Here is a 57671-nt window from a genome sequence, read left to right as displayed (position 1 = left end):
GCGTTCGAGCCCAGGTAGTTGACGATGCCGTCGAGGGTCTGGAAGACGCCGAAGGAGAGGAAGCGGGCGGTCTCGCGGATCCGGAACCGGAACCGCAGTCGGAACCAGCGCCGGGCCTGCACGAGGGCGAGCACGGAGCGCAGAGCCGCGGTCGCGACGAGCCCCCACGCGTAGGAGAGCGCCCCTCCGTCCGAGACCGCGAGGCAGACCGTCACGGCGAAGCCGCCGACGAGAGCGATCGTCTCGGACACGGCGACCGCTCGGAACCGGATCCCCTTCTCGAGCACCGCTCTCGGCACCTGCCCGGCTGCGCTGCCCACGAACACGAGCGAGGCGACGGTGAGGACCGGCGCCGCGGCGGCGGACCCGAGCAGGGAGGCGATCGGCGCGGCGCCCAGGAGGACGGCGACGGTGACCAGGAGCCCGACGGAGAGGTTGAGCCAGAAGACCGACGAGAGCTCGAAGCTGGTCGCCCGCCGGCGCTGGATGATCGCCTGGGCGACCCCCATGCCGAGGAAGATGTCGACGAACGCGTTGAGCAGGGCGACGATCGCGATGATCCCCATCTCGGAGGGGTCCAGCAGTCTCGCCAGGAGCGCGAACTGCCCGAGCTGCACGACGAGCGCGACGGCGAACGAGACCGCCGTCCAGGCGGTCGCGTCGACGGTGCTCCGGCGCAGGCTCACCTCTCCCGCCCGGCGGAGGCCGGACGGAGGCCAGGTCGCGGATCGTCGGCGCGGTGCTCGGCGCGGCTCATCCGCGATCTCCGTCCGTCGTCGACGCTGACCGCCCGGCCGCCCGGTCGTAGAGGTCCTCGAGGTCGCGGATCCGCTCGGCGAGGTCGAACGAGGCGAGCACGCGCTCCCGCCCGGCCGCGCCCATCCGCGTCGCGCGGTCCGGGTCCCGGAGCAGGGCGGCGAGCCCCCCGGTGAGGCCGGGCACGTCCCCCTCCGGGACGAGCAGCCCGGTGACGCCGTCCTCGACCGCCTCCGGGACGCCGCCGTGGTGGTACGAGACGACGGGGACGCCGGCGAGCGCGGCCTCGAGGAAGACCATGCCGAAGCCCTCGGAGTCGCCCGTCGCCGCGGTCCGCGACGGTGCGCAGAAGACCGCGGCGCCGGCGAGGAGGCGAGCGACCTCGGCGGGGGGCAGGGAGCCGGTGAAGGTCACCCGCAGGCGCAGCCGCGCCGCCTGCTCGACGAGCGCCTCCCGCAGGTGGCCGTCGCCGACGACGGTCAGGGGGACGTCGCGGATCGGTCCGGGGAGGGCGGCGACCGCCTCGAGCAGATCCGGGACGCCCTTCTTGTCGGTGAGGCGTCCGACGAAGACGATTCCCGCGCGCTCCGCAGCCGGTGCGGCCTCGGGGCGGGAGGTCGGGACGCCGATGTAGCCCACTCCGGTGCGCCGCGGGTCCGCCCCCAGGCGCAGGAGCCCGTCGGTGATGAAGCGGGAGACCCCGATCACCGCGTGCGCGGTGCGGAAGACGGCACGGGCCTCGAGGGCGCGGTGAGCGCGGGCGAGGGGTCGGAGCAGGCGCGGAGCTCCGGTCGCGAGCGGCCAGCTGGTCACGTCGTAGCCGTGCCCCGTCACGACGAGCGGGAGGCGCCTCCTCCGTGCGTACCGCGCGATGGAGACGGCGTCGATGAGGAAGTGCGCGTGGATGAGGGCGGGCCGGTGCTCATCGACGATCGCGTCGAGCCGTCGTGACACTCCGAACCACCGCAGGAGGAGGGACCGCCGCCCGCGAGGGGTGATCGGATCGTGCAGGACGATGTCCGTGCGGTCGTGGAGGACGCCCGAGCCGGTGCGCTCGAGGCCCACTCCGAGGGCGCGCCAGCGCTCGAGTCCGTGCATCTGATTGCGGACGAACGTCTCGGAGTCCTGCAGCCACGCGCGCTTCCAGACCAGGACCAGCGGCCTCTCGGCGGCGGCGGCGACTCCCGCGTGCTCAGCGGACGGCACGGCGCACCCGGTAGCGGAGGGCCGCGACCACGCTCGGCAGCACCCGCACGGCGTCGCCCAGATAGCGCCGCCAGAGCCTGCCGGGCTCCCGGCTGAGCCGGTGCGCCCACTCGAGGCCGAGGCGCTGCACCACGAGCGGCGCCCGCGGGATCCCGCCGGCGAGGAAGTCCACGGCGGCGCCGACGCCGAGGCACACCGCTCCCGTGCCGCCGACGGCGAGCAGGCGCTCGCGGACCTCCTCCTGCTTCGGGGAGCCGAGGCAGAGCGCGACGATGCGGACGTCGGCCGCGCGCAGGGTCGAGGAGAGGCGGGCGAGGTAGGCGTCGTCCGCGAGCTCGGCCGGCTCCGGCGAGACGACGACCGGCACCTGCAGCCCGGCGAAGCGCTGCTGCAGCTCGGCGGCTGCGCGATCGCCGACTCCGGGGCGTCCGCCGATGAGAGCGACCGGCGCACCCTCGAGCGCTGCGCGGCGGCAGACCTCGGTGAAGAGGTCGATGCCCGTCACTCGGCTCGCCGTGCGGTGGCCGTACGAGCGGGCCAGCCAGACCAGAGGAGCCCCGTCGAGCACCACGAGGGACGCCCGGCCGTAGTACCGCCGGAACTCGCCCGAGTGCTTCCAGCGCACGAAGTGATCGGTGTTCGGCGTGACGACCAGCTCGTCGCGGCCGCTCCGGGACAGCTCGAGCACGGCCTCCGCCGCCTCGTCGAGCGTGGTGATGCTGGCCGGCATCCGCTCGATGCGGCCGGTGATGTAGGAGGTCATGCCGATGCTCCTCGGGGGTCGGTGCGGGAGGGAGGGAATGGAGCGGGTGTGCGGAAGGGGTGGGCCGCGGCGGCCTGCACGGGGACGGTCACGTCGTCCATCGGGTGCTCCTCCGATCGGAGAGCCGGCGGCGGGAGTCGTGCACGGCGTAGAGGATCCGGCTGAGCGCCGTGAAGGCGGCGGGGACGTGCTTGAGCACCAGCCCCAGGACGAGCAGGCGCGGCGTCCGCGCGGAGCGGAGCACACGGACGTGCCGCAGCGCCTCCGATCCGAGCCGGACTCCGGTCTCGACGAGCGCCGGGTCGGAGTTCTGGCGGATCGGGGTGAGTGCGACGGGGACGGCGTAGAACCAGGTCGTGAACCAGTCCGACAGCGGGCGCGGCACCTCCTCGAACGTACGGGCGAGCGCCGCGCGCATCTCCTCGGCGCAGACCAGGAGGTTCCGGAGGTCCGGGTCGCGCCGACGGGTGATCGAGGACGCCGTGTGGATGTAGGAGTAGAGGATCTCCGGCACGAAGAGCACCCGTTCCGACGCCTGGACCGCCCGCAGCACACCGACGAAGTCGGACTGGGAGCTCAAGCGCGGGAAGAGCTCCTCCTGCAGGACGGCGCGGCGGAAGAGCTTGTTCCAGAGGAAGCCGTGCAGGCGCCCGGACGCCATCCGCTCGAGAGCGAGTTCGGACGAGACCAGTTCGCGCCGGTCGAGACCGTCGATCACGCGTCCGGAGGTCGACTGCCGGGTGCGGTAGAGCGCCCGGCAGACGACGACGTCGGCCGCCGTCCGCTCGGCCTCGGCGGTGAGGGTCCGGAGGATCTCCGTGTCCCATTCGTCGTCGACGTCCACGAACCAGACGAACTCGGAGTCGATGCCGTCGAGGGCGCGGTTCCGGGCGGAAGCGACGCCGCCGTTCTGCTCGAGGAGCAGGACCCGGGCGTCCTCGCGTCCCTCGGCCCACTTCTCGAGCACCTCCGCCGTGCCGTCCGAGGACGCGTCGTCGACGAGGACGACCCGCGTCCCCGGTCCGAGAGTGAGTGCGAGCCGCGCGAGGAAGCCGTCGAGCCGGGCGATCGCGTTGTAGCAGGGAGCCACGACGGTCACCGAGTGCACGCCCCCGCTCACCGTCGGCCCCCGAGCTCGCGGTAGGCGGCGACGACGGGTCCGAAGACGGCGTCGGGCGAGGCGGCCTCGTCCACCCACGCCTTCGCGCGGTCGGCCTGCATCAGGAGCCCCTCGGGTCGCTCCAGAGCGGCGGCGAGGAGCTCGGCGATCCGCTCCCCGTCGGCGTCGGCGGGGAGCAGGAGGCCCCGACCGTCGGCGAGCAGCTCACCCACACCGCCGACGTCGGTCGCCACGACCGGGCGACGGCGGGCCATCGCCTCCAGCATCACGAGCGGAGTCCCCTCCCACCGCGAGGTCGACAGGAGGAGATGCGCCGCGTCCAGCGCTCCGGTCACGTCCGCCGACGGACCGGCGAAGTCGACCACTCCGGCTCCCCGGGCGCGCTCGCGCAGCACCGGCAGCATCGGACCGTCGCCGAGCCAGGTGCCGGTGACGGGCCGGACCCGGGCGAGGGCCTCGACGGCCGCGAGGAAGCGGATCGGGTCCTTCTGCTCCGCGAGCCGCCCGATGCCGAGGACGCGGACGACCGGCTCGGCGAGTTCCGGCGCGCTCGCGGGCTCCGCGGTGACGTTCGCCGGGGCGTTGCCGGTGACCACGACGCGATCCTGCGGGCGGCCGTAGCCCTCGACGACCATCCGCCCCACGGAGGCGGAGACGGCGAACACCCGCCGGGAGCGGAAGGAGAGCGCTCGCCTGTCGATCCCGGGCAGCTCGGTGTGCGCGTGCTCGACCACGGGGACACCGAGCGCGGCGCCGACGAGGAGGGCCAGCAGAGCCTCGCGGCGCTGGTGGGCGTGCAGGATGTGCGGGCGGAACCGGCGGACGGCGAGAGCGAGGCCGCGGAGATCGGCCGCGAAGCCCTGTCTCGGTCTCGGCACCACGAAGACGGGCGACTCCTGCGCGGCGCGGTCGCTGAGCGGCCCGGGACGCCCCCAGTAGGCGGTCTCGCAGCCGTGCTCGCGGCTCCACGCGCCCAGGGAGAGGGCCACACGCTGCGCTCCGCCGTCCTCGAAGGAGTCGAGGACGTGCAGGATCCGCAGGGATCGGGAACGGGCGGCCCTCATGAGAGCGCCCCGTCGGGAACCGCGCCCGGGAAGCGGACGTCGAGTTCGGCCAGGACGGCGTCGACGTCGCGGCCCATCGTCCCGCGGTCGACGTCGTAGTGATCGGCGAGGAGGTCGACGACCTCGTCCCGGGGCCGGCGCTGCCGGATCACGGCCTCGAAGACCGAGGCGGCGCTCAGCGAGAGCACGATCGGGGGCACCGACGGGCGGGACAGGTCGAGCACGTAGACCTGACGGTCCGTGCGCTCGACGGCGAAGCGCTGGGCCGGCGGCGCGCTGCCACCCTGCGCCTCGGCGGAGGCCTCCACCGGATGCACGGCGCTCGCCGCGGGATCGGACGAGGCCGGGAGGTCGCTCTCCGGCGCCGTGGTCGCCGCGATCGCCTCGAACGAGGACGCCGGGCCCTGCGCCTCGCTGCGGCCGCTCAGCGCCAACCGGGCGAAACCGGTGAGGGCGGAGGGGAGGCCGCGGAGCGCCCGCAGGGTCCGCTCCCCCCGGAGCCGGAGCCGACGTCGGACCGTCGTCGCCTCGGGATGGCTCGCCTCGAGATCCGCGCGGGTGGGGAAGGCGGCTCTCAGCAGCAGGCCTCCCTTCAAGCGCCAGGGAGCGGACGCCACGGCGTGCAGCCAGTTGAAGGTGTGCCGGTCGGAGCTGCGGCGCACGTCCCAGAGAGTCTGGGTCTGCCGGTAGCGCTCCTCTGGCGCGGCTGGGACTCCCCAGGAGGTGAGGAGCTCCGTCATCGGCGTCTGCGCGCCGAGCTCGACGGCCGCGTCGCGGATCGCTTCGCGCTCCTCGCTCGGAAGGCCGGCGCCGTGCGCCTCCAGAATCGCCAGCACCGTGGTCGCCGAGGCGGAGCGCGCGCTGCGCAGCTGGTGCAGGGCGTGCAGCACGAGATGGTGCGCGTGCCCGGGGATCCGCAGGGTCTCGTCGCTCAGCGGCAGATCCTCGGCGGCCGCCCAGAGGCGGTCGAAGACGATCCGCTCCTCCTCGAAGGCACCCGGGAAGGAGCGGTGGACGTCGACGTCGCACGGCCACGAGGGGTGGACGAGCGTGATCGAGTGGTCGACGAAGAGCGTCCAGCTGAGAGCCTCGGCGCGGCGGCGCCAGCCCATCGAGGCGAGCAGCCCGAGAGCCTCGTCGAAGCGCTCGGGGTCGACCCAGAGGTCGACGTCGGCCGACGTCATCGGCGCGCGGATCCCCTGGCGGTGCAGACCCTCGCCCTTCACCACGAGGCTGCGGACGCCGTGCGTCCGCAGGGTGTACTGCACCAGCACGGCGGCCAGGCGCAGGGCGACGGCGTTCGGCAGCATCACGTCGGCGGAGGCGCCGACAGCCGGGACCGGTTCAGGCGACACGGACGCGTCCCTCCGCGAGGGCGAGGATCTCCTCGGCCGCGACGGACCACGGGCGCTCCCGCGCGAGCTCGGCGGTCCCCCGGGAGAGAGCCGTCCACTCGCGTCGGAGCCGGTGGAGGGCGTCCTCGTACTCCTCGCGCGTCGCGTCGTCGGAGAGGACCACGCCCGCCCCCGCCGCGCAGAGATCGGCCAGGACGCTCGACTCGATCGCGAGGACCGGCAGCCCGCTCGCCAGCGCGTCGAGTCCGGCGGCCGCGCCGGTCGTCGACGGCGTCAGGTGGGCGTACACGTGGGAGTGGCGGAGCACCTCGACGACGCCGTCGCGGTCCTGCTCGCCGACGGAGCGCAGCCCCGATGCGAGGTCGTCGGCGATCCCGCCGCCGTCGTCGATCACGGTGACGTACTCGGTGCCGTCCAGCCGGGCGAGGAGATCGAGCCGCTCGGCGCCCCGGTCGAGACCGGAGGCTCCCACGGCGGCGAAGCGGAGGGGCCCGTCGGGGGCGGACGGCGTCGGGAACGACGCGTCCGGCAGGCCCAGGGGCACGACCGTTCCCGCGAGGGCTGACGCGAGCCGCTCCGTCGGGGTGACGACGACAGCACCGCGGCGCTCCTCCTCGAACCGGAGGCGCGGAAGTGCCGGGAGGTCGTCGGCCAGGAGGACGGTCATCGGAGCGAGCCCGGCGAGCTCCACGGCCGTCCCCGGGAGAGCCACCACGAGGTCGGGCCGCTCCGGAGCGAGCAGTCGGCGGGCCCGGCGCGTGACGACGGCGAGCCCGACGGACCCGGCGCCCCTCCGGCGGGCGGGCTCGAGGAAGCGGGCGAGCACGCTGGGGCGGAGCTCCGCCCCGCTGAACCCCTCCGGGTCACCGGTCACCACGACCACGCGGTGTCCCCGGCGGCGCCAGGCGCGCTCGAGCGGAGCCGCGTGCCAGGCATCGAGGGCGACGATCCCGATGGTCAGCACGGGCGGACTCCCCCCGTCAGGGGGAATCGGCGGCAGGGACCGGGAGACGGGAGGAGCGCGGAGTCCCGCTGGTCGATGACCTCGTGCACAGGGCGGTACCTCTCTCCGTCGCGGCAGGCGGAGCCGCGGACGTCGGAGAAGTTATCCCCGTGCCCGGCAGGCTCCGAGTGGGAGGCGCGATACGGACGCGGAGGCGGCGTGCGCGCCGCTCACGGAGTCGGATCGCGTCGGCAGCGGTCGCTCGACCGTCAGTCCCCGCCACGGGCTGCGCGCCCGCCGCACCGGCATGCGGAGGGACCGCGGCGCCGCCGATAGAGTCGGCTCCGTGACCCTCTCCCCGCAGATCTTCACGCTCCCCTCGGCGGTGCAGCGGACCCCCGCCGCAGCTCCTCACCCGGGGCCGCTCCGATGAGGGGCATCGTCCTCGCGGGTGGTTCGGGGTCGCGGTTGTGGCCGATCACCAAGGGCATCTCGAAGCAGCTGATGCCGATCTACGACAAGCCGATGATCTACTACCCGCTGTCGACGCTGATGATGGCCGGGATCGACGAGGTCCTCGTGATCACGACCCCCGAGTACAACGACCAGTTCCGCGCCCTGCTGGGCGACGGGTCGAGCCTGGGCATGCGGATCGAGTACGCCGTGCAGCCCTCCCCCGACGGGCTCGCGCAGGCGTTCCTGATCGGCGAGGAGTTCATCGGCGACGAGTCCGTCGCCCTGGTCCTGGGCGACAACATCTTCCACGGCACCGCCCTGGGCACCGCCCTCGCGGCGAACACCACGATCGAGGGCGCCGTCATCTTCGCCTACCAGGTCGCCGACCCGCGCGCCTACGGAGTCGTCGAGTTCGACGAGCACTTCCGAGCCGTCTCCATCGAGGAGAAGCCCGAGCAGCCGAGGAGCAACTACGCCGTGCCCGGCCTCTACTTCTACGACAACGACGTCGTGGCGATCGCGAAGACGATCACGCCCTCGGCCCGCGGCGAGCTCGAGATCTCGACGATCAACGAGCGCTACCTCGAGGCGGGGCGGCTGAACGTCCAGGTGCTCGACCGGGGAACGGCGTGGCTCGACACCGGGACCTTCGATTCCATGATCGAGGCGACGGAGTTCGTGCGCGTGATCGAGCAGAGGCAGGGGTTCAAGATCGGCTGCATCGAGGAGATCGCCTGGCGCAACTCCTGGATCGACGACACCCGCCTCGCCGAGCTCGCCGCACCGCTGGTCAAGAGCGGATACGGCGCCTACCTCCACCGCCTGCTCAGCCTCGAAGGCGTGAACGCGGGCCACTGAGCCCGGCCTCCCCCGACCTTCCCGACCTCCAGGAGAACCCGTGCGGATCCTCGTCACCGGCGGTGCCGGCTTCATCGGCAGCAACTTCGTCCACCTGACCCTGCGCGAGCGTCCCGACGCGCGGATCACCGTGCTCGACAAGCTCACCTACGCGGGCAGCCGCGACTCCCTCGCCCCCGTCGCCGACCGAGTGCGGCTGGTCGAGGGCGACGTCGCCGACGCCGAGCTGGTGGACCGGCTGGTCGCTGATGCGGATCTGGTGGTCCATTTCGCCGCGGAGTCGCACAACGACAACTCCCTGCACGACCCGACGCCCTTCCTCGCGACGAACGTCATCGGCACCTTCGCGCTCCTGCAGGCGGTGCGCGCGCACGACGTGCGGTACCACCACATCTCGACGGACGAGGTGTACGGCGATCTCGAGCTCGAGGACCCCGCGCGCTTCACCGAGCACACCCCGTACAACCCCTCCAGCCCCTACTCCTCGACCAAAGCCGCCAGCGACCTCCTCGTGCGCGCCTGGGTGCGCTCCTTCGGCGTGCGCGCCACGATCTCCAACTGCTCCAACAACTACGGCCCCTACCAGCACGTCGAGAAGTTCATCCCCCGCCAGATCACCAACGCCATCGACGGCATCCGCCCCAAGCTCTACGGCACCGGCGCCAACGTCCGCGACTGGATCCACGTCGACGACCACAACACCGGCGTCTGGGTCATCATCGACCGCGGCGAGATCGGCGAGACCTACCTCATCGGCGCCGACGGCGAGAAGAGCAACCTCGACGTCGTCACCCGCATCCTCACCGCCTTCGGACAACCCGAGGACGCCTTCGACCACGTCACCGACCGCGCCGGACACGACCTCCGCTACGCCATCGACTCCACCCGCCTGCGCACCGAACTCGACTGGCGCCCCCGCTACACCGACTTCGACGCCGGACTCGCCGCCACCATCGACTGGTACCGCGCCAACGAGGACTGGTGGCGCCCCGCGAAGGCCGCCACCGAGGAGAAGTACTCCGCTCAGGCCTGAGGCGGCCCGCCGGCGGGGATCAGTGCGGACCGACTCCGGTCGACACCCGGCCGGAAGGCCGCGGAGAGTCGCACGGGCCGGGCGTCCGCTTCGCGCGGGACCGACCGGACAGGACGATGCGGAGCAGCTGCAGCGGCTCGAGGAGGTAGCGGGCCGCGAGGCGGCGCGGGTCGCGCGCCAGGCGGAACAGCCACTCCACGCCCAGGGCGCCCATCCACCGCGGGGCGAGCGCCTGCGTGCCGGCGATGTAGTCGAGGCAGCCCCCCACGTTCGCGAACGCCGCCCGCGGGGCGAGGTCCCGGTTCTCCAGGATCCAGCGCTCCTGGCGGGGCATGCCCATCCCGACCAGGACGAGGTCGGCACGGGCGAGCGACTCGGCGAGCGGCCGCTCCTCGCCGATGCCGTGCCACTGCTGGTCGAATCCGTCGTACGCGAGCCAGGTCATCCGGGACGTGCGGGCGGCGACCGCCTCCGCCGCTGCGGACGAGGACTCCGACGTGCCGCCCACGGCGACCACCACCAGAGGCTCGTCGTTCTCGATCAGCGGGAACAGCCAGTCGGTGCTGCCGATGCGGTGCTGCGGAGTCAGAGGCGAGTCGACCGCCGTTCCTCGGGCGAGCGCCAGGATCGGCCAGCCGTCGATCAGCACGGTGTCGGCCTTCTCGCAGAACCGGCGGAAGTGCTCGTCGGTCTGCGCCATGTAGAGCCCGTGCAGATTGAGGTTCCCGATGATGCGGCCGCGGTGCTCGCCGGCGAGGATCTCGGCGATCATCCCCGGAGCGGTCCGGGCGTCCACATGACCGAGGTCGAAGGGGAGCGCAGTGCGCGCAGCGGCTGTCATGCGGTCTCCTTCACGGAGGTGACGATGGTCTCGACGCGGCGGGCCCACGAGTGCTCGGCCCAGACGTCGCGCTGACGGTCGGCGGCGACCCGGGAGAGTTCCGGCAGCGAGCGGACGCTCTCGGTGAGGACACTGCGCAGGTCCTCCTCTCCTGCCGAGTCGTAGCAGACGACGGGGTAGCCCTCGCGCTGGAGGCCCGCCGTCACGTCGTGTCGGCTCGCGACCACCGGCTTGCCCGCGGCGAGGTACTCCCAGAGCTTCAGCGGGGAGAAGTAGCTGCCGTTGGCGCTGGAGTGTCCGGCGAAGCAGAGGTCGACGCCGGCGAGGAAGGCGGGGACGTCGTCGGGGTGCACCCGTCCGCGGAAGGTGACGCGATCCGCGAGGCCGAGCTCGTGGACCTGCCTCTCCAGGTCGGCGCGGACCGGTCCGTCGCCGGCGATGTCGAGGTGGACCTCGCCCAGGTCCTGCGAGGCCAGCAGTTCGATCAGCGAGGAGACGTTCTGCCACGGGTAGAGCGTGCCGAGGAACCCGATCCTCGGGGTGCGGGTCCCGTCCACGATCTCTGCGGGGCGGTGCACGGTGTGGTCGACGCCGTTGGCGACGACGAGGATGCGCTCCCGGGGGATGCCGTACCGGGCAGTGAGCTGGTCGGCGAGGGCGTCCGTGACGGCGACGATCAGATCGGCGCGGCGGAGAGTGCGTCCCTCCATCCACTCGGCGAGAGCGCGGCTGGTGGTCGCCCGCCGCTCGCTGGTCGCCTCGACGGCGAGGAGGGCGTTGACCTCCAGGACCCAGACGGCCCCGGTGGCGCGACGGGCGAGGGAGCCGAGCTCCTGGAAGAGCGCGTACCGCTCGTAGGCGAAGTCGGCGGTCGACCCGGAGACCCGGCGCTTCAGCTGGAAGCGCGAGCGCACCCGGGAGACCAGCCGGAAGACGTCGGTCGCCACGATGGACAGGCGCGAGCCGGACATGCGGCTCTCCGACCCCTGCCCGTGCACCGCCTCCGGCATCGCGTCGCCGACGATGAAGCGCTCGACCCGGACGCCGCTCTGCTCCAAGCCGTTGATCACGCCGAGAATGTGCGAGCGCGGGCCCAGACTCTCGGTGGAGGGCTTGGTCGACAGGCGCGGAGCGCCGGATAGATACAGTGCTTTCACGGGGCGATGGTCTCCAGACGGATCACTTGACGGTAACACCGGGGAATTCGGGTCCGAGACCGGTTCGGCTACCCGTTGGGGGGTCATGACGGCGAGAATCGTTCACCTCGCCCGCGAACCCGTTCGATTAGCCTTCACCTCGGTTCGTCGAGTATTACAGACAGTGCGGGACGAGGGCATGACACCCGTTCGTCCGACCGACAATCGTCGGATTCCCGAATGGGACTCCATATCCTGAACACTTCGAAAGGGAATGACGCGTGACCGATCCGGCCCCGAAGAGGAATACCGTCCGAGTCCTCCTCTCCGTCGCTCCGCCGGACGGAACCACACGATTCGTCGACCAGGTGACGCGCTTCGCTCCCGAGGAGATCGACTTCTCCTTCTTCTCCTGGAGAAAGGCTTTGATCGGCAGATGGGACGTCTTCCACGTCCACTGGCCGGAATTCCTGATGAGAGGGAGATCGAAGCCGATAGCCGCGGCGCGGACGACATTGTTCGCGCTCTTTCTCGCTCGATCGTCGCTTTCTCGGGGAAAAGTGGTCCGCACTCTGCACAACCTCGAGCCGCACGCCCCCGGGGGTCGCATCGAGACGATGCTCCTGTCTGCTCTCGAGCGGCGCACGGACCTCTTCGTGACCCTGACGGGGGTGACGCCGGTGCCGCGGAGTGCACGCTCCGTCCTCATCCCGCACGGCCACTACCGGGACGTGCTCCCGCTCGAGCACAGCGCCCCGATGCAGCCGGGACGCCTGCTGTACTTCGGCCGCATCGAGCCCTACAAGAACGTCGAGCGCCTGGTCGAGGTCTTCCGGGAGCTGGACGATCCGGAGCTCGTCCTCGGCGTCGTCGGCAAGGCGCCCGCCGCCCTCGCCGAGCGGATCGCCCGGGCCGCTTCCCTCGACGCCCGGGTCGCGACGCGCTTCGGCTTCGTGCCGGACGAGGAGATGGTCGCCGAGATGACCTCGTCGCAGCTGGTGGTCCTCCCCTACACCGAGATGCACAACTCAGGCATCCTGCTGGTCGCGCTGTCGCTCGGCCGCCCCGTCCTCGTGCCGCGCACCCCGGCGAACGTCCTGCTCGCCGACGAGGTCGGGCAGGAGTGGGTGCGCATGTTCGACGGCGGGATCGACCGCGACGACCTGCTCGCCGCCGTCCGCGCGACCGCCGATCTCCCCGCGTCGGGACCCGTCCTCGCGGGACGCGACTGGAGCGCCGTCGGCGCATCCTACGCCCGCGCCTACCACCTCGCGGTCGACGCCCCCGTCGCTCGTGCCCGCCGAACAAGAGGGACCTCATGAGCACCCGCATCTTCGTCAACCCGAGCGGCCAGAAGGAGAACCTGGGCGACTCGGTGCTCCGCCGGGCGTACCTCGACACACTGCGAGACCAGGGACAGCTGCACGTCTACGCCGGCACCCACTCCGCGTACATCTCGGGACTGGGCCTGTCCACGGAGGACGTGATCTACCACTCCCGCTCGAGCTGGCTCCGCGCCGCCCTCGCCGTCGGCCCGCGCGGCTCCCGCATGGGCTTCGCGCTGAACGCGGGCGAATGGGTCCTCGATCGCCGCTTCCTCGTCAACTCCGCCTGGCAGACGGCGCTGCTGACCCGCTCGCGCCTCGGCGGCGGCCGCCCCGTCGCCCTCGGCATCGCGCTGCGGCGCAACCAGGGAGCCCTCCCCCGCCGGTGGTTCCGACGCATGCTCTCCCTGACCGGGACGACCAGCTGGCGCGACCCCGACAGCCGCGCCGATCTGGGCGTCGGTACCGTCGCTCCGGACTGGGCCTTCGCGCTCGGCAGCGCGCCCGAGCGGTTCCGTCCCGCGGATCAGCGCCGCACGATCGCCGTCGCGCTGAGGGGCGACCGTCCGGCCCCGACCGCGGTCTGGCTCGGGACGGTGCGCGCACTCGCCCGCTCGCTCGACGCCCGCATCGTCGTCGTCGATCAGATGCAGGAGGACGAGCAGCGCTGCGCCGAGCTCGCCCGTGACCTGGACGGCACCGTCCTGGGCTGGGACGCCTCCGTCTCGCACGCCGACCACGAGGAGCGGGTGCGCGAGCTCTACCGCGACTGCGCCGCGGTCGTCAGCGACCGGATCCACGCCCTCATCCTCGGGATGACCGAGGGCGCCGTCCCGATCGGCTTCACCACGAGCGACCCGGAGAAGGTGCGCCGCACGTTCGCCGCAGTCACGACCCTGCCGGTGGCCTTCGCTGAGAAGGACGTCACCGGCGAGGCGGACGCCGTGGAGCGGGCGCAGGCCCTGCTCGGTCAGAGGGACCGGCTCCTGGCCGACCTCGCCGTCGGGCGCGAGCGCCTCGCCGGGCTCCGCAGGTCGCTGACCCTCTGACCACCGGGGCGCCCGGGCCGGGCGCCCTCCGCGACGTCGGCGACCTCAGCGTCGGCGGATCGCCAGGACGGTCCGCTGGAGGAGCCGCGCGTCCTCCCGGTAGGCCCGGAGGAGGAGGACGGCGAGCCCGGCGATCGCGAGGTCGATCGCGCCCACGATCAGCAGCTGGCCCAGGGCGCCGAGCCCGGCGGTCAGCGCCAGCGCGGGCAACGAGACGACGACGATCGCGACCCCGAGCGCGAGCGGACGGCAGGCCTGCAGGAGGAGCGCCCTCACGTCGATGCCGGCGCGCGGCACGGCGAAGAACGAGAGCACCACCCAGTTCAGGACGAGGCCGGCGGTGCTGCCGACCGCGACGCCGATCGGCCCCCACACCACTCCGATCGCCATGAAGACGACCATGAGCGAGCGCGAGACGATGCTGAACCGCAGCTGGAGCCCGGTCAGCGCCTTCGCCAGGAACACCCAGTAGTAGACGAACCCCAGCGCCTGGAAGACGCCGCCGATCGCGAGGATCCGGAAGATCGTCTTGGACTCGTCCCAGCCGGGGCCGAGCGCGATCTCGATGATCGGGTCGGCGAGCGCGGCTGCCGCGAAGAAGACTCCTCCCATGACGTAGGCGAGCACGAGCTGGGCCCGCTGCACGTACCGCTCGAACTCCGGGCTGTCCTTCATCCGCGAGAGCACGGGGAAGGCGACCCTGGTCATGGGCGCGGCGATCTGCTGGAGCGGCATCCGGAAGATCTGGTAGGCGCGGTCGTAGACGCCCAGCGCGCCGGCTCCCCAGACCCGACCGATCAGCACGCTGTCGGCGTTGCCGCTGATGTAGTTGACCAGCTGCACCCCGACCGTGTTCGCGCCGAAGCCGAGGAACGCGCGCATGCCGTGCGTGCGCGAGGGCAGGCCGGGCAGCCAGCCGGCGCCGATCACCAGGACGACCAGGGTCGTGACCGCGACCAGCAGCTGCTGGGCGACGAGGGCCCAGTAGCCCGCTCCCGACAGCGCGAGCAGGACCGCGCCCGTGGAGGCGACGAGCTGCGCCAGCACATCGGAGGCGGCGAGCCAGCGGAACCGGAAGCGGCGGGAGACCTCGGCCTTGAACTGGGCCGTGACGGAGTTGACCACGAACACCGCGGACAGCGCCTGGCAGACCGGGACGAGCTCGTCGCGCCCGTAGAACGCAGCGATCGGCACTGCGAGCAGGAACACGATCCCGCCCAGCACCAGCCCGAGGAGGACGTTGATCCAGAGCAGGTTGTTGCGCTGGGCGTCGGTCACGTCGCTGGACTGGATCGACGCCATGGAGAGCCCGAAGTCGCCCAGGAGCGTCGCTACTCCGGCGATGGCCAGCACCATGGAGACCACTCCGTAGTCGTCCGGGCTCAGAAGCCGCGCGAGGACCGCGAGCGCGCCCAGCTGCAGGACGAAGCGGATCCACTGCCCGCCGAGCGTGGCAGCGGCGCCGCGGGCGGCGTCACCGGCGATCGTCACCGCGCAGCCTCGACGACGCTCCCCCAGAGATCGCGCGGGAAGGCCTCGAGCAGCGCGTCCGGACGCCAGTCCAGGGGCGGCTCGCCCCCCGCCTGGATCGCCTCGGCGACGGTCGCGGCCGGAGTGAAGCCCGCGCGTCCGGAGCCCTCGTAGTAGTCCCGGTACTTGAAGTCGGGCTCGCTCGCCGAGGCCACCAGCCGAGCCGGGATCCCCAGCGACTCCGCCACGACGATCGCGTGCAGGGACGAACCGACGACGAGGTCGCTCGCCGCGATCGCGCCCAGCACCTCGAAGACGGGGCGCGTCGGCTCGACGAGGCCGTCCTCCGCCCGCGGGGCGGTCCCGTCGGCGCGCATCCGACGGAGATCGTTCAAGTTGGGGAGGACGGTCACCCGGCGGTCGGGAGTGCCGCGGCGCAGCTCGTCACGACCCCAGAGGGTGCCGACGAGCAGGCCCGGGTCGCCGTAGACCTCGGGGACGGCGATGCCCCGGGCACGGAGGAAGCCGCGGGTCAGAGGACCGCGGACGGCCCGGACGTCGAGGTCGGTGAAGTCGAACCGTGCGTCCAGCGATTTACCGTTCGCCCCGATGCCCCACAGGGTGTCCCCGTCGCGGGCGAGCTTGAGGATCGACCCCACGGCGAGCAGTCGGCGGCGCTCGAGCGCGGAGCCGGGTGAGATCCCCTCGCGCTGCAGGATCCGCTCCACGATCATCGGGCCGAGCAGATCGCCGAAGTTGTCGACTCTCCTGCGGATCGGCACGAATCGGGCCCAGGGGGCGCGACTGATCGGCTGTGCGGGATTCCAGTGGACCACGTCGATCTTCGGCACAGAAGTATGCTCTCCTCGTCCTGCGGCATGCGAGAATCACGACGCCGACCTAGACTAACGGCACTCGGCACATCTGCCTCACCGCGTGATATCCCCGCTAGCGAGCGGCGCCCGCGCTCTCGACGGAGGACGATCCCATCTCGAACAATCGATCAGCGCTTGTCCCCCCCAACGGGCGGCAGAGAGGCGCGCGACGCGGAATGCCCTCGAGCGATCCTCGACGAGCGAGACGGCCGCTTCTGGTGGGCGTGCTCCTGGGCTCCGCGGCAGGACTCGTCGGAGTCCAGGTCAACGCTCTCGGCCCTTTCCAGGGAGTGAGCATGCTGCTCGTGGGGCTGTCCTTCCTCACGGCACTTCTCTGGAAGGACAGGGCTCCTCTCGCCCGAGTGAGACTGACTTCTCTCGACTACTCCTTCCTTCTTCTCCTCATCGCCTGGGGAATGCTCGAGCTCGTGAATTCGGGCGAGTTGAGACATTCGCCTTTCATCGGCGTGCTCCTCACTGTCGGTGTCGCTTATGCGGCCACTTTCCCGGTCCGGATGGTCGTCCGCGCTCCGTCGGACCTGGCGCCGTTCCTCCGGGGGTTCAGCGCACCGGGCGTGCTCGTCGCGCTGATCGCGATCGCGCAGCTGCTGCGCGTGCCCGGCGTCAACGAGGTGCTGGTGCAGATCACGAGCTCCGGCGGTCTCGCCGAGCGGCTCTCGAGCGGCTGGGACATCCGGGGCACGTCGACGATCGGCCACTGGACCGCTCTCGGCGGGTACCTCGCCTGCGTGATCGCGGCGTCCTGTGTCGACCTGATCATCAGCTCCACGGGCACGAAGCTCGCCCCCTGGCCGGTCGCGGCCCTCACCGTGCTCTTCGCGGGCGCCGTCACGACGCTGACCTTCGCGACGATCGGCGCCGCAGCGGTCATCCTGGCTCTCACGGCCCTGCGGCTGAAGGCCCGCCCCGTCCTGGTGCTCTCGGGGGTGGCCGTGCTGGTGGCCGGATGGCTCGTGCTCGGGCAGAGCATCGCCGCACGCCTGGAGCAGCAGTCCGGGCAGTCGCAGTACGCGATCGCCCAGTACTCCTGGCTGCCGCAGACCATCGGCTACCGAGTCAACATCTGGGTGACGGAGACCCTCCCCGCCATCGCGGAGCGTCCGCTCAGCGGCTGGGGCACCCAGGTCTACTCGGCCGTCGACAAGGGCTGGCCCGTGCGGCCGTCCTCGCTGGTGTGGGTGTCGCCCGAGTCCGAGTGGATGCGCACGCTGATCGCGAGCGGGGTCCTCGGTCTCCTCCCCGAGGTCATCCTGCTGCTGGTCGCGTTCGCCGTCGTGCTCCGCTCCCGCCGGATGCTCGGAGCCGCGGCCGTGTTCCCGGTCGCGATCCTGCTGGTCGTGCTCGTGGTGATCTCCACCATCCACAGCCACTTCTCGAACCCCGGCGTGCCCCTCGCGCTCTGGCCGCTGGTCTTCGCCGTGGCCATCGCGGCCCGTCGCGCGAAGACGCCTCCGGTGCCGCCGTCGAAGGCCGAATCGCCGAAGCGGCGCCGGCAGCACCTCCCCCGCTGACGCGACGCGCGCTCGGACGCCGGCCGACCCTGCAGCCGGACGGCTAGACCGACTGCCGCCAGGCCCCGCCGTCCCAGAACAGCAGCAGCTGTCCGCCCGGATCGACGGCGACGTCCTGACCACCGGTGAGCGCGGTACCGCCCGCCGCACCGTGGCGCACGGTGACCGGACGCGCCCCGGCGTGCAGCAGGTGCAGCCGCTGACCGAAGACGGAGCCCGAAGGCAGGGCCGCCATCGTGAGCGTGTTCGTGGACACCAGTCGCACCATGATCACCGGGTCGGGTGAGAGCGGCAGGCGCTTCTGGGTCGTCGTGACCTCGTTGTTGCCCCAGACGAAGACGCCGGACGTGGCGACCTCGGTCCCTCCGTCGGCGGGCACGTCGCACCGCCACTCGATGGACGACTGGGGCGACAGGTTCTCCCCCGGCATGTAGCGGAACGGGTAGCTGAACCGCACATTGCGGGCGCGCACCAGGTGGTCCGTTCCGCTGAAGACGCCCCAGGTGCGGGCGACCACGTCGGGCGTGCTGCGCACCTCCAGTCCGTCGATCTCCGTGCGCTGCTGACCCGGGACCGCGCCCGCTGTGCTGCCCGAGCCGATGGGCCGGGGCGTGCCGGAGGTGTTGGCCTCGAAGTCGAGGATGGTGTCGCGGATCCGCAGCAGGCTGTTCTCGGAGTAGATGCCGTGGTAATCGCCTGTGCCGGGATTGCTCGCGCCCGCGCGGAACACGCCTCCGGCCAGCACGACCGAGGCGTTGTAGCTGACCAGCAGCGCTCCGGTTCGCTCGGCGTAGATGTCCGAGGCCGTCACGGTCGGCGAGGGGTCGAAGACGCCGGCGCTCGGGTGCCCGGCGGGTCGACGGACGACGCGTACCGCGGCTCCCCGGGCGTCGAACGCGCGGAATCCGTTGATCTGATGCGAGCGCGAGTCCCCGCCCTTGGCCTCGTCCTGCACGATCACGCCGTTCTCGACGAAGCGGGCCGTGCAGTCCACGACCCGGTGCCCGATCCCCCGCAGCTGGTACCCGGACTGCCCCTGGCTGCCCTGGCCGATGCCGGAGGTGGCCGTGCAGCCGATGAAGGTCACTCCCTCCGAGCAGTGGTGCGTGTCGAAGGCGCTCGAGGTGGTCATCAGTGCGTTCACTCCCGAGACGACCGTGCCGTAGGTGCGGCCGTAGCCGGAGAGATCGCTGTTGGCCGCGACGCGGTTGGTGTCGTCGGAGTAGGAGTGGCGCACATGCGAGTACACGCCGCGGTCGACCTGGCCGAAGCTGCTCCCGACGTCGGAGACGCCGTACCCGAGGATCGACGAGCCCGCGTCGTCGGTCGCGAACCGCACGACCGCGTCCTCGACGAGGTACCCGTAGCAGGAGGTGAAGCGGAAGACCGGCCCCGAGGCGCGGGTGACCGTCACCGAGCGCAGCTGCGGATAGCGCAGGCGGGAGAAGTAGACGAGGGGCTCGTTCGACGCGGTCGCCCGCGCGGCCGCGACCATCAGGGTGCCTCCCTCGATCGAGAAGGTCTGGTCCGAGATCTGCGCGACCCGGATGTTGGTGCTGTACGTCTCGCGGAGCACTCCGCCCAGCACCACCGTCGATCCGGAGGAGGAGCGCACGACTGCGAACTCGCCCAGGCGGGACTCGACGACGCCGTCCCCCGGCCGGCGCTCCGGGATCGGGTCGTCCGAGACGATCTTCACGATCGTGCCGGGAGCCCAGTCCGGTGTGCCGCCGACGCTCAGCTGCGACACGGCGGAGGCTCCAGCCGGGGCGGCGATCGTCACGGCGGTGACGGGGAGGACGGTGCCGTAGGCCCCGGAGACCGAGAAGATCGGCTTCGACGAGGTGGCGACGAGGTTCGCCCCGTGCGCGCTCACCCGCAGGGACTTGGCGAGCCGCGGGTAGAGCGAGGCCCCGACGAGGTAGGTGCCGGTCGGGATCACCAGCAGGCCGCCCTCGGGGACGGCGTTCATCGCCTTCTGCAGGCCGGCGCTCGAGTCCGTCGCGCCGGTCGCGTCGATGCCCGAGAAGCGGGCGGCGGAGGCGACCACGGCGATCCGGTCGAGCTCGCCCTGCGAGATCGTGACCGCGGCCTCGGCGGTGGGGGCTGCGGCGGCGCTCCAGGCGCCGACCGCCCCGATCGCACCGGCGGCGAGGACACCGCGACGCAGGAGGGAGGCGGGACGCCCCGGGTTCTCGTGAGTGGTTCGGTCGCCGATCAAGGGGGGCCTCCCGGACGTGCGGTCGTGGGCGCGGGGAGAGCCCCGCGCCCCCATTGTCGGAAGGGGGCGTCGGCGGGTGGCGCGAGTGAGGCTTATTCGAGGAGACCCCCTCCCACGAGGGGGACAACTGCGCTCAGCGCGTGAGGTGCGCCTCGATCACGGAGCTCTGGGAGCGCGCGTCGTCGATCTCGTGATCGTCGCCGCAGTAGGCCATCAGCCAGCCGCAGTCCGACTTCCTCGTGGAGCCGAAGTACGTGACGTCGAGGCCGTAGCTGTCGGCGGCCGTGTAGAAGGCTTCGCCGACGTCCGTCCAGGAGCCAGCGCCGCCCGCGGTGAGAGAGAGGCTCTGATCGCTGGGCCAGCCGACCTCCCCGACCGAGCAGTGCACCCCGTACCGCCGGCACCACTGCCCGAAGGTCGTCACCGCCGCCACGAAGACCTGCTCGTCGGTGCCGCCCTGCTTGTCCGAGCGCAGGGTCGTGCCCGTGCCGCCGGGGTAGAAGTGCTGCGAGTACACGATCCGGTCCAGCGGGTCCTGGATCCACGGCCCGTCGGGTGCGATCGCGGCGACCGTGCCCGTCGTCGCCTCCCGCATCCCCTCGACCCAGATCGTGTGCCGATCGCCGGTTCCCCGGACGGCCGACACCACGGCCTGCGTGTAGGCCTTGTAGGTCTCGACGGGGACCAGCGCCCGCTTCACCTCGTTGAAGAGGTCGTAGGCGGCGATGCGTCCGTCGTCCTGGAACTCCGCCGCGAGCAGGGTCCAGACCCTCTGCGCCTGGGATACCGAGAGCCCGGATCCGAACCAGACGGTCCCCTCGGGCAGATCGCCCTGGCTCGCCGGATAGGTGCCGTTGTTGTGCAGGTCGAGCACGACCCGCATGCCGGCAGCGCCGATGGCGGCGATCTCGGTCCGGAGCAGCGAGACCGCCGCCGGATCGAGCCCCTTCGCCAGAGCGTCGTCGGTGCTCTCCCCGTCGGCCTGCGGCTGCAGGAGCGACCAGGGCACCGCGAGCCGGACCAGCGTGAGTCCGCGGTCCGCCAGGAACTCGTAGCTCTCCGCCGGATTCCCGGCGGTGCAGTCGACTCCCACGTCGACGCGCGACTGCAGGTCGAACACGTTCACGCCGCGGAGATAGGACCGGCCGCCCAGGTAGTCGTCGACCGAGCGAATGGCAGGCGCAGGCGCGCGCGACGCGGAGGCGGACAACGGCGCGCAGGCCACGGGAGCAGTTCCGTCGCTCCGCTCGAGGAGCCGCACGGCGACCACCACGAGGGCCGCGACCACCACGACCGCCAGGACGATCAGCAGCGGGCGGCGGAGCCCACGGCGCGGCCGATCGCGTGCAGCGGCGATGCCAGCCTCCCGAGCCTGCCTGCCCGGTGCGGCCACCGGATCGCCGCTGAGGCTAGCAGAGCTCCACGACGCCTCAGCGCACCGCCACCGTCGCGCGGTCGCGGCCGGTGAGGTCGCGCTGCGTGGTCGCTCCGCGCCAGCCGTCGGCGGTGAGCAGGGCGCGGATCTCGGCGCCCTGCAGCTCGCCGTGCTCCATCACCAGCACTCCCCCGGAGCGGAGCAGGCGGAGGGCGGTCGCCGAGAGCGAGCGGACGACGTCCAGGCCGTCCTCGCCGCCGTAGAGAGCCGAGGGCGGGTCGAACAGGCGCACCTCCGGGTCGCGCGGGACGGCGGCGGCCGGGATGTAGGGCGGGTTGGAGACGACGACGGAGACGGTGCCGTCCAGCTCGGGAAGCGCGCGGGCGAGGTCGTCGAAGACGATGCGGGCGTTCTCGAGCCCGAGCCGCTCGCGGTTGCCACGGGCCCAGATGAACGCCTCGGGAGCGTTCTCCACACCGATCACGCGCGCGTGCGGCACCTCGTGCGCGAGCGCGAGCGCCAGGGCTCCGCTGCCCGTGCCGAGGTCGACGGCGATCGGCTCCGGATCGACGACCGCACGGAGCGCGTCGATCGCGATCTGCGCGACGCCCTCGGTCTCGGGTCGCGGGACGAACACGCCGGGTCCGACCGCGAGCTCCAGCGAGCGGAACGGCGCGATCCCGGTGATGTGCTGCAGCGGCTCGCGAGCCGACCGGCGCTCGATCGCGCTCGCGAACGCCGCGGCGTGCTCCTCGTCGACGCTCAGCCCCGTGATGAGGCGCGCCTGCAGCCGGCCGCGGCCGAGCCCGAGCAGGTGCCCGAGAAGCAGCTCCGCGTCGACGTCCGGCGTGGGGACGCGGGCGGCGGCGAGGCGGGCGACCGCGTCCGCGAGGAGGGTGCGCGCGTCGACGCCGGTGGTCACGAGGGTCACGCCTCCTCGGAGCCGATGTCGGCCAGGCGGGCCTCCTCGTCGGCCTGGATGGCGCTCTCCACCACCGGGTCGAGCGCGCCGTTCATCACGCCGTCGAGGTTGTACGCCTTGTAGCCGGTGCGGTGGTCGGCGATGCGGTTCTCGGGGAAGTTGTAGGTCCGGATGCGCTCGGAGCGGTCCATCGTGCGGATCTGCGTCTTGCGCGCGTCCGAGGCCGCCGCGGCGATCTCCTCCTGCTGGCGGGCCAGGATGCGGGCGCGCAGCACGCGCATGCCCGCCTCGCGGTTCTGCAGCTGGCTCTTCTCGTTCTGCATCGACACGACGATGCCGGTCGGGAGGTGGGTGATCCGCACGGCGGAGTCGGTCGTGTTGACGGACTGCCCGCCGGGACCGGAGGAGCGGTAGACGTCGATCTTCAGGTCGTTCTGATTGATCGCGACCTCCTCGGGCGCGTCCACCTCGGGGAACACGAGCACGCCCGTGGTGGAGGTGTGGATCCGCCCCTGCGACTCGGTCACGGGGACGCGCTGCACCCGGTGCACGCCGCCCTCGTACTTGAGGTGCGCCCACACGCCCTGCGAGGGATCGGTGGCGTTGCTCTTGATCGCGACCTGCACGTTCTTGTAGCCGCCGAGGTCGGACTCGTCGCGGTCGAGGATCTCCGTCTTCCAGCCCTTCGCCTCGGCGTAGTGGAGGTACATCCGGAGGAGGTCGGCCGCGAACAGCGCGCTCTCGGCTCCGCCCTCGCCGCCCTTGATCTCCATGATGACGTCGCGGCCGTCGTCGGGGTCGCGCGGGATGAGCAGGCGCCGCAGCTTCTCCTGCGCCACCCGCAGCGACTCCTCCAGCTCGGGGACCTCCTCCGCGAAGGCCTCGTCCTCGCGGGCGAGCTCGCGCGCGGCCTCGAGGTCCTCGCCGGCCTGGATCCAGGCGGAGTGGGCCGCCTTGATCTGGCTCAGCTCCGCGTAGCGCCGGTTGACCTTCTTCGCGCGGGCGGCATCGGCGTGGAGGGCCGGGTCGGAGAGCTGCGTCTGCAGGTCCTCGTGCTCGGCGAGGAGGACGCTGACGGATTCGAACATGGGGTCCTGGCTTCCGGAGGTGGTCGGGGTCGGGCTCATCGCCCGGGGACGCGAAAACGTCCGCGGCCGCCCCCGGTGACAGGGGCGACCGCGGACGTCGGGGCGCTAGTGGTGGCCGTTGCCGTGGCCGGCGGTGGCCGGGCCGACGGCCGACTTCGAGACCTGCATGAGGAACTCGACGTTGGACGAGGTCTCCTTCAGGCGCGACAGGATGATCTCCAGCGCCTGCTGCTGGTCGAGCCCGGCGAGGGCGCGGCGCAGCTTCCAGGTGATCTTGACCTCGTCGGCGCTGAGCAGCATCTCCTCGCGGCGCGTGCCGGAGGCGTTCACGTCGACGGCGGGGAAGATCCGCTTGTCGGCGAGGTGACGGGAGAGGCGGAGCTCCATGTTGCCGGTGCCCTTGAACTCCTCGAAGATCACCTCGTCCATCTTCGAGCCGGTCTCGATGAGCGCCGTCGCGAGGATGGTGAGCGAGCCGCCGTTCTCGATGTTGCGCGCCGCGCCGAAGAACTTCTTCGGCGGGTACAGCGCCGAGGCGTCCACGCCGCCCGAGAGCACGCGGCCCGAGGGAGGAGCGGTCACGTTGTAGGCGCGGCCGAGACGGGTGATGGAGTCGAGCAGCACGACCACGTCGTGGCCCAGCTCGACCAGGCGCTTGGCGCGCTCGATCGCGAGCTCGGCGACGGTCGTGTGGTCCTCGGCCGGGCGGTCGAAGGTGGAGGCGACGACCTCGCCGCGGACGGTGCGCTGCATGTCGGTGACCTCCTCCGGACGCTCGTCGACCAGGACGACCATCAGGTGGACCTCGGGGTTGTTCTGCACGATCGCGTTGGCGATCTGCTGCAGGACGATGGTCTTGCCGGCCTTGGGCGGCGCGACGATCAGGCCGCGCTGTCCCTTGCCGATCGGGGCGACCAGGTCGATGATCCGCTGGGTCAGCTTGCCGGGCTCGGTCTCGAGGCGCAGGCGCTCGGTCGGGTAGAGCGGCGTGAGCTTCTGGAACTCGACGCGCGCAGCGGCCTCCTCGACGGTCTGGCCGTTGATCGAGTCGACGCGGACGATCGCGTTGTACTTCTGGCGGCCGCCGCCCTCGCCCTCGCGGGGCTGGCGGATGGCGCCGACGACCGCGTCGCCCTTGCGCAGGTTGTACTTCTTGACCTGGCCGAGGGAGACGTAGACGTCGCTGACGCCGGGCAGGTACCCGGTGGTGCGCACGAAGGCGTAGTTGTCGAGGACGTCGAGGATGCCGGCGACCGGGATGAGGACGTCGTCCTCGCCGATCTCGGGCTCGAAGTCGTCGCCGATCGCTCCGCCGCGGCGCTTGCGGTCGCGGTAGCGGCTGCGGCGGCCGTCCTCGCCCTCGGCCTGCTGGCCGTTCTGGGGCTGTCCGGAGCCGTTCTGCTGAGGAGCCTGCTGGCCCTCGGACTGCGCGGCGCGCGCGCCCTGGCCGTTCTGCGGCTGGGACTGCGCGGCGGGGCTCTGCTGAGCATCGTTCTGGCGGTCGTCCCCGCGGTTGCGGTTCCGGTTGCGGCGGTTGCGACCGCGGCCGGTGCCCTGCTGGTCGCCGTTCTGCTGCTGGTCGCCGCCCAGCTGCTCCTGCTGGTCGCCGGAGTCGGAGGAGTCGGCGTCGTTCTCGGCGGGCGCCTGCTCGGCCTGCTCGCTCTGCTCGGAGGCGCCCCCGCGGCTGCGGCGGCGTCCGCGGCGCTCGCGCTGGCCGCCCTCGCGGGAGGAGTCGTCCGACTCCGGCCCGTTGGGCAGCTCGATGTCGATGACGGGCTTCGCGGCCTGGTCGGCGTCGCGGTCCTGCTCGATGACGGGGAGGTCGGGGATCAGCGACTCGACGCCGGTCCCGCCGGGGATGTTGAGGTGCTCGCCGGCGGCGACGGTGCCGCTGGAGGCGCGGCGCGAGCTGCGTCGGCGGGGCGCGCGCTCGGCGGGCTCGGCGACCGGCTCGGCCGCCGCGGGGAGCTCGAGCTCGACGGGGGCCGACTCGGCGGCCGTCGCGGAGGGCTCGTCGACGGTGGGCGCGGCCTGCTCGAGGACGTCGGCCGTGTCGGCCTCGGTGCTCTCGACGGGCGTCGGCAGCTCCGCCGGCGCCTCGGGCTGCGGAGCGGACTGCTCGGCCACATCGGCCGGCTCGGCCTCGACGCCGGTGGCGTCGACGTCCGGGGCGACCGCTGCGTCGTCCGGAGCGACCGCGTCGGCGATCGCGGCGGGCGCGTCCTCGGCGGAGGCGGCGCGCAGATCCGAGATGGCCTGGACCAGCTCGCCCTTGCGGAGCTTGGAGGCGCCGCCGAGGCCGAGCCGCGTCGCGAGAGCCTGGAGCTCGGCGACGCGCAGACCCGAGAGGTCGGCGGTGAGGTCCACGGTCGAGCCGTGGGTGTTGACGTCTGTCACTGGAGAGGGTTCCTTCCCCCCGGGAACGAGTGCTCACCGGGAGAGCTCATCGACCGTGCGGTGCCATCGCGTGTTCTGATCCACGCGATGCTCTCGGCCGCCGGGACCGACTGCCGCAGAGAGCGAGGAGAGGGCCCGGAGACCAGGCGCCGGTCTGCAAGAGGAGCAGGGGCGCCCTTCACACGATGTGATGGCCGTGGTTGTCGGGACGATCCGTCGGACAGATTCCGCTCGTTACGCGGTTCCTCGGGATGCGGTCCCCACTGTAGCACCCTTGAAGTCGACGGCCAGCATGTGCGCGCGCCACGGCGTGGGGGCCTCCCGCTCCACCAGATCCGCAGCGGCGAGGCGCTGGGCGGGGTCGCTGCAGAGCACCAGGACGCTCGGTCCGGCACCCGAGACGACGGCCGCGTAGCCGTGCGAGCGCAGCAGCGCGATCAGCGCTGAGGTCTCGGGCATGGCGGCCGCGCGGTAGTTCTGGTGCAGCTTGTCCTCGGTCGCCGCGAACAGCAGCTCCGGGCTCTGGATGAGGGCGGCGATCAGGAGCGAGGAGCGCGAGACGTTGAACACCGCATCCTCGTGCGGCACGCTCTGCGGCTGCAGCGAGCGGGCCAGCCGCGTCGACATGGTGTGCTCGGGCACGAAGACGACCGGGGACACGCCGCGGTGGACCATGAGCTTCTTGGAGCGCGGGCGCAGCGGCGAGTCGTCGGCGCCGGAGGCGTGCGGCTCGACCCAGGCGATGGTGAGGCCGCCGAACAGCGCGGGCGCCACGTTGTCGGGGTGCCCCTCCATCTCGGTCGCGATGCGGAGGAGGTCGTCAGAGTCGAGCTCGACGATGCCCTCGAGCAGGCCCTTCGCGGCCATGATGCCGGAGACGATCGCGGCGCCGGACGAGCCCATCCCGCGGCCGTGCGGGATGATGTTGCGCGCGATCACCTCGATGCCGGGCATCTCCTGCCGCTGGTCGGCGAACGTGTACGCGATGGCCTGCACGACGAGGTTCGTCTCGTCGGTCGCCACCTCGCCCTCGCCGACTCCGTGCACGGTGACCCGCGCACCCGTGGCCGCGACGGCCGTCACGTCGAGCTCGTCGTAGAACGAGAGCGCCAGGCCGAGCGTGTCGAAGCCGGGGCCCAGGTTCGCCGAGGTGGCGGGGACCTTGACGTGGACGGTGCGGCCGACGGGAACCGCCGAGGTCATGCGCCGGCCAGCCCCAGCACGTCCGCGATCGCGGCGGTGTCGACCGGGACGACGGTCGGCGTGATGTCCGCGCCGTCGGCCGTGCGGAGCGCCCACTGCGGGTCCTTGAGCCCGTGGCCGGTGACCGTCAGGACGACGGTCGCGTCCTTCGGGATCGCTCCGGCCTCGGCGCGCTCGAGGAGCCCCGCGACGCTGATCGCCGACGCCGGCTCGACGAAGACGCCGACCTCGCCCGCGAGGATGCGGTACGCCTCGAGGATCTTCTCGTCGCTGATCGCGCCGAAGTAGCCGTCGCTGACGGTGCGCGCGTTGAGGGCGAGCTCCCACGAGGCCGGGTTGCCGATCCGGATCGCGCTGGCGATCGTCTCGGGGTGGCGGACCGGGGCGCCGTGCACGATCGGTGCGGAGCCCTCGGCCTGGAAGCCGAACATGCGCGGAAGGCGGGTCGACTCGCCGCGCTCCAGCTCCTCCGAGTAGCCGCGGAAGTAGGCGGTGTAGTTGCCCGCGTTGCCGACCGGGACGATGTGGAAGTCCGGAGCATCGCCCAGCACCTCGACGACCTCGAAGGCCGCGGTCTTCTGTCCGGCGATGCGGTCCGGGTTCACCGAGTTGACCAGGTGGACCGGGTAGTTCTTCGCGAGGTCGCGGGCGATGTCGAGGCAGTCGTCGAAGTTGCCCTGCACCTGCAGCAGCTGCGCGTTGTGCGCGATCGCCTGGCTGAGCTTGCCCAGGGCGATCTTGCCCTCCGGCACCAGGACGGCCGCGGTGATGCCGGCGTGCGTCGCGTAGGCGGCGGCCGACGCGGAGGTGTTGCCGGTCGAAGCGCAGATGACGGCCTTCGCGCCGTGCTCGACGGCCTTCGAGATCGCCATGGTCATGCCGCGGTCCTTGAAGGAGCCGGTCGGGTTCATGCCCTCGTACTTGACCCACACCTTCGCGCCCGTGCGCGCCGAGAGGGCCGCCGCGGGGATGAGCGGCGTGCCGCCCTCGCCGAGAGTGATGACCGGGGTCGCCTCGGTGACATCGAGGCGGTCCGCGTACTCGTGCAGGACTCCGCGCCACTGCTTGGCCATCTCAGGCTCCTTCAACTCGTAGAACGGACGTCACGGCGCCGACGAAACCATGCGAATGGAGGGCGGTGACGGTGGCCGCCAGATCGGATTCCGCCGCGGCGTGCGTGCCGATGACCAGGGTAGCGGTCGGCTCGCGCCGCTCCGCACCGCCCTGCTCCTCCAGCGGGTCGGCGCCGGGCGGGGTCTGCACCAGGGTCTCGACCGAGACGCCGTGGTCGGCGAAGACGCCCGCGATCTGCGCGAGCACGCCGGGGCGGTCGAGCACCTCGAGGGTGACCTGGTACCGGGTCGTGACGTGGCCGATCGGGAGGACCGCGAGCCCGGAGCTCGCGCTGGTCACCAGGCCGGGGCCGCCGACGACGTGGCGGCGGGCGGCCGAGACGACGTCGCCGAGGACGGCGGAGGCCGTCTCGATCCCGCCGGCGCCGGCGCCGTAGAACATCAGGTCGCCGGCCGCCTCCGCCTCGACGAAGACCGCGTTGTTGGCCCCGTGCACGGCCGCGAGCGGGTGGGAGCGGTGCACGAGCGCGGGGTAGACCCGCGCGGACACGCCCTCCACGCCGGTCTTGGCGTCGGTCAGCCGCTCGCAGATCGCGAGCAGCTTGATCACGTAGCCGGAGTCGCGGGCCTGGTCGACCTGCGCCTTCGTGATGCCGGTGATGCCCTCGCGGTGCACCAGGGTGACCGGGACGTCGGTGTGGAACGCGAGGCGGGCGAGGATCGCCGCCTTCTGCGCCGCGTCGTAGCCCTCGATGTCGGCGGTCGGATCGGACTCGGCGTAGCCGAGCTCGGTCGCGCGGGCGAGCGCGTCCTCGAGGCTCGCGTGCTCGGTGTCCATCCGGTCGAGGATGTAGTTGGTCGTTCCGTTGACGATGCCGAGGATGCGGTGGACCCGGTCGCCGGCGAGGCTGTCGCGCAGCGGCCGGATGATCGGGATCGCGCCGGCGACGGCCGCCTCGTAGTTGAGCTGGGCGCCCACCTGGTCGGCGGCCTCGAAGAGCTCGTTGCCGTGGGCGGCGAGCAGCGCCTTGTTGGCCGTGATCACGTCCGCGCCCGACGAGATCGCCGTGAGGATGTGGCTGCGGGCGGGCTCGAGCCCGCCGATCAGCTCGACCACGATGTCGGCGCCCAGGATCAGCGACTCGGCGTCGGTGGTGAGCAGGTGCTTCGGGATGTCGGCGGTGCGGGGCGCGTCCACGTCCCTGACGGCCACGCCCACGAGCTCCAGCGGCGCCCCGACGCGCTGGGCGAGCTCGTCGCCGTGGTCGAGCAGGAGGCGCGCCACCTGGGCACCGACGGACCCGGCGCCCAGCAGGGCGACGCGGAGGCTGCGGTACTCGATCATCGGGAGGTGGCCTTTCGTTCGATGCCGGCGTCGCGGCGGAGGAGGTCCTCCTCGGTCTCGCCGCGCACGAGGACGCGCGAGCGCCCGTCGCGGACGGCGACCACCGGGGGGCGCCCGAGGTAGTTGTAGTTGCTGGCGAGCGACCAGCAGTAGGCGCCGGTCGCGGCGACGGCGAGCAGGTCGCCCGGCCGCACGTCCGCGGGCAGGAAGTCGTCGTGGACGACGATGTCGCCCGACTCGCAGTGCTTCCCGGCCACCCGCACGAGGGCGGGCTCGGCCGAGGAGGAGCGGTCGGCGATCCGCGCCGTGTAGTCGGCGCCGTAGAGCGCCGGACGGGCGTTGTCGCTCATGCCGCCGTCGACGCTGACGTAGCGGCGGACCGCGGTCGAGCCCTCGGAGCCGACCGTCACGTCCTTCACGGTGCCCACCTCGTAGAGGGTGACGCCGGCGGGCCCGATCAGCGAGCGGCCGGGCTCGATCGCGATGTGCGGCACCGGGACGCCGCGGGCGGCGCACTGCTCGGCGACCGCGTCGGCGACGGCGGCCGCTGTCTCGGCGATCGGGGTCGGGTCGTCGGCGCTGGTGTACGCGATGCCGAAGCCGCCGCCGAGGTTGAGCTCCGGCACGGGGCCGTCCGCGAGCAGTGCCGCGTGGACGTCGAGCAGGCGCGACGCCGACTCCGCGAACCCGGCGGAGCCGAAGATCTGGGATCCGATGTGGCAGTGCAGCCCGAGGAACCGCAGGGAGGAGAAGGAGCGGATGCGGGCGACCGCGGCCGGGCAGTCGGCGAGTGCGAGACCGAACTTCTGGTCCTCGTGCGCCGTGGCGAGGAACTCGTGGGTGTGCGCGTGCACTCCGCTGTTGACCCGGAGGCGCACCGCCTGCACGCGGCCGTGCCGCTCGGCCGCGGCTGCGACGCGCTCGATCTCGACGAGGCTGTCGAGCACGATCGTGCCCGCGCCCACCTCGACGGCCCGGTCGATCTCGCGGAGCGACTTGTTGTTGCCGTGGAGGCCGAAGCGCTCGGGCTCGATCCCGGCGGCGAGGGCCACCGCCATCTCGCCGCCGCTGGAGAGGTCGAGGTTCAGCCCCTCGTCGCGCATCCAGCGGGCGACCTCGGTCGAGAGGAACGCCTTGCCCGCGTAGTAGACCGTGACGCCGGTGCCGATCCGGCCGAGCTCGCGGGCGAAGACCTCACGCATCTCGACGGCCCGGCGGCGGGCGTCGGCCTCGTCCACCACGTAGAGAGGAGTGCCGTGCTCGCGCACCAGCTCGGCGACGGGCACTCCGGCGATCCGGATCCCGCCGTCCTCGCCGCGCTCGGCGCTGTCCGGCCACACGCCGTCGGCCAGGTCGTTCGGGTCGGCGGGCGTGTGCAGCCACTCAGGCGCGAGCGGATGCCGGGGGGCGCGGGCGCGGGCGTCGACGGTGTCCACGGGTGAGACCTCACAGGAGAGAGTGGGAGCGTCACTGCGGGGCGAGCGGGTCCGGATTGACCCCTGAAGCCAGCGATGTCAGTGTTCGGCCCGCGGAAGACGCCGGCACAGGGCTCCGATCCTACCGGTCCGGGGCGGCGGCGCCGCGCGGGCTCAGGCGCACGTGCCCGGTTCCTGCTCCGCGGGGTCGCTGAGGAACGTCGGAGAGAGCGCGAAGCTCGCGTTCAGCGACTCGTCGGCGACCTCGACGCCGGTCAGCGTCAGTCCGCGCGGCACCGAGTCCGCGATGCACACGGAGGACGGAGCGAGCAGGTCGCCGGTGACGGCGCCGAAGCGGTCGCGGAAGTCGGTCGCCGAGAAGGTCGCACCGGCGGCGGAGACCTCGGCCGGGGTCAGCCGGATGGCGCCGTCCACGGCGGCGAGCTCCATCCCCACGCCCGCGCCGAGCCGGAGGCCCAGCACCTCGACGGAGGCGGTCACGCGCACGAGCGGAGCGTCCAGGGTCACCTCGTCGACAGGAACGGTGCTGCGCTCGGTGACGAGCCGCGACACCGAGGCCGCGTCGATCGCGACCGTCGTGCTGCCGGACTCGACCGCTCCGACGCCGCTCACCGGCACCCCGATCAGGGTCGCGGCGACGTCGCCGTCGAGCTCGCCGAACGTCACGTCCGAGCTGCGCAGGTCGAGCCGGTCCAGCCGCCCCGAGACGAGCTGCGGGAGCACGGCCCAGCCCGCGACGTCGACGTCCACCGCCCGGTCCGCGGGCAGTGCGAGCGCGTCGCGGAGGCTCGCGGCGGCGCGGTCCGCGACGGCGCGGCGGGCGAGCGAGTCGCCCACCACCGCCGCGACCACGAGCAGCACCAGCACGACGACGACCACCACGGCCGCGCGTCCCCCGCGCCGGCGCCGCGGCGCCGCCCCCGACGCGCTCACATCCGGTCCGGGGCCGTGACGCCCAGCAGGGAGAGCCCGTTGCGGAGCACCTGCCCGGTCGCCTCGTTCAGGCGCAGCCGGGTCGAGTGCACGGCCTCGACCGGGTCCTCGCCCTGCGGCACGACCCGGCAGTTGTCGTACCAGCGGTGGTAGAGGCCGGCGACCTCCTCGAGGTACCGCGCGACGCGGTGCGGCTCGCGCAGCTCCGCGGCGTGCGCCACGATGCGCGGGAACTCCTGCAGGCCGCCGAGCAGCGCCGACTCGGTCGGATGCACCAGCGTCTCGGGCGCGAACGGCTCGACGGGGACGCCCGACCCCGCGGCCTTCGCCGCGACCTGGCGGGTGCGCGCGTGGGCGTACTGCACGTAGTAGACGGGGTTGTCGTTGCTCCGCTTGGTCAGCAGGTCGAGGTCGATGTCGAGGGTCGAGTCGGCCGAGGAGCGCACCAGCGAGTAGCGCGCGGCGTCCACGCCGACGGCCTCCGTGAGGTCCTCCATCGTGACGACGGTCCCCGCCCGCTTGGACATCCGGACCGCCTCGCCGTCGCGGAGCAGGTTGACCAGCTGGCCGATCAGGATCTCGAGGTTCACGCCCGGGGTGTCGCCGAACGCCGCGCACATCGCCATCATCCGGCCGATGTAGCCGTGGTGGTCGGCGCCGAGCATGATGATCGCCCGATCGAAGCCGCGCTCGCGCTTGTCGAGGTAGTAGGCGAGGTCGCCCGCGATGTAGGCCGCCTCCCCGTCGCTCTTGATGATGACGCGGTCGCGGTCGTCGCCGAACGAGGTGGTCCGCAGCCAGGTGGCGCCGTCCGCCTCGAAGATGTGCCCGAGCTCGCGGAGGCGCTCGATCGCGCGGTCGACGGCACGCGACTCGTGCAGGGAGTTCTCGTGGAAGTACACGTCGAAGTCGACGCCGAACTCGTGCAGGCTCTGCTTGATCTCGCCGAACATCAGCTCGACGCCGATGGAGCGGAAGGTCTCGGCGAGCTCCTCCTCGGGCAGGACGGCGAGGTCGCCCGGGTAGGCGGCGGCGACGCGCTCGGCGATGTCGCCGATGTAGGCGCCGCCGTAGCCGTCCTCCGGGGTCGGCTCGCCGCGGTGGGCGGCGAGGAGGCTCCGCGTGAAGCGGTCGATCTGCGCGCCGTGGTCGTTGAAGTAGTACTCGCGGGTCACCTCGGCGCCCTGCGAGAGGAGCATCCGGGCCAGGCTGTCGCCGACCGCCGCCCAGCGCGTCCCGCCGATGTGGATGGGGCCGGTGGGGTTGGCGGAGACGAACTCGAGGTTCATCCGGACGCCGGCGTAGGCGGACCCGGTGCCGTAGGCCTCGCCCGCCTCGACGATCACGCCGGCAAGGGCACCCGCGGCCGCGGCCTCGAGCCGGACGTTGAGGAAGCCGGGACCGGCGACCTCGACCGTGGCGACACCCTCGACCGCGCCCAGTCCCTCGGCCAGCTCGGCGGCGAGCTCGCGCGGGTTCGCGCCGACCCGCTTCGCGAGCTTCATCGCGATGTTCGAGGCCCAGTCGCCGTGGTCGCGGTTCTTCGGGCGCTCCAGCACGACGTCCGAGAGCTCGACGCCCGCATCGCTCCCCCGTCGCTGCACGGCGTCGAGGACGAGGGCGTGCAGGGAGGCGGCGAGCTGTTCGGGAGTCACGGGGAGCGATTCTACCGGCCGCCGCGCCCGCGCCCCCCGTCCCTGCTGCAGCGTGGGGCCGCTCGGCAGGGCGGCGTTGCTAGGGTGCGACGCATGCGCCGTCCCGCCGCCCTCCTCCTCGTCGCCCTCGCCGCGGCGGCCCTCTCCGGCTGCTCCCCCGCGGCCGACCCGGAGCCGAGCGCGAGCGGCGCCGTCAGCGGCACGCCGATCCCCCTCGCCTGCGAGCAGCTGGTCCCGGCCTCGGCGCTCGCGGGCCTGTGGGGCGGATTCTCCCCGGACGACGGCATCGGGACCACCGCCGTCTCCGAGGAGATCGCCCAGTACGACGGCCTGGTCTGCGGATGGTCCGACGATTCGGGCGCCGAGTTGCAGCTGGCCGTGGCCCACCTCGACCCCGCGGTGATCGAGGCGCTCAAGAACGAGTTCTTCACCACCAGCAAGGCCGTCCCCACTTACGGCAAGCCGCCGGAGATCGAGGGCTACTACCAGGTGGCCGAGGGGCGGGGCGTCGCGGACGCCTTCGTCGGCGAGTACTGGATCGAGGCGTCCAGCGCCTCCTTCGTCGAGCCGGGCGACCCCGAGCCGCTCGTGCGGTCGGCGATCGGCGTCCTCGCCGGCTGAGCCCCGGCGTCAGCCCAGGCGCACCGGCGAGACGTGGTCGTCGACGAGCGCCGCGTCGCAGTCGGCCTCCACGCTCATCCCGGTCAGGCGCAGGTCCGTCAGGTAGCTGCTGAGGAACGCGGTGTCGGCCGTGTCCCGGCCGGACGAGATGCGCAGCATCGACCCGCGCGGAGCCAGCCGGGTCGCGTCCACGACGTGCCAGGCGCCGCCGACCCAGGCCTCCGTGACCGCGTGGAAGTCCCGCGGTTCGAGGCCCGGCGCGTAGACCGCCGTCACCCGGGCGGGGATGTCGAGGGCGCGGAGGAGCCCGGCGACCGTGTGCGCGAAGTCCCGGCACACGCCTGGCCGCTCTCGATGACCTGCGCCGCTCCCCCGGTGCCGACCGTCGAGCCGTAGACGTACGACAGGTGGCCGTGCACCCATTCCTCGACGGCCGTCAGCGCCTCGAAGCCCCGGGCCCGCCCGAACTCGCGCCGGGCGATCCCTCCGAGCACGTCCGCCTCGGCGTACCGGCTCGGCCGCAGGTACTCGATGAGCTCGAGCTCGCTCGGCTCGTCCGGAGCGCCGTGGCCGGCGATCCGCGCCCGGTACTCGACCCGCAGGTCGCCCTCGTTCCCCGCGACGCGGTGCACGCGGGCGCCGTGCCGCGCCGGGAACTCCCGCACCGGCACGTCCTGCCCGTCGAGCCGGACGGTGAAGGAGTCCTCGAACGAGTCACCCGTGGGCGTCGCCGCCACCAGGAAGATCAGGTCGGTCGGGCCGTTCAGACGCAGATCCAGCGAGGCGGAGACAGTGCGCAGCATGGCTCCATCGTGGCATGCGCGAGGACCGCTCCCGGCGTCGGGCCCCGCCCCGACCGGGTGCTAATGTGGTCAGGCACTCCTGGCCCCCATAGCTCAGGGGATAGAGCACTGCCCTCCGGAGGCAGGGGCGTAGGTTCGAATCCTACTGGGGGCACATCCGCGGTCCTCCGCTCCCCTCCCTCGCGCATGGGCGCTCAGCTCCGGTGCTCGACGCCCCTCGAGGCGCACCCCTCCATCACGGACCGAGCGGCATCACCCGGTGGGCGACCGAGTCCGACCGTGGCGCTCCTCACGCGGCGCTCCGACACTTCCGGGACAGCACGAAGGCCCGCGATCGTCGATCACGGGCCTTCGGAATGTTCACCACCGGCACTCGGCCGGTCGGGCTCACTCGTAGAGGTGGAAGGTGCCGGCGCAGTCGGCCGAGCAGAAGCCGTCGCGGCGACGGGCCGAAGTCGCTCCGCATGCTTCGCAGCGGCGGCGTCCGAGCATCCGCGAGATCAGGCTCTGAGGCGCCGACGCCACCACCGAGACCGGAGTGTCGGGGCGCACGGGGGCTCCCGTGGTCGAATCGAGCTGGATCCCAGCGGTGTCGAGCGTGGCGCGAAGCATCCGTGTTCCTTCCGATCGGTGAACCATGTGCGAGCACTGTATTGCCAGTCCCTGAGATTCTGCGAAGGGCTTGACGCGGCTCGCGATCGAGAGTAGCCGAACTCGACACCTGTCGGTCAGTCCGGATCGACCCGGGGAACGACGAACAGCCGCGCCCCCTCCTGGCGGAGAGAGACACGGCTGTTCGGGTGTCGGGGATCGGTGGGCGGACGACGCCGGAGCTCATGGGAGCGGAGCGTCGGGCCCGGAACGACCGGGAAGTGGGCCTAGTACGCGCCGCTGGTGCTCCGGGTGTCGATCGCCACCGTCTGTGCGGGAACCGGCACCGGTCGCAGGGCGGGGAGCGAGGCGCTCCTGCCCGTGCGGAACGGCAGCAGGACGAGCATGACGGGGAGAAGGACGATCCACAGGAGGACCGACAGCGCGAGACGCGCCCAGATGGAAAGAATATTGAGCATGTTTGTGCCGCCTTCGGGTGACGGTAGAGGTGAACTTCGCGAACAGTATCATCGGCCCGACGGGGGGAGAAGAGTAGAATTGCGCCACTGATCGCGCCTCTCCCGCCACGCCCCCGAGCGGTCTGTCATTCCTCATTCGTCGCCCCGCGCCGATCGGATGGGTCGATTCCGCATCCGATCGACACACGGCCCGCGCAGTGCGTCCTCCTGAGAGCCGGGCCGTAGGGTGAGCGCGTGAAGATCCTTGTCGTCGAAGACGATCCAGCCATGGGTGAGGCCCTCGTCGGCGGCCTCGAAGACGCCGGCTACGACGCCGTGCTCACCACGAACGGCATCGACGCGCTCGTCGCGTTCAGCAACGCCGAGTTCTCGGCCGCCATCGTGGACGTCATGCTGCCGGCGATGTCGGGCTTCGAGATCTGCCGCCGGATCCGCGAGCTCGGCCGGCCCACGCCGATCATGCTGCTGACCGCGCGGGACGCGATCGAGGACCGCGTCTTCGGGCTCGACGCCGGAGCGGATGACTACCTGACCAAGCCGTTCGCGTTCACCGAGCTCAACGCGCGCCTCCGGGCCCTCCTGCGCCGCAGCCCGTCGCTGATGTCCACCTCGATCGACGTCGGACGCATCACCGTGGACGGATCGAGCATCCGGCGCACCGCCGACGGCTCGCGCATCCACGTCAGCCCGAAGGAGCTCGAGCTCCTCAAGCTCCTCATCACTCCCGTCGGCTCCGTGGTGACCCGCCAGCGGATCCTCTCCGAGATCTGGGGCGGCGGCGAGATCGTCGACAACAACATCGTCGACCAGTACGTCAGCTACCTGCGCAAGAAGCTCCCGACCGAGGACACGGGCGTCAGCATCGTGACCGTCCGCGGCAAGGGCTACTTCCTCCGCCCGGTCGAGTAGCCCGTGTCGCGGATGAGCACGGCACGCCGCCGGGTCGGCGCGCTCTCGATCCGCGCGAGGATCACCGTGGGAACGGTCGCTGTGGCGACCGCCCTCTTCGCGCTCGCGGCGCTGCTCTTCTACCAGGTGGTCACCGGCATCGTCGACCGCAGTGAGCGGACGATCCTGATGTCGATCGAGGACGAGGTGCGCCGCGACATCTCGGCGGGCAACGTCCCGCGCACGCAGGGCTCGTCGACGGGACAGCTGTTCCTCGCCCTCGCGCCCGACGGGAGCGTCAGCACCTCGACCATGCCCTCGCGCCTGAGCGGCGAGGTGCTCAGCGCACTGGCGGAGGAGCCGGCCGACACCTCGCCCCGGTACGCCGACGTGACGACGGCGAACGGCAGCTACCTGGTCCGCTTCACGGCCATCGAGAGCGATCGCGGCGTCTGGCAGGTCGCCTCCGCCCGCGACCAGGCCGCCTCGCAGCTCGTCCTGGACGACTTCGCCCACGTGCTCGTCTACGCGGCGATCTTCCTCGTCGTCACGTTCGGGCTCGCCTCGTGGATCCTGACGGGCGCGGCCCTCGCCCCGGTGCGCCGGATGCGGGCGCGCGCGGATCAGATCGCCGCCGAGCCCGGGCAGGGCGACCAGCTCCCGGTCGTCGGCACGCGCGACGAGATCGACGAGCTCGCGGTGACGCTGAACGCGTTCCTGACCAAGCAGACCGCGTCGCTGGCCCGGGAGAAGCAGATGGTGTCGGATGCGAGCCACGAGCTCCGCACTCCCCTCGCCGCGCTCTCCGCCCAGCTCGAGATCGCCCACCACCGCGTCGACGACCCGGTCGCGGTCGACCGGGTCATCCTCGACGCGCAGAAGAGCGTCGACCGGCTCGTGCGCCTCGCGTCCGCCCTGCTCGACATCTCGCGCATCGAGAGCCGCACCGTCCGCCCGACCGCTCCCTTCGCCGAGCTCGTCGACGAGCTGGTGGGCGCCGTCGACCGCACCCGCCTGCTCGCCTCGGAGTCGGGGGTGGAGATCGACTACGAGATCGACGAGCGCGAGCCCGCGCGGCTCTACGCGGTCGCGTCCCAGGACTTCGGCCGGGTGATCGACAACCTCGTGAGGAACGCGATCCAGGCGATGAACGGCGGCGGCATGATCGTCGCCTCCCTCTCGCAGTCGGACGGGCGCCTGATGCTCAGCGTCTCGGACGACGGACCGGGGATGCCCGACGCCTTCATCCCGGTCGCCTTCGACCGCTTCTCCCGCCCGGACGACTCCCGGACCCTCGCCTCCGGCGGCAGCGGTCTGGGGCTGGCCCTGGTGCACACCACCGTGCTCTCGGCCGGCGGGACGGTCGCCCTGGTCAACCGCTCCCCCCGGGGTCTCGCGGTCGACATTGTCCTCCCGCCCGTCGGCTCCGCCTGAGCCGCCCCGCCCCGGGAACGAGGAAGGCCCCCGGTGGACCGGGGGCCTTCGTGGAGGATCGTCAGCGCAGGTCGTCCTCGGGGCGGACGGGCTGCGGCTGCGGGTCGCCGACCGCGGCGGGAGGCGGAGCCCAGGCCGTCTGCGGCGCCTCCGCCGCGGAGGTGCCGCCGTCGAGCAGGTTGCGCGCGCGGTTGACCACCTCGGGGTCCACGAGCACGGAGTAGCTGGTCGCGATCACCTGCATGGTCGAGGTGAAGTCGCGACGGCGGCGGTTCACGGCGTAGGAGGCGAGCCCGAAGAGCATCCCGAAGCCGGCGCCGAGGAGGACCGCCGCGATGAGGAAGGAGAACTCCGTCGTCGGCGAGAAGATGATGAGCAGGAGGCCCAGGAAGACACCGAGCCAGGCGCCGGAGGCCGCTCCGGCGAGGGCGACGCGGCCCCAGGTGAGCTTGCCGGTCACCCGCTCGACGCTCTTGAGCTCGTTGCCGATGATGGCGAGCTGGCGCACCGGGAAGTCGGCGCGGGCGAGCACGTCGACGGCGGCCTGCGCCTCCTGGTACGTGTCGAACGTGGCGAGGATCTCCCCGCGCGGGATCGTGGGGAAGGCCGGCCCTCGGCCGCTGAACGGCGTCTGCTGAGTCACCCGGACAGAATCGCACAGGCCACTTGAAGGTCTCTGAACGGATTCGGAGAACCGGCCGAGGGCGAGCCGGGAACGCTCGGCGTCCGCCCGGCTGCACGGGACTAGGTTTGTAGCCGTGAGTTCCGCCAGAGTCTTCGTCGCGCGCTTGGCCGGATGCAGTGTCTTCGACCCGGCCGGCGATCGCGTCGGCAAGGTCCGCGACGTGCTCCTGGTCTACCGGCAGAACGACGCCCCGCGGGTGGTCGGCCTGGTGGTCGAGATCCCCGGGCGCCGTCGCGTCTTCGTGTCGATCGGCCGGGTCACCAGCATCGGCAGCGGCCAGATCATCACCACCGGGCTCATCAACGTGCGCCGCTTCGAGCAGCGGGGCGGCGAGGTCCGCGTCATCGCCGAGCTCCTCGGCCGCCGGGTGAGCTTCGTGGACGGCTCCGGTGACGCGGTCGTCGAGGACGTCGCGATCGAGGAGGCCGCTCCCGGCGAGTGGGAGCTCGCGCAGCTCTTCGTCCGCCGGCCCAAGACCAGCCCCTCCCCCTTCGCCAAGGGCGCGACCGCCTTCGCCGGCTGGCGCGAGGTCCGCGAGAGCGTCTCGACCGAGGCGCAGTCCGCCGAGCAGTACGTCGCCAGCCTCTCCGAGCTCAAGCCCGCCGACCTCGCCAGCACGCTCCTCGACCTGCCGCAGCAGCGGATGCTCGAGGTCGCCGGCGAGCTCTCGGACGACCGCCTCGCGGACGTGCTCGAGGAGATGCCCGAGAGCGAGCAGGTCGAGATCCTCGGCCGGCTCGACGACGACCGCGCCGCCGACGTCCTCGACCAGATGCAGCCGGACGACGCGGCCGACCTGATCGCCCAGCTCTCGGAGGAGCGCGGCGAGGCGCTCCTGGAGCTGATGGAGCCCGAGGAGGCGGACGACGTCCGCATGCTCCTCACCTACGCCCCGGAGTCCGCCGGCGGTCTGATGACCACGGAGCCGATCATCGTCTCCTCCGAGGCGACCGTCGCGGAGGGTCTCGCCCTCATCCGCCGCCACGAGCTCGCCCCGGCCCTCGGCGCCGCCGTCTGCGTCACACTGCCGCCCTACGAGCCTCCGACCGGCCGCTTCCTCGGCATGGTGCACTTCCAGCGGATGCTCCGCTACCCGCCGCACGAGCGCCTCGGCACCCTGCTCGACCAGAGCATGGACCCGATCACGCCCGAGACCTCGGCGGCCGAGGTCGCCCGGATCCTGGCCAGCTACAACCTCGTCTCGGTGCCCGTCGTCGACGCGTCCCACCGCCTCGTCGGCGTCGTGACCATCGACGACGTCCTCGACTACCTCCTCCCCGACGACTGGCGCAGCCACGGCGACGACGACGAACCGAGGAAGCCGGTGACGACGGCGACGCAGGGCGTCCCGCTCGTGCCGCCGGCACCCGCGGCGACAGGCAGGACACGACGGGGACGGAGGGGCGCGCGTGGCTAGGGACACCAAACAGGACCGGCGCCTGGACGCTCCGAAGGGCTTGCGCACCCGCGTCCTCTCCCGGCGGAACCGCCCGAGCAGCGACCGCTTCGGCCGCCTGACCGAGTCGTTCGCCCGCGGCATGGGCACGCCGTGGTTCCTGGTCGGGATGACGATCTTCTGCGTCTTCTGGCTGATGTTCAACACCTACGGGCCCGCGGACGCGCGCTTCGACTCACAGGCCCTCGGCTTCACGGTGCTGACGCTGATCCTCTCGCTGCAGGCCTCCTACGCCGCGCCGCTGCTGCTGCTCGCGCAGAACCGCCAGGACGACCGCGACCGCGTGCAGATCGAGCAGGACCGGCAGCGGGCCGAGCGCAATCTCGCGGACACCGAGTACCTCGCGCGCGAGGTCGTGGCCCTGCGCCTGGCGATCCGCGACATGGCGAGCAAGGACTTCATCCGCTCGGAGCTGCGCGGCCTGCTCGAGGAGCTCGAGAAGGATCGGGCGCAGGAGCCCGAGCGGCGCGATGCCTGACGTCGCCGCCATCGAGACCGCCGTCAGGACGGCGCTGGCCCGCGTCGTCGATCCGGAGATCCGGAAGCCCATCACCGAGCTCGACATGCTCGAGTCGGTCGAGGCGGCCGCCGACGGAGCCGTCCGCGTCGCGATCCGGCTGACCATCGTCGGCTGCCCGGCCGCCTCCGCGATCGAGCGCGACGTGCGCGAGGCCGCGTTCTCGGCTCCCGGAGTCACGGCGGTCGACGTCGTGGTCGGAGTCATGACGCCGGCGCAGCGCACCGCCCTCACCGAGCGCCTCCAGGGCGGCCGCCGGAGCATGCCCTTCGGCCCGGACTCGCTCACCCGCGTGTACGCGGTCACCAGCGGCAAGGGCGGTGTCGGCAAGTCGACCGTCACCGCCAACCTCGCGGTCGCCCTCGCTCGGCGGGGGCTCGCGGTCGGCCTCGTGGACGCCGACGTGCACGGCTTCTCCATCCCCGGCCTGCTCGGCCTGATGCACGACGGGCGCGTCGCGGGGCCCACCCGCGTCGGCGAGCTGATGCTGCCGCCGGTGGCGCACGGCGTGAAGGTCATCTCGATCGGGATGTTCCTCGAGGGCGACACCCGCGGGGCGGCAGTCTCCTGGCGCGGGCCCATGCTGCACCGCACGATCTCCCAGTTCCTCACCGACGTGTACTTCGGCGACCTGGACGTGCTCCTGCTCGACCTGCCTCCCGGCACGGGGGACGTGGCGATCTCGATCGGACAGCTGCTCCCCCATGCGGAGGTCCTCATCGTCACCACACCGCAGCCGGCGGCCGCCGACGTGGCCGAGCGCAGTGGAGCGCTCGCACGCCAGTCGGGTCAGCGCATCGTCGGAGTGGTCGAGAACATGTCCGGGCTCCCCCAGCCCGACGGCTCGGTGCTGGAGCTCTTCGGCAGCGGAGGGGGGGCCGAGGTCGCGCGTCGGCTCACGGCGGCGGGCGACGAGGTGCCGCTGCTCGCATCCCTGCCGATCTCCGTCGCGCTGCGGGCGGGGGGCGACGAGGGCGTGCCCGTCGTCGTCGGCGATCCGGAGGATCCTGCTGCCCGGGCGATCGACGTCCTGGCGGCGACGCTCGCCGCGCGGCCGCGGGGACTGCCCGGCCGTCGGCTCCCGCTCGCCGTCGGCTGACGCCTCCGCGCGGCTTCGTGCGGGCGGGCGTCGGTCGGGACGCCCGCCCGGCGCTCCTCGCGGAGCAGGGCTCAGGTGGCCTCGGAGTCGATCGGCGGCGGCGCGACACTCGAGAGCGTGCCGGACGAGACGGAGCGCTGCATCGTCGTGTAGTAGCTGTCCTGCGCGGAGCCGGTGCCGCCCGGCACGACGGGAGCGGCGACAGCGGTGGGCGGCTTCACGGTGGGGACCGGATCGTCCTCGAGCAGGGCGTCGCGGATGATGCGGCGGGGATCGTACTGGCGCGGGTCGAGCTTCTTCCAGTCGACGTCGTTGAACTCGTCGCCCATCTCGTCCTTGACGCGCTCCCGGGCCTGCGTGGCGAATCCGCGCACCTTGCGCACGAGCTGCCCGAGCTGGGCGGCGTAGTGCGGGAGGCGGTCGGGACCCAGCACGAAGACGGCGATGACCCCGATGATGAGGAGCTTGTCGAACGTCAGACCGAACACGAGGACAACACTAACCCGCCGCGCCTCCCTCGCGGAGCCCGCGCGCCACCGTACCCTGGCGATGCCCGGGCGCGATCCGCCCGGCGCACCGATCAGAGGAGCGCCCCCGTGTCCGACAAGGATGCCAACTGGAAGTACGCCGAGGACGCGGTCGTCGAGTCGGAGGCCATCGCCTCGGCCCGCCGGCTCTCGGTCGAGCTGGGCATCGACGCCGTCTCCCCCTCGATCGGCGCGCAGGCCGCGCTGGTCGCCGCCGCGGCGCGCGCGACCTCCATCATCGAGATCGGCACCGGCACCGGAGTGAGCGGCCTGTGGCTGCTCGACGGCGCCCCCGAGGCCATGCTCACCTCGATCGACTCCGAGGCGGTGCACCAGCAGCACGCGCGCGCCCAGTTCCACGAGGCCGGCATCTCGCCCAACCGGCTCCGGCTCATCCCGGGCCGCGCCCTCGAGGTGCTGCCCCGGATGAACGAGAACTCCTACGACATCGTCTTCGTCGACGGCGATCCGCTGCAGGTCATCGAGAACGTCGAGCATGCGCTGCGGCTCGTCCGTCCGGGCGGGACGGTCCTCGTCCCCCACGCGCTCTGGCGCGGACGCGTGGCCAACCCCGCGCAGCGCGACGAGATCGCGACCGCGTTCCGCACGCTGGTGGCCGAGGTCTGCGCCTCCCCCGCCGTGGTCAGCGTGCTCTCGCCGATCGGCGACGGCCTGCTGCAGGCCAACAAGCGCCGCGCCTGACGAGCGCGGCCGACCGGGGACAGACGGAACGCCCGCCGCACGGTGTGCGACGGGCGTTCACGACGGTGCGGATCAGGCGGGAGACACCACCGACGCGAGCGCGTCGTGCAGCTCTTTCGCCTCTGCATCGTTGACCGAGACGACGAGGCGTCCGCCTCCTTCGAGCGGAACGCGCACGACGATGAGTCGGCCCTCCTTAACAGCCTCCATCGGTCCGTCTCCGGTCCTCGGCTTCATGGCCGCCATAGAGTTCCCCTTTCGTGACGTATCCCCCTATTATCGTGCATCCGCGGGGGTGTTCCGAACCGCGCCCGGAAGTCGGGCGTCAGCCGATCACGGCGGGGACCAGTCGCCCGGGGTGAACACCCAGCACAGCAGCACCCAGACGACCTGCCCGACGATCGATGCGGCCACCACGAACACCCTCAGGAGGGTCGACCGCGGCACCGCGAGCGCCCCTGCCAGCGGGAACATCGGCATCAGGATGCGGAACGTGCTCGACTGCGGGTAGAAGAACGCGAAGAGGTAGATCGCGTAGCCGCCGACCCAGAGCCGCGAGAAGACGTCGAGGCTACGCGTGGCCCGCGAGAACAGGATCGCCAGGAATCCGAGCACCACCACGACGGTGATGCCCATGCCCGTGATCGGCGAGCCGAACCAGAGGCCTCCCCACCAGCCCCCGCCGGCGAACCAGGAGGTGAAGGGGATGAGCTCGCCCTCGCCGATGAAGACGCTGCGCCAGGCGAGCTCGGTGTCGGTGTAGGCGGTGAAGGAGCCGGTCACGGCCCAGGCGATGAGCAGCCAGGCGAACCCCACCGCGAGGGACCAGACCGTGAGGGAGACCGTGAAGGCGAACTCCCGGCGGGCGAACGGCTCGGTGCCGCGCACGTGGCGCCAGACGCGGTAGAGGAAGTAGAGGCCCGTCATCGCCGCGATCGCGAGGCCGCTCGGGCGCAGGAGCCCCACGATAAGCACGACGGGGAACGTCCAGATCCACTTGCGGCGCACCAGCAGGAGGAGCAGCACGGCCGTCAGGAGGATGCCGCCGGACTCCGCGTAGCCGATCTGCAGGATCGGGGACGTCGGAGCGACGCAGAAGAAGACGATCCCCATCAGCGCCTGGCCCTCGCTGAGCGAGACGCGGAACAGCCGGTAGATCACCAGGCACGCCGCTGCACTGCAGACCAGGGCGACGAGCACCGCCGCGTTCGCCCAGTCGAGCCCGGTGATGTTCATCAGGCCGCGGACGGTGAACGGGTAGACGGGCATGAACGCCCAGGGGTTCTGCTCCACGGCTCCGGACGGCGAGAGCGGCAGGACCGACGGGTACCCCGTCATCCCGATCCGCTCGTACCAGCCGCCGTCCCACGTCGTCGCGAACCGGACGTAGGTGTCGCGGAGTCCCGTCCACTCGACGCCCTGACGCACGGCGCCGACACGGAGCATGATCACGGTCGTGACGACGCGGGACACGGCGAAGACCAGGAGCACCTGGATCCACCACGGGATCCTCCGGAGCAGACCCCAGCGGGAGCGGGACGGAGAGGCGTCCTCCGTCTCCGGCGCGATCGCGGTGGCGCTCACGCGAGCAGCCCGCGGTCCGTCGCGGAGGGGGTCGTCAGCGGGGAGCGGGCGGGTGTCGCCGCGGCTCGCCGGCGGGTCGGCCGGAGGAGGGGCGACGTGTGTCGCGGCTCACCGGCTGGCGTGAGGGGAGACATTCCGACGAGCATACCCGTGCGGGAGTCGGGAGTCCCCGGAGGAGCACCGCGCCGGGCGGGCGCTCGGCACGATCACGGCGGGGTCCAGTCCGATCCGGCGACGGCCCAGCAGATCGAGATCCAGACGATCTGGCCGCCGATCCCGAGCAGGACCAGCGCGACGCGGAAGACCGGCGAGCGCGGCACCGCCAGCGCTCCGACGAGCGGGAACATCGGGCCCAGCAGCCGGAAGGTGCTCGACTGCGGGAAGAAGAACGCCAGCAGGTAGACGCCGTACCCGGCGACCCAGGCCCGGCTGAAGAGATCCAGCCTCCGTGTCCACGGTGCGGCGAGGATCCCGACGAACGCCGCCAGCAGGAGCACCACCAGGACGACGCCGACGGCCGGAGCCCCGAACCACCACGAGCCCCACCAGGCGCCGCCCTGGAACCACGGAGTCAGCGGGAGCAGCTCCTGGTAGCCGATGTAGACCGCACGCCACGCCAGCTCGGTGTCGGTGTACGCGGTCATCGACCCGGTGACGGCCCACGCCACGGCGGGCCAGAGGAAGCCGACCACGAGCCCCCACGCCGTCAGGCCCACGGCCGGCAGCCACTCCGACCGCGGGAACGGCTCCGTGCGGCGCCGGACGAACCGGTAGACGACGTACAGGCCGAGCGCGGCGGCGAAGGCGAGCCCGCTCGGCCGGGTCAGGCCCAGCAGCAGCACCACGGGCACGACCGCGAGCCAGCGCCGCCTCACCAGGAGGAGGAGCGTGACCGCGGTCAGGAGCATCGCCATCGACTCCGCGTAGGCGAGCTGCATCAGCGGCGAGGTCGGCGCCACGCAGAACAGCAGCACCGCCGTCAGCGACTGCGACTCGCCGAGGGAGTGCCGGAAGAGGCGGTACAGGACGAGGCAGGCTCCGGCTCCGCACAGGACGGAGACGGTCACGGCGGCCGGAGCCCAGGTGAGGCCGGTGACCGCCATCAGCACCTTCACGACGCCCGGGTAGAGCGGCATGAAGGCCCAGGCGTTCTCCCCCACGTGGCCGTCCTGCGTGATCGGCAGGAAGCCGGGGTATCCGGTGGCCGCGATGATCTCGTACCAGCGGCCGTCCCACATCGACGCGAAGGCCGAGTAGGACGGGGAGGGCCCGGTCCACGGGTTCGCGAGCTGGTGCGCAGCGAACTGCAGCAGGATCACCGTCGTGACCGCGCGGGTCGCGATGTACACCAGGAGGACCCGCGCCCACCACGGGACCAGGCGCAGGCGGAGGCGGACGGGGACGGCCGTGGCGGTCGCGCTCACAGGGACGCGGTCAGCCAGCGGCGGAGGCCCTCGGCGCACTCGGTGATCTCGTGCACCGCCACGCGCTCGTCGTCGGCGTGGGCCCGGAGCGGGTCGCCCGGTCCGTAGTTCACAGCCGGGATGCCCATGGCGGAGAACCGCGCGACGTCGGTCCAGCCGTACTTGGGCTTCGCCTCGGCTCCGACGGCCGCGAGGAAGGCCTGGGCCAGAGGTGCGTCCAGCCCCGGGCGGGCGCCCTCGGCCAGATCGTCCACCGTCACCTCGAACTCCTCGAAGAGCTCCTCGAGGTGGGCGAGCGCCTCCTCCCCGGACCGGTCGGGGGCGAAGCGGTAGTTGACCTGCACCGTGCAGAGGTCCGGGATCACGTTGCCCGCGACCCCGCCGGTGACGCGCACGGCGTTGACGCCCTCGCGGTACACGAGGCCCTCGACCTCGACCTCGCGCGGTACGTAGGCGGCGAGGCGGTCGAGGATCGGCGCCGCCGCGTGGATCGCGTTCTCGCCGACCCAGCTGCGGGCGGAGTGGGCGCGGACGCCACGGGTGACCACGTCGACCCGGAGCGTCCCGTTGCAGCCGCCCTCCACTGCTCCGCTGGTCGGCTCGCCGAGCACGGCGAAGTCGGCGGAGAAGAGGTCGGGGCGGTGCCGGGAGAGACGGCCGAGGCCGTTGAGGTCCGCTGCGACCTCCTCGTTGTCGTACCACATCCAGGTGATGTCGACGGCCGGATCGGAGAGCTCGGCGGCGAGGACGAGCTGCACCGCCACTCCGGCCTTCATGTCGACGGTCCCGCGGCCGACCAGGTGCTCGACGCCGTCGATCGTCTCGGCGACGACGGGCAGGTTGCCGTTGACCGGCACCGTGTCGAGGTGCCCGGCGATCACGACGCGCTGGGCGAGGCCGAGGTTCGTCCGCGCCACGACGGTGTGGCCGTCGCGGATGACCTCGAGGTGGTCGTACTGCTCGAGCGCCCACTGCACAGCGTCCGCGATCTCGAGCTCGTCGCCCGAGACGGACGGGATGTCGCAGAGGATCCGCGTCAGGGCGACCGGATCGGTGCGCAGATCGAGCGGAGGGGCGGTGGTCGGATCGGCCATGCGCCCCAGGGTAGCGGCCGGACGCTCCGCGCTACCCTGATCGGCATGACCCTCGAGCACTCCGCAGACTCCTCCGCGCCCGCCTCCGCCTGGGGATACGGGCTCGCCACCGTGGCCGTCGACGGCACCGTCCTCGACACCTGGTTCCCGGAGCCGCGCCTCGGCACCATCCCGGCCGGCCGCGACCCCTGGATCGTGCCGGCGGAGTTCGAGGAGCAGGCCGGCGAGGATCCGCGCCGCGAGGTCCGCATCGACGTGGTCACGCTGCAGATCGACGTGCAGGCGCCGCCCGCCTCCACGTCCGACGCCTACCTGCGGCTGCACCTGCTCTCGCACCTCCTGGTCCGCCCGAACGAGGTGAACCTCGACGGCGTCTTCGCCCACCTGCCGAACGTGGTGTGGACGAACGCCGGTCCGGTCTCGCCGGAGTCGTTCACCCGCCTGCGGCCCTCGCTCCGGCGCCACGGCATCCAGGCCACCGGCATCGACAAGTTCCCGCGGCTGACCGACTACGTCACCCCCGCGAAGGTGCGCATCGCGGACACCTCGCGCGTCCGCCTCGGGGCGCACCTGGCACCCGGCACGACGGTGATGCACGAGGGCTTCGTCAACTTCAACGCCGGGACCCTCGGCAGCTCGATGGTCGAGGGGCGCATCTCGCAGGGCGTCGTGGTCGGCGACGGCTCGGACATCGGCGGCGGCGCGTCCATCATGGGCACCCTCTCGGGCGGAGGAGTGCAGCGCGTCTCGATCGGCGCGCGGGCGCTGCTGGGTGCGAACTCGGGCATCGGCATCTCCCTCGGCGACGACACCGTCGTCGAGGCCGGCCTCTACGTGACCGCCGGCACCAAGGTCGTCGTGGTCGGCGGAGCGCCGCGCGCCGACGGCGCCCCGCAGACCGTGAAGGCCGTGCAGCTCTCGGGCGTGCCGAACCTGCTCTTCCGCCGCAACTCCCTCACCGGGGCCGTCGAGGTCCTCCCCCGCACCGGCGCCGGCATCGAGCTGAACGCCGCCCTGCACGCCTGACCCTGCACGCCTGACCCGCGGGCGGGCGTCCGGCGCCGCCGGTCCCGCAGGCGGCGCCCCGGGACGACCCGAGCTGATCGGGTCCGCCGTCTCATGCTGGTCGAGGGGCCGCCGCAGGCGGCGTATCGAGACCATCTCCTCCCGAACAGCGGCCCGTCAGCGCCGGGCGGCAGCCGGCGAACACCGCGTCCAGCGCTTCGCGCCTCCTCGCCGCGCGTCGAGCAGCACGGGGAGCGGCCGCGCCGGGCGCTCCTCCATAAGCGCGGTTCCCTCCGCACTCACACAGGATGGTCCTGGACGCCGCCTCCATGCGCTCGCGGCAGCCGGTGCGCCTGCTCTGGCACGAGGAGTTCGAGGGCATCGCAGAGGCGTTCTGGTGGGAGAAGCGGTCCCGGAACCGGAGCCGTGCCCAGCGCGAGGCGCTGATGCGCGGCGACCACGCCGCTCTGCGTCCCGCCTCGAGGAAGAGGCTCGAGCCTCGTCAGGCCGACGAGACCCCATGAAGGGGGCGCAGAGCCGGACGGTCTCGGTACGCCACCTGCGGCGGCTACTCGACCACCGACCGGAGCCGGAGACGGGCGCGTCGATCGGCGAGAACCCGCCCCCCTGGCGGGGACGGGCTCTCGGGGACCGGTCAGCGGTCGGTCGGCCAGTGGCGCTCGGGCGAGCCCATGTAGAGCTGCTGCGGGCGGCCGATCTTGGTCTGCTTGTCGGTGTTCATCTCGCGCCAGTGGGCGATCCAGCCGGGCAGGCGGCCGATCGCGAAGAGCACGGTGAACATCCGGGTCGGGAAGCCCATCGCCTTGTAGATGACGCCCGTGTAGAAGTCGACGTTCGGGTAGAGGCGCCGCTCCTTGAAGTAGTCGTCCTCGAGCGCGAGGGCCTCGAGCTCCATCGCGATGTCGAGCAGCGGGTCCTTCACGCCGAGGGCCTGCAGGACCTCGGAGGCGCTCTCCTTGACCAGCTTCGCGCGCGGGTCGTAGTTCTTGTACACCCGGTGGCCGAAGCCCATCAGGCGCACGCCCTCCTCCTTGTTCTTCACCCGCTCGACGAACGTCGACACGCTCTCGCCCGACTCGCGGATCCGTCCGAGCATGGTGAGCACCGCCTCGTTCGCTCCGCCGTGCAGAGGGCCGAACAGTGCGTTGATGCCGGCCGAGACGGAGGCGTAGAGGTTCGCCTCGGTGGAGCCGACGAGGCGAACGGTCGACGTCGACGCGTTCTGCTCGTGGTCCTCGTGGAGGATCAGGAGGCGGTCGAGCGCCTTCGAGAGCACCGGGTCGACCTGGTACTGCTCGGCCATCGTGCCGAAGTTGAGGCGGAGGAAGTTGTCGACGAAGCTCAGCGAGTTGTCCGGGTAGAGGAACGCCTGGCCGATCGCCTTCTTGTGGGCGTACGCCGCCATCACGGGCAGCTTCGCCAGGAGGCGGATCGTGGTGAGCTCCACCGCCTCGGGATCCTTGGGGTTGGAGCTGTCCTCGTAGTACGTCGACAGGGCCGAGACTCCGGCCGAGAGCACCGACATGGGGTGCGCGCTGTGCGGGAGCGCGTCGAAGAAGCGCTTGAGATCCTCGTGGAGGAGCGTGTGGCGGCGGATGCGCTCGTCGAAGCCCGCGAGCTCGTCGGCCGTCGGCAGCTCGCCGTAGATGAGGAGCCAGGCCACCTCGAGGTAGGTCGCGTTGGTGGCCACCTCCTCGATCGGGTAGCCGCGGTAGCGGAGGATCCCCTGGTCGCCGTCGATGTAGGTGATCTGCGACTTGGTCGCCGCCGTGTTCACGAAGCCGTAGTCGAGCGACATGAAGCCGGTCTGCTTCGAGAGGGTCGAGAAGTCGATGCTCGAGGAGCCGTCGACGCTGCGCAGGACCGGGAAGTCCGCGGTGCGGTCGCCGAAGGTGAGCGTGACCTTCTCGGGGAGCTCCTGCTCCGCCGGCGCGGGAGGCGTCGTCGCGGCGCTCCCGGTCGCGGGCTCCGTGGAGCCCACCGTCGCGGTTCCGTCGCTCTGCGTGCCGGATTCGGTCACAACGCCTCCCAGGTCGTCGCGGTCGCACCCCGGAAGCGCTCGCACGGAGCGGGCGGCGCCGGGTCTGGATCGTGGTGCAGCCGGGGCCTCGCGAGGCGCCGTCGACCGAACCACATACAGCCTATGGGCAAAGCGGGGGCACTGTGACATCGCCCAGCGCTGGGGCCGGGGCCTTGTCGGAACCCGTCAGGATCGGCCGGGTCGAGCCCCTCAGAGGCCGCCGGACAGGCGCTCGACGGCCGCGTCGATCCGCTCGTCGGAGGCCGTCAGCGAGAGGCGCACGTGCTCGGGGAAGCCCTCCCCGTAGAAGACGCCGGGGCCCGCGAGGACGCCGAGGCGGGCGAGGCGGTCGATGGACTCCCAGGCCGGGCGGCCCTCGGTCGCCCACAGGTAGAGGCCGGCCTCGCTGCGGTCGACCCGGAAGCCCGCGGACTCGAGGGCGGGCCGGAGGCGGTCGCGGCGGGAGCGGTAGCGCTCCTTCTGCGCGACGACGTGCTCGTCGTCGGCGAGGGCGACGATCATCGCCTCCTGCAGCGGACCGGGCACGATCATGCCCGCGTGCTTGCGGACGGTCACCAGGCGCGCGATCAGGGCCGCGTCCCCGGCGACGAAGGCGGCGCGGTAGCCGGCGAGGTTCGACTGCTTGCTCAGCGAGTAGACGCCGAGGACCCCGGTACGGTCCTCCCCCACCACGCGCGGGTCGAGGACGCTCGGGATCGGCTCGTCGGCCCAGCGGCCGTCCCAGCCGAGCTCGGCGTAGCACTCGTCCCCCGCGATCACGGCCCCCAGCTCACGGGCACGCGCGACGGCGCGCTGCAGGGCGGACACGTCGAGCACGGCGCCGTCGGGGTTGCCGGGAGAGTTGAGCCAGACCAGGCGGGTCGTCGCGGGCCATTCGGCCGGGTCGTCGGAGGCGAGCGCCTCGGCGCCGGCGATCGCCGCGCCCATCGCGTACGTCGGGTAGGCGGCGCGCGGATGCACGACCACGTCCCCCTCCCCGAGTCCGAGGAGGAAGGGCAGCCAGGCGACGAGCTCCTTGGAGCCGATCGTCGGCAGGACCTCGTCGATCCCGAGGCCCTCGACTCCGCGCCGCCGCGCGTACCAGGCGGCGATCGCCTCGCGCAGAGCGGGGGTGCCCACGGTCGTGGGGTACGCGTGCGAGTCCGTCGCGCGGGCGAGCGCGTCGCGGATCGGGGCGGGCGTCGGGTCCACCGGCGAGCCGATCGACAGGTCGACGATCCCGCCGGGGTGCTCCGCCGCCGTGCGGGCGAAGGGCGCCATCAGGTCCCAGGGGTAGTCGGGCAGCGCGCCGAGGGCCACGGGAGCGGCCTCAGTGGCTCTGAGGAGGCAGCGCCGCGATGACCGGGTGGTCCTTCGCGATCACGCCGACCTTGGCGGCTCCGCCCGGGGAGCCGATCTCGTCGAAGAACTCGACGTTGGCCTTGTAGTAGTCGGACCACTCCTCGGGGAGGTCGTCCTCGTAGTAGATCGCCTCAACGGGGCAGACCGGCTCGCAGGCACCGCAGTCCACGCACTCGTCCGGGTGGATGTAGAGCGAGCGCTCGCCTTCGTAGATGCAGTCGACCGGGCACTCGTCGATGCAGGCGCGGTCTTTGACATCGACGCACGGAAGTGCGATCACGTAGGTCACGGTGCTCCAGGTCCCTTCGAACAGTGTCTCTATCGTACGGGGGCCGACGGGGCGTCGGCGTCCGCGGGCCGCGGGGCGGCGGCGGGAGCGGCCGCCCGCAGCCGCGGCCACGCGATCACGACGAGGGCGATGAGGGCGGGGAGGAAGGTCCAGGCCACGCCGAGGCCGTTCGCCGGGACGAGGACGGATCCGCCGGTGCTGCGCAGGGCGAGCAGCCCGATCATCCCGAGCAGGCCCATCGCGGTGCAGAACGCGACGAACCGGTCGATGAGCACGAGGCGCAGCCCGAGCAGGAGCAGCAGCACGCCGGCGAGGGAGGCGGCCAGGCCGACCGGGAGGACGACACCGCCGACCGACACGGTGCTCTGATGGGCGACGGTCGTGATCGCTCCGACCACCGCGCCGACCAGGACTCCGGCGACGCCCGACAGCACGCGCGATCCCAGCGTCGGACGCTCCTCCGGCAGCGGCGCCGGACGGCCCGCCTGCGCGACCGGGCGGAAGCGCTCGATGCGGCCGATGGGGAACGGCGGACCGCTCGAGAGGCGGGCCTCGTCACCCTCGACCACCAGCTGCGTCGCGTGCGCCTCGAGGGCCGCGCGCTTGCGGGCGTGGTCCTCGGCGGACAGCTCGATCACGACGTCGCCGGGGAGGGGCGGGGCCGCGTCGGGGAGGACGGCGAGGAAGCGCAGGCCCAGCAGCTCGGCGGCGCGCTCGGCGACCCGGGCGGTGCGGACGTGGTCGGGGTGGCCGTAGCCGCCGCCCGCGTCGTAGGACAGCACGACGCCCGCATCGACCTGCCGCAGGACGGCGACGAGATCGGCCACCTCCTCGTCCTCGGGCGCGGCGGTGAAGGACGCGGGATGCACCGGCTCGAGCGGCACCGGGACGCGGCCGGGCCCCCACTGCATGCCGGAGTCCCGGTAGACGCGCGGAGCGAGGCCGGGTGCGCGGGCGCCCGCCTCGCCGAGGAAGCGGTGGTCGGCGACGCCGAGGGCCGTCAGGGCGACGACGAGCTCGGTCGTCCGGTGCGCGGCCAGCTCGGCCGAGCCCTCGAGCGGAGCGAGGTCCTCGGGGATGACCTCGCCGCACTCCCCCCGCGTGGCGGTGACGACGGTGACGGAGGCGCCCTGCGCCACCAGCCGCGCCAGGGTTCCGCCCATGGTGATCGTCTCGTCGTCGGGGTGGGCGTGCACCGCCACCACCCGCTCCGCTGCTGCGTCCCGGCCCGCGTCCACTCTCCGCCTCTCGTCCTGCGCGGCCTCCGCTGCGGGCGCTTCTGGACAGCGACCGGGCAGCGGACTACAGTCGACCCGGGTTAGGCAAGGCTTACCGAACAACGGAGCCCCGCCGACCGGATCGACTCGGGGCGGGAGTCGCCCCCTCCTCGTCCACCATCGACCAAGAGAACACGCGTGCTCGCAAACTACCTCATCGGCCTCCGCGAAGGCCTCGAAGCCGGCCTCGTGGTCGGGATCCTCGTGGCCTACCTGACCAAGCTCGGACGGCGCGACGTGCTGCCGCGGCTCTGGACCGGCATCGCCGCGGCGATCGCGATCTCGCTCGTCACCGGTGCGATCCTCACCTGGGGCCCCTCGACCCTGTCGTTCCAAGCCCAGGAGCTCATCGGCGGCGGCCTCTCGATCCTTGCGGTCGGGCTGGTCACCTGGATGATCTTCTGGATGGGCGCGAACGCCCGCAGCATGAAGGGCGACCTCGAGTCCCGGCTCGACGGCGCCGTCGCGGGGTCGGCCCTCGGCATCGTCCTCCTCGGCTTCATCAGCGTCGGCCGCGAGGGCATCGAGACGGCGCTCTTCGTCTGGGCGAGCGTGTCCTCGAGCAGTGCGGGGTCGGGATCCAGCGCGTGGGTCGGCACGGTCGGCGCGCTGCTGGGCATCCTCAGCTCGGTCGTCATCGCGCACCTGATCTTCCGGGGCTTCGTCCGGATCGACCTCGGGCGCTTCTTCACCTGGACGGGCGGCTTCCTCATCCTCGTCGCGGCCGGCGTCCTCTCCTACGGCGTCGGCGACCTGCAGGAGGCGTCGCTCCTGCCCGGCTGGGGCACCCCGCTGTTCTCGCTCGGCCCGATCCTCCCGCCGCCCGTGACCGCGGTGGTCGGCGGCCTCTTCAACTACACGCCCGAGCCGACCGCTCTGCAGTTCGCCGCCTGGCTGCTCTACCTCGTCGTCGTCGGCGCCCTGTTCGTCCGCCAGGTCCGCCTGCGCGGCCCGCGACGGGGCAGCGCAGCCCCGGTCGCCGCTCCCGCTCCCACCTCCGTCTGACCCGCTCCGGCACCGCCGGCGCACTCGCCCCGATCCAGGAGAAGCATGTCCTCGCGCGCTCGTCCCACCCTCCCCCGCGTCACCCTCGGCCTCGCCGGAGCCGGCGCCCTGGCGCTGATCCTCACGGGCTGCGTACCGAACACCCCCGCGTCCTCCTCCTCCGCCGCGCTCGACGTCGCGATCAGGGACGACGCCTGCGAGGTGTCGACGGCGACCGCCGAGGCGGGAGCGGTGACGTTCTCTCTGACCAACGGCGGCTCGGACGTCAACGAGTTCGAGATCCTGGCCGAGGACAAGCTGCGGATCGTGGGCGAGAAGGAGAACGTGACCCCGGGCCAGAGCGTCTCCTACGTCGCTCAGCTCGAGCCGGGCACCTACTACACCGCCTGCAAGTTCCAGCAGGTCGGCGCCCCGGTCGGGCTGAGCGAGTTCACCGTGACCGGTGAGGCCACCGCTCAATCGGCGGACGAGAAGGCGGCGACGGAGGCGGCGGTCACCAACTACGTGGCGTACGTGAAGTCGCAGGTGGGCGAGCTGCTCCCCGCGGTCGCCGAGTTCGCGCAGGCCTACGAGGCCGGCGACGACGAGAAGGCGCGCGGCCTCTTCGCGTCGACCCGCGTCTTCTACGAGCGGATCGAGCCGACCGCGGAGGCGTTCGGCGACCTCGACCCGCGCATCGACTACCGCGAGGTCGACGCCGTCGCCGAGGGCCTGGACTGGACCGGCTTCCACCGCATCGAGAAGGACCTGTGGGCCCCCGCGGAGGGTGCGCTCAACTCCGACGGCACGAGCGCGCTCCTCGACTGGGCGCCCTCCACCCCCGAGCAGCGCGCGCAGTTCGGCCAGGGCCTCGTCGACGACGTGCAGAGCCTGGCCGACCTCGTGAACGCGCCCGGCTTCACCGTCTCGGTGGGCGACATCTCGAACGGCGCCATCGGCCTGCTCGACGAGGTCGCGGCCGGCAAGATCACGGGCGAGGAGGACTGGTGGTCGAGCACCGACCTCACCGACTTCGCCGCGAACGTCCAGGGCGCGGAGGTGGCGTTCGGCAATGTCGAGCCGATCGCGACCGCCAGCGGCGACGAGGGCGCCGACCTCACCGGACGGATCACGCAGCGGTTCTCCGAGCTCGACGCCCTGCTCGCGCAGTACGGCTCGATCGACTCCGGCTTCGCCGCGTACTCCACCGTCACCGCGGAGCAGAAGAAGGAGCTCTCGGACGCGGTCAACGCTCTCTCCGAGCCGCTCTCGCAGCTGACCCACACGGTGCTGGGCGTCGAGGAGCCGGCCGCGTAGTGGACGCCGAGCAGCACGAGGGAGCCCGGCCGGCGGATTCCGAGCAGCCCGCCGATGAGCCCCGCCGGCTCTCGCGGCGCGGGCTGCTCGGCCTCGTCTCGGCGGGGACTGCCGGGCTGGCCGCCGGAGTGGGCGGCACGGTGGCCGTCACGTCGTCCGCGAGCGCGACGGCCTCCTCCGCCACGCGCACCGTGCCGTTCTTCGGCGCGAATCAGGCGGGCATCACCACCGCCGCGCAGGACCGGCTGCACTTCGCCGCGTTCGACCTCGCCGCGGGCACCACGCGCGAGGACCTCGTCGAGCTCCTGAAGGACTGGACGCTCGCCGCCTCCCGGATGACCCAGGGCCTCGAGGTCGGCGAGACCGGCGCGGTGGACGGGCCGGACACGGCTCCCCCGGAGGACACCGGGGAGGCGCTCGGACTCGACGCCGCGTCCCTCACCGTCACGGTCGGCTTCGGACCCACCCTCTTCACGGACGAGTCCGGCGCCGACCGCTTCGGCCTCGCCGACCGCCGGCCTCCGCAGCTGCAGGCCCTGCCCCGCTTCCGCGGCGACGCGCTCATCCCCTCGGCCGGCGGCGGCGACCTGTGCATCCAGGCCTGCGCCGACGATCCGCAAGTCGCCGTGCACGCCATCCGCAACCTGAGCCGGATCGCGTTCGGCCGGGCCTCGCTCCGCTGGTCGCAGCTCGGCTTCGGCCGCACCTCCTCGACGTCCACCGCCCAGGCGACTCCGCGCAACCTCTTCGGCTTCAAGGACGGCACGGCGAACGTGAAGTCCGAGGAGGCCGACGCCGTCCAGGAGCACGTCTGGGTCCCGTCCTCCGACGGCCCCGCGTGGATGGTCGGCGGCAGCTACCTGGTCGCGCGGAAGATCCGGATGATCATCGAGACGTGGGACCGCAGCCAGCTGGGCGAGCAGGAGCGGGTCATCGGCCGCAGCAAGGGGTCCGGGGCGCCGCTCTCGGGCGGCACGGAGTTGACCGAGCCCGACTTCGCAGCGGCCGGCGCTACGGGTTCCCCGCTGATCGATCAGGAGTCGCACGTGCGCCTCGCCCACCCGAGCGTGAACAACGGGGTGCGGCTCCTGCGCCGCGGCTACAACTTCGTCGACGGCAACGACGAGCTCGGACGCTTGAACGCGGGGCTGTTCTTCCTCTCGTTCCAGCGCTCCCCGGAGCAGTTCGTCACCGTGCAGCGGAACCTCGCGACGGACGCGCTGAACGAGTACGTGAAGCACGTCGGCTCGGCCGTGTTCGCGGTGCCGCCCGGTGCCCGCGACGAGACCGACTTCCTCGGCTCCGGCCTCTTCGCCTGATCCCTGAGAGGACCCGCACTCCGTCCCAGGATCCGGCGGGCGCACTCCACGGCGCGCCGAAGCCTGCGCCCGTAGCGTCGTCGGCGATGTCCGGGAACAGTGCGAGAAGCGGCCTGACCAAGCGCGAGCGCCAGGAGCTCGCCCGAGCGCACGCGCGGGATCGCCGCGAAGCGGAGAGGCGCCGGCGGCGCCGGAACCGGCTGCTCGGGCAGGGCGGAGCGGTCGTCGGGCTCCTCGCGGTCGTGGCCCTGGTCTGCTGGAACGTCTGGTCGCAGCAGGAGGTCGCGAGCGCCGGCCCGGCAAACATGCTCAGCGACGGCATCGTCCTCGCGGGCGACGGCTCGGCCGTGACGGCGACGACGAGCGCGGCACTCGCTCCGGGAGCCTCCCCCGTCCCGACCGACGAGAGCGCCACGCGGGCGGGCGGAGTCGTCGCCGTCGACCTCTACGTCGACTACCTCTGCCCGTACTGCGGGCAGTTCGAGAAGGCGAACGCCGAGCAGCTGCAGTCGTGGCTGACGAAGGGGGCGATCACGCTCGAGATCCACCCGGTGGCGATCCTCGACTCCTCCTCGGCCGGCTCCGAGTACTCCAGCCGGGCCGCGAACACCGCGGCGTGCGTCGCCGACGAGGATCCGGACCGCTTCCTCGCCGTGAACGCGGCGCTCTTCGCGCAGCAGCCGGCGGAGGGGACGACGGGGCTCGACGACGACGCTCTGCGGGCGCTGGTGACCGGAGCGGGC

At 72.3% G+C, this 57671-nt stretch carries 54 protein-coding genes and 1 tRNA gene (2 of these 55 running past the window's edge); 19 read left to right on the top strand and 36 right to left on the bottom strand.

Going from position 1 to position 57671, the window contains the following annotated elements:
- From C5C59_RS07025 to C5C59_RS06995, 7 genes are all read right to left on the bottom strand, one after another.
- On the bottom strand, positions 1-686 hold the 5' portion of the coding sequence (locus C5C59_RS07025) for an MOP flippase family protein (RefSeq protein ID WP_104237585.1). The gene continues 1975 nt to the left of window position 1, outside the view; 686 of the gene's 2661 nt are visible here — the first part of the coding sequence; it begins with the start codon at positions 684-686; its stop codon lies off the left edge, out of view.
- A gap of 67 nt (positions 687-753) precedes the next feature.
- Positions 754-1962, bottom strand: a complete 1209-nt coding sequence (locus C5C59_RS07020) for a glycosyltransferase (protein WP_104237584.1) — start codon at positions 1960-1962, stop codon at positions 754-756.
- On the bottom strand, positions 1949-2725 hold the full coding sequence (locus C5C59_RS07015; RefSeq protein ID WP_104237583.1) for a WecB/TagA/CpsF family glycosyltransferase: 777 nt from the start codon (positions 2723-2725) through the stop codon (positions 1949-1951). Before C5C59_RS07015 ends, C5C59_RS07020 begins: the two co-directional genes overlap by 14 nt.
- An 88-nt stretch (positions 2726-2813) precedes the next feature.
- Complete coding sequence (locus C5C59_RS07010; RefSeq protein WP_219814000.1) at positions 2814-3833, bottom strand: glycosyltransferase family 2 protein; 1020 nt, start codon at positions 3831-3833, stop codon at positions 2814-2816.
- A gap of 8 nt (positions 3834-3841) precedes the next feature.
- Entirely contained in the window at positions 3842-4909 is a 1068-nt protein-coding gene (locus tag C5C59_RS07005) for a glycosyltransferase family 4 protein (protein WP_104237581.1), read from the bottom strand.
- Positions 4906-6264 (bottom strand): PqqD family peptide modification chaperone, encoded by a 1359-nt coding sequence (locus C5C59_RS07000; protein WP_104237580.1) that lies wholly within the window; start codon positions 6262-6264, stop codon positions 4906-4908. The genes C5C59_RS07005 and C5C59_RS07000 overlap by 4 nt, the downstream gene beginning before the upstream one ends.
- A complete protein-coding gene (locus C5C59_RS06995) occupies positions 6254-7228 on the bottom strand; it encodes a hypothetical protein (RefSeq protein WP_104237579.1) in 975 nt (324 codons plus the stop codon). Before C5C59_RS06995 ends, C5C59_RS07000 begins: the two co-directional genes overlap by 11 nt.
- A 408-nt stretch (positions 7229-7636) precedes the next feature.
- Here C5C59_RS06995 and rfbA point away from each other — a divergent pair, with 408 nt between their 5' ends.
- A complete protein-coding gene (rfbA, locus tag C5C59_RS06990; RefSeq protein WP_104237578.1) occupies positions 7637-8521 on the top strand; it encodes a glucose-1-phosphate thymidylyltransferase RfbA in 885 nt (294 codons plus the stop codon).
- Positions 8522-8561: 40 nt separating this feature from the next.
- Complete coding sequence (gene rfbB / locus C5C59_RS06985) at positions 8562-9554, top strand: dTDP-glucose 4,6-dehydratase (protein ID WP_104237577.1); 993 nt, start codon at positions 8562-8564, stop codon at positions 9552-9554.
- Positions 9555-9573: 19 nt separating this feature from the next.
- On the opposite strand, the gene C5C59_RS06980 is transcribed toward rfbB, so the two are convergent.
- Positions 9574-10395 carry a WecB/TagA/CpsF family glycosyltransferase gene (locus C5C59_RS06980; RefSeq protein ID WP_104237576.1) on the bottom strand — a complete coding sequence of 274 codons (822 nt, stop codon included), beginning with the start codon at positions 10393-10395 and terminating at the stop codon, positions 9574-9576.
- On the bottom strand, positions 10392-11552 hold the full coding sequence (locus C5C59_RS06975) for a glycosyltransferase (protein WP_181134852.1): 1161 nt from the start codon (positions 11550-11552) through the stop codon (positions 10392-10394). The genes C5C59_RS06980 and C5C59_RS06975 overlap by 4 nt, the downstream gene beginning before the upstream one ends.
- Positions 11553-12148: 596 nt before the next feature.
- Here C5C59_RS06975 and C5C59_RS06970 point away from each other — a divergent pair.
- Together C5C59_RS06970 and C5C59_RS06965 are read left to right on the top strand one after the other, a co-directional pair.
- Positions 12149-12853, top strand: coding sequence for a glycosyltransferase (locus tag C5C59_RS06970; protein WP_181134851.1), 705 nt, complete (start codon positions 12149-12151; stop codon positions 12851-12853).
- Positions 12850-13905, top strand: coding sequence for a polysaccharide pyruvyl transferase family protein (locus C5C59_RS06965; RefSeq protein ID WP_104237573.1), 1056 nt, complete (start codon positions 12850-12852; stop codon positions 13903-13905). The genes C5C59_RS06970 and C5C59_RS06965 overlap by 4 nt, the downstream gene beginning before the upstream one ends.
- Positions 13906-13950: 45 nt before the next feature.
- Here C5C59_RS06965 and C5C59_RS06960 read toward each other — a convergent pair whose 3' ends face one another.
- Positions 13951-15396, bottom strand: coding sequence for a lipopolysaccharide biosynthesis protein (locus C5C59_RS06960; RefSeq protein WP_104237572.1), 1446 nt, complete (start codon positions 15394-15396; stop codon positions 13951-13953).
- Complete coding sequence (locus C5C59_RS06955) at positions 15393-16226, bottom strand: polysaccharide pyruvyl transferase family protein (RefSeq protein WP_104237571.1); 834 nt, start codon at positions 16224-16226, stop codon at positions 15393-15395. The genes C5C59_RS06960 and C5C59_RS06955 overlap by 4 nt, the downstream gene beginning before the upstream one ends.
- 386 nt (positions 16227-16612) lie before the next feature.
- Here C5C59_RS06955 and C5C59_RS06950 point away from each other — a divergent pair, with 386 nt between their 5' ends.
- Positions 16613-17782 (top strand): O-antigen ligase, encoded by a 1170-nt coding sequence (locus tag C5C59_RS06950; protein WP_181134850.1) that lies wholly within the window; start codon positions 16613-16615, stop codon positions 17780-17782.
- A 43-nt stretch (positions 17783-17825) separates the two neighbouring features.
- Here C5C59_RS06950 and C5C59_RS06945 read toward each other — a convergent pair whose 3' ends face one another.
- The 11 genes from C5C59_RS06945 to argS all read right to left on the bottom strand — a co-directional run bounded on the left by C5C59_RS06945 (position 17826) and on the right by argS (position 33430).
- The gene (locus tag C5C59_RS06945) at positions 17826-20003 is read right to left on the bottom strand and encodes a hypothetical protein (protein ID WP_104237569.1); all 2178 of its coding nucleotides are present in this window, start codon (positions 20001-20003) and stop codon (positions 17826-17828) included.
- Between the two features lie 133 nt (positions 20004-20136).
- On the bottom strand, positions 20137-21129 hold the full coding sequence (locus C5C59_RS06940; RefSeq protein ID WP_181134849.1) for a glycoside hydrolase family 5 protein: 993 nt from the start codon (positions 21127-21129) through the stop codon (positions 20137-20139).
- Positions 21130-21433: 304 nt separating this feature from the next.
- Positions 21434-22309 (bottom strand): peptide chain release factor N(5)-glutamine methyltransferase, encoded by an 876-nt coding sequence (gene prmC, locus C5C59_RS06935; RefSeq protein ID WP_104237567.1) that lies wholly within the window; start codon positions 22307-22309, stop codon positions 21434-21436.
- Complete coding sequence (gene prfA, locus C5C59_RS06930; RefSeq protein WP_104232724.1) at positions 22306-23388, bottom strand: peptide chain release factor 1; 1083 nt, start codon at positions 23386-23388, stop codon at positions 22306-22308. The genes prmC and prfA overlap by 4 nt, the downstream gene beginning before the upstream one ends.
- Before the next feature lie 105 nt (positions 23389-23493).
- On the bottom strand, positions 23494-25785 hold the full coding sequence (rho, locus tag C5C59_RS06925) for a transcription termination factor Rho (protein WP_104237566.1): 2292 nt from the start codon (positions 25783-25785) through the stop codon (positions 23494-23496).
- A 234-nt stretch (positions 25786-26019) separates the two neighbouring features.
- Complete coding sequence (gene thrB / locus C5C59_RS06920) at positions 26020-26988, bottom strand: homoserine kinase (protein WP_104237565.1); 969 nt, start codon at positions 26986-26988, stop codon at positions 26020-26022.
- A complete protein-coding gene (gene thrC, locus C5C59_RS06915) occupies positions 26985-28061 on the bottom strand; it encodes a threonine synthase (RefSeq protein ID WP_104223003.1) in 1077 nt (358 codons plus the stop codon). The genes thrB and thrC overlap by 4 nt, the downstream gene beginning before the upstream one ends.
- A gap of 1 nt (position 28062) precedes the next feature.
- The gene (locus C5C59_RS06910) at positions 28063-29406 is read right to left on the bottom strand and encodes a homoserine dehydrogenase (protein WP_104223002.1); all 1344 of its coding nucleotides are present in this window, start codon (positions 29404-29406) and stop codon (positions 28063-28065) included.
- Entirely contained in the window at positions 29403-30842 is a 1440-nt protein-coding gene (gene lysA / locus C5C59_RS06905) for a diaminopimelate decarboxylase (protein ID WP_104237564.1), read from the bottom strand. Before lysA ends, C5C59_RS06910 begins: the two co-directional genes overlap by 4 nt.
- 153 nt (positions 30843-30995) lie before the next feature.
- Complete coding sequence (locus C5C59_RS06900; RefSeq protein WP_181134848.1) at positions 30996-31724, bottom strand: LmeA family phospholipid-binding protein; 729 nt, start codon at positions 31722-31724, stop codon at positions 30996-30998.
- 47 nt (positions 31725-31771) lie between these two features.
- Positions 31772-33430 carry an arginine--tRNA ligase gene (argS, locus tag C5C59_RS06895; RefSeq protein ID WP_104237562.1) on the bottom strand — a complete coding sequence of 553 codons (1659 nt, stop codon included), beginning with the start codon at positions 33428-33430 and terminating at the stop codon, positions 31772-31774.
- Positions 33431-33523: 93 nt separating this feature from the next.
- Here argS and C5C59_RS06890 point away from each other — a divergent pair, with 93 nt between their 5' ends.
- Entirely contained in the window at positions 33524-34051 is a 528-nt protein-coding gene (locus tag C5C59_RS06890) for a hypothetical protein (protein WP_104237561.1), read from the top strand.
- 9 nt (positions 34052-34060) lie between these two features.
- Here the strand turns inward: C5C59_RS06890 and C5C59_RS06885 are convergent, their stop codons facing one another.
- Positions 34061-34390: a transglutaminase family protein gene (locus C5C59_RS06885; protein WP_181134847.1), complete on the bottom strand. Its 330-nt coding sequence runs from the start codon at positions 34388-34390 to the stop codon at positions 34061-34063.
- Entirely contained in the window at positions 34324-34854 is a 531-nt protein-coding gene (locus tag C5C59_RS17200; protein ID WP_181134846.1) for a hypothetical protein, read from the bottom strand. The genes C5C59_RS06885 and C5C59_RS17200 overlap by 67 nt, the downstream gene beginning before the upstream one ends.
- An 82-nt stretch (positions 34855-34936) precedes the next feature.
- On the opposite strand from C5C59_RS17200, the gene C5C59_RS06880 reads away from it, so the two are divergent.
- A tRNA-Arg gene (locus C5C59_RS06880) sits at positions 34937-35008 on the top strand.
- A gap of 233 nt (positions 35009-35241) precedes the next feature.
- Here C5C59_RS06880 and C5C59_RS06875 read toward each other — a convergent pair.
- A complete protein-coding gene (locus C5C59_RS06875; protein WP_104237559.1) occupies positions 35242-35466 on the bottom strand; it encodes a hypothetical protein in 225 nt (74 codons plus the stop codon).
- A gap of 266 nt (positions 35467-35732) precedes the next feature.
- The gene (locus C5C59_RS06870) at positions 35733-35924 is read right to left on the bottom strand and encodes a hypothetical protein (RefSeq protein ID WP_104237558.1); all 192 of its coding nucleotides are present in this window, start codon (positions 35922-35924) and stop codon (positions 35733-35735) included.
- A 234-nt stretch (positions 35925-36158) separates the two neighbouring features.
- Here C5C59_RS06870 and C5C59_RS06865 point away from each other — a divergent pair, with 234 nt between their 5' ends.
- Complete coding sequence (locus C5C59_RS06865) at positions 36159-36833, top strand: response regulator transcription factor (RefSeq protein ID WP_258062636.1); 675 nt, start codon at positions 36159-36161, stop codon at positions 36831-36833.
- Positions 36834-36845: 12 nt separating this feature from the next.
- The gene (locus C5C59_RS06860; RefSeq protein WP_146076469.1) at positions 36846-38246 is read left to right on the top strand and encodes a cell wall metabolism sensor histidine kinase WalK; all 1401 of its coding nucleotides are present in this window, start codon (positions 36846-36848) and stop codon (positions 38244-38246) included.
- 61 nt (positions 38247-38307) lie between these two features.
- On the opposite strand, the gene C5C59_RS06855 is transcribed toward C5C59_RS06860, so the two are convergent.
- Positions 38308-38889 carry a general stress protein gene (locus C5C59_RS06855; protein WP_258062635.1) on the bottom strand — a complete coding sequence of 194 codons (582 nt, stop codon included), beginning with the start codon at positions 38887-38889 and terminating at the stop codon, positions 38308-38310.
- A gap of 115 nt (positions 38890-39004) precedes the next feature.
- Here C5C59_RS06855 and C5C59_RS06850 point away from each other — a divergent pair, with 115 nt between their 5' ends.
- The 3 genes from C5C59_RS06850 to C5C59_RS06840 are packed head-to-tail and all read left to right on the top strand — an operon-like array spanning position 39005 to position 42003.
- Positions 39005-40348, top strand: coding sequence for a magnesium transporter MgtE N-terminal domain-containing protein (locus C5C59_RS06850; protein WP_104225554.1), 1344 nt, complete (start codon positions 39005-39007; stop codon positions 40346-40348).
- A complete protein-coding gene (locus tag C5C59_RS06845) occupies positions 40341-40865 on the top strand; it encodes a DUF1003 domain-containing protein (RefSeq protein ID WP_104222991.1) in 525 nt (174 codons plus the stop codon). The genes C5C59_RS06850 and C5C59_RS06845 overlap by 8 nt, the downstream gene beginning before the upstream one ends.
- Positions 40858-42003: an Mrp/NBP35 family ATP-binding protein gene (locus tag C5C59_RS06840; protein ID WP_104237557.1), complete on the top strand. Its 1146-nt coding sequence runs from the start codon at positions 40858-40860 to the stop codon at positions 42001-42003. The genes C5C59_RS06845 and C5C59_RS06840 overlap by 8 nt, the downstream gene beginning before the upstream one ends.
- Before the next feature lie 71 nt (positions 42004-42074).
- Here the strand turns inward: C5C59_RS06840 and C5C59_RS17010 are convergent, their stop codons facing one another.
- Complete coding sequence (locus tag C5C59_RS17010) at positions 42075-42491, bottom strand: twin-arginine translocase TatA/TatE family subunit (RefSeq protein WP_146079582.1); 417 nt, start codon at positions 42489-42491, stop codon at positions 42075-42077.
- Between the two features lie 108 nt (positions 42492-42599).
- Between C5C59_RS17010 and C5C59_RS06830 the strand changes: the two genes are divergently transcribed.
- Entirely contained in the window at positions 42600-43232 is a 633-nt protein-coding gene (locus C5C59_RS06830; RefSeq protein WP_104222989.1) for an O-methyltransferase, read from the top strand.
- Between the two features lie 72 nt (positions 43233-43304).
- Here C5C59_RS06830 and C5C59_RS06825 read toward each other — a convergent pair whose 3' ends face one another.
- From C5C59_RS06825 to dapE, 4 genes are all read right to left on the bottom strand, one after another.
- A complete protein-coding gene (locus tag C5C59_RS06825) occupies positions 43305-43478 on the bottom strand; it encodes a DUF3117 domain-containing protein (RefSeq protein WP_068208299.1) in 174 nt (57 codons plus the stop codon).
- 87 nt (positions 43479-43565) lie between these two features.
- Positions 43566-44816, bottom strand: a complete 1251-nt coding sequence (locus C5C59_RS06820; RefSeq protein ID WP_104237556.1) for a hypothetical protein — start codon at positions 44814-44816, stop codon at positions 43566-43568.
- Between the two features lie 206 nt (positions 44817-45022).
- A complete protein-coding gene (locus tag C5C59_RS06815; RefSeq protein WP_258062634.1) occupies positions 45023-46240 on the bottom strand; it encodes a mannosyltransferase family protein in 1218 nt (405 codons plus the stop codon).
- A complete protein-coding gene (dapE, locus tag C5C59_RS06810; protein WP_104237555.1) occupies positions 46237-47334 on the bottom strand; it encodes a succinyl-diaminopimelate desuccinylase in 1098 nt (365 codons plus the stop codon). The genes C5C59_RS06815 and dapE overlap by 4 nt, the downstream gene beginning before the upstream one ends.
- A 45-nt stretch (positions 47335-47379) precedes the next feature.
- On the opposite strand from dapE, the gene dapD reads away from it, so the two are divergent.
- On the top strand, positions 47380-48360 hold the full coding sequence (dapD, locus tag C5C59_RS06805; RefSeq protein WP_104237554.1) for a 2,3,4,5-tetrahydropyridine-2,6-dicarboxylate N-succinyltransferase: 981 nt from the start codon (positions 47380-47382) through the stop codon (positions 48358-48360).
- A 287-nt stretch (positions 48361-48647) separates the two neighbouring features.
- Positions 48648-48863: a hypothetical protein gene (locus C5C59_RS06800; protein WP_104237553.1), complete on the top strand. Its 216-nt coding sequence runs from the start codon at positions 48648-48650 to the stop codon at positions 48861-48863.
- 131 nt (positions 48864-48994) lie between these two features.
- Here C5C59_RS06800 and C5C59_RS06795 read toward each other — a convergent pair whose 3' ends face one another.
- The 4 genes from C5C59_RS06795 to C5C59_RS06780 all read right to left on the bottom strand — a co-directional run bounded on the left by C5C59_RS06795 (position 48995) and on the right by C5C59_RS06780 (position 53269).
- Complete coding sequence (locus C5C59_RS06795; protein ID WP_258062633.1) at positions 48995-50380, bottom strand: citrate synthase; 1386 nt, start codon at positions 50378-50380, stop codon at positions 48995-48997.
- Between the two features lie 210 nt (positions 50381-50590).
- Entirely contained in the window at positions 50591-51700 is a 1110-nt protein-coding gene (dapC, locus tag C5C59_RS06790) for a succinyldiaminopimelate transaminase (RefSeq protein ID WP_104237552.1), read from the bottom strand.
- 10 nt (positions 51701-51710) lie between these two features.
- The gene (gene fdxA, locus C5C59_RS06785) at positions 51711-52031 is read right to left on the bottom strand and encodes a ferredoxin (RefSeq protein WP_104222984.1); all 321 of its coding nucleotides are present in this window, start codon (positions 52029-52031) and stop codon (positions 51711-51713) included.
- A gap of 29 nt (positions 52032-52060) precedes the next feature.
- The gene (locus tag C5C59_RS06780; protein WP_146076874.1) at positions 52061-53269 is read right to left on the bottom strand and encodes a PIG-L family deacetylase; all 1209 of its coding nucleotides are present in this window, start codon (positions 53267-53269) and stop codon (positions 52061-52063) included.
- A 177-nt stretch (positions 53270-53446) separates the two neighbouring features.
- Here C5C59_RS06780 and efeU point away from each other — a divergent pair, with 177 nt between their 5' ends.
- From efeU to C5C59_RS06760, 4 genes are all read left to right on the top strand, one after another.
- Positions 53447-54313, top strand: coding sequence for an iron uptake transporter permease EfeU (efeU, locus tag C5C59_RS06775; RefSeq protein WP_104237550.1), 867 nt, complete (start codon positions 53447-53449; stop codon positions 54311-54313).
- Between the two features lie 45 nt (positions 54314-54358).
- Positions 54359-55609 carry an iron uptake system protein EfeO gene (gene efeO / locus C5C59_RS06770; protein WP_104237549.1) on the top strand — a complete coding sequence of 417 codons (1251 nt, stop codon included), beginning with the start codon at positions 54359-54361 and terminating at the stop codon, positions 55607-55609.
- Entirely contained in the window at positions 55609-56928 is a 1320-nt protein-coding gene (gene efeB, locus C5C59_RS06765; protein ID WP_104237548.1) for an iron uptake transporter deferrochelatase/peroxidase subunit, read from the top strand. Before efeO ends, efeB begins: the two co-directional genes overlap by 1 nt.
- A gap of 86 nt (positions 56929-57014) precedes the next feature.
- On the top strand, positions 57015-57671 hold the 5' portion of the coding sequence (locus C5C59_RS06760) for a thioredoxin domain-containing protein (protein ID WP_104237547.1). Its footprint extends 258 nt past the window's final position; 657 of the gene's 915 nt are visible here — the first part of the coding sequence; the start codon lies at positions 57015-57017; the stop codon falls past the right edge of the window.

The organism is Rathayibacter sp. AY1F4 (assembly GCF_002931775.1).
In the GTDB taxonomy this organism is placed as follows: Bacteria; Actinomycetota; Actinomycetes; order Actinomycetales; family Microbacteriaceae; genus Rathayibacter.
Note: the sequence above shows the minus strand (reverse complement) of the source record. Positions and strands in the feature narration are given on the sequence as shown.

Coding starts and splice junctions, on each gene's coding strand:
- C5C59_RS07015 (WP_104237583.1), bottom strand. CDS start 2,725: ATGACCTCCTACATCACCGGCCGCATCGAGCGGATGCCGGCCAGCATC.
- C5C59_RS07005 (WP_104237581.1), bottom strand. CDS start 4,909: ATGAGGGCCGCCCGTTCCCGATCCCTGCGGATCCTGCACGTCCTCGAC.
- rfbA (WP_104237578.1), top strand. CDS start 7,637: ATGAGGGGCATCGTCCTCGCGGGTGGTTCGGGGTCGCGGTTGTGGCCG.
- C5C59_RS06980 (WP_104237576.1), bottom strand. CDS start 10,395: ATGACAGCCGCTGCGCGCACTGCGCTCCCCTTCGACCTCGGTCATGTG.
- C5C59_RS06970 (WP_181134851.1), top strand. CDS start 12,149: ATGCTCCTGTCTGCTCTCGAGCGGCGCACGGACCTCTTCGTGACCCTG.
- C5C59_RS06965 (WP_104237573.1), top strand. CDS start 12,850: ATGAGCACCCGCATCTTCGTCAACCCGAGCGGCCAGAAGGAGAACCTG.
- prfA (WP_104232724.1), bottom strand. CDS start 23,388: ATGTTCGAATCCGTCAGCGTCCTCCTCGCCGAGCACGAGGACCTGCAG.
- thrB (WP_104237565.1), bottom strand. CDS start 26,988: ATGACCTCGGCGGTTCCCGTCGGCCGCACCGTCCACGTCAAGGTCCCC.
- thrC (WP_104223003.1), bottom strand. CDS start 28,061: ATGGCCAAGCAGTGGCGCGGAGTCCTGCACGAGTACGCGGACCGCCTC.
- C5C59_RS06910 (WP_104223002.1), bottom strand. CDS start 29,406: ATGATCGAGTACCGCAGCCTCCGCGTCGCCCTGCTGGGCGCCGGGTCC.
- C5C59_RS06890 (WP_104237561.1), top strand. CDS start 33,524: ATGCGCCGTCCCGCCGCCCTCCTCCTCGTCGCCCTCGCCGCGGCGGCC.
- C5C59_RS17200 (WP_181134846.1), bottom strand. CDS start 34,854: ATGCTGCGCACTGTCTCCGCCTCGCTGGATCTGCGTCTGAACGGCCCG.
- C5C59_RS06875 (WP_104237559.1), bottom strand. CDS start 35,466: ATGCTTCGCGCCACGCTCGACACCGCTGGGATCCAGCTCGATTCGACC.
- C5C59_RS06870 (WP_104237558.1), bottom strand. CDS start 35,924: ATGCTCAATATTCTTTCCATCTGGGCGCGTCTCGCGCTGTCGGTCCTC.
- C5C59_RS06860 (WP_146076469.1), top strand. CDS start 36,846: ATGAGCACGGCACGCCGCCGGGTCGGCGCGCTCTCGATCCGCGCGAGG.
- C5C59_RS06840 (WP_104237557.1), top strand. CDS start 40,858: ATGCCTGACGTCGCCGCCATCGAGACCGCCGTCAGGACGGCGCTGGCC.
- C5C59_RS06825 (WP_068208299.1), bottom strand. CDS start 43,478: ATGGCGGCCATGAAGCCGAGGACCGGAGACGGACCGATGGAGGCTGTT.
- dapE (WP_104237555.1), bottom strand. CDS start 47,334: ATGGCCGATCCGACCACCGCCCCTCCGCTCGATCTGCGCACCGATCCG.
- dapD (WP_104237554.1), top strand. CDS start 47,380: ATGACCCTCGAGCACTCCGCAGACTCCTCCGCGCCCGCCTCCGCCTGG.
- C5C59_RS06800 (WP_104237553.1), top strand. CDS start 48,648: ATGGTCCTGGACGCCGCCTCCATGCGCTCGCGGCAGCCGGTGCGCCTG.
- efeO (WP_104237549.1), top strand. CDS start 54,359: ATGTCCTCGCGCGCTCGTCCCACCCTCCCCCGCGTCACCCTCGGCCTC.